Here is a 56570-nt window from a genome sequence, read left to right as displayed (position 1 = left end):
GCCGATGTCCTGGAGGAGCTCGACACACATCGCGTCGCCCTCACGGGCCAGCTCGGTGATGAGCGGACCGGTGATGTCGGGGATGTTGCCCTTGACGCGCTCGATGATGCCGTGGGCCACCGGGGAGTCCGCCGCGGCCAGTTCCCTGGCCTCGCGCACCAGGGCGTTGCCCGAGCTGTACTGCTCCCAGCAGCCACGGTTCCCGCAGGGGCAGCGGTGTCCGCCGGGCACCACCTGCATGTGGCCGAACTCGCCGGCGACGCCGTACTTGCCGCGTTTGACATGCCCGTCCTCCAGGATCGCGCCGCCGATGCCGGTGCCCAGCGTGATCATGACGAGGTGGTCCTCGCCGCGGCCGGCGCCGAAGCGCCATTCCGCCCAGGCGGCCGTGTTGGCGTCGTTGTCGACCATGACGGGAACGACAAGACGGGAGGCGATGGCGTCCCGGAGGGGCTCGTCGCGCCAGGCCAGGTGCGGTGCGAAGAGCACCTTGGAGCGGTCCGCGTCGACCCAGCCCGCCGCGCCGATGCCGACGGCGTGCACGTCGTGCCGGTCGGAGAGGTCCAGGACCAGTTCGACGATGGTGTCCTCGACGACCTTGGGGCTCTTGGACTTGTCCGGCGTCTCCGTGCGCAGGGTCTCCAGGATGTTGCCGTCGGCGTCGACGACTCCGGCCATCACCTTCGTACCGCCGATGTCGATCCCGACGGTGGGGACCCGGGGCGCGGTGAGGTGTGAGCGCCGCTCCCTGGTCCCGACGGTCCGCAGAACGGTGGCGCGGGCGGAGCCGCGGTGTGTGAAGTCGCGGTACGTGCTCATCGTCCCTGCGCAGGTCGGGGGGCCGGCGGGTCACTCCTCCGGCGGCGAACGGTGCCCGCCGCCCCCGATTCTGCCATTGCCGGGCCCCCGGATCCGGTGGATGGCCCGGGGGCGGGGAACATCGGCGGTGGTTACGGGGTGCCGTCGTCGGCCGGGCGGCCGCCGAGGTGGTCCGGCGCGGGGGCCCGCTCCAGCTCGTGGCTGAGCTCCTCCAGCTCGCTGCCACCTGCCATTTGGCGGGTCAGCTCGTCCAGCGTGACGCTGTCCTTGGTGTGGCTGCCGGACATCGTGCCGCGCTTGAGCAGGATGAACCGGTCGCCCACGAGGTAGGCGTGGTGGGGGTTGTGCGTGATGAGAACCACGCCGAGCCCGGCGTCGCGGGCTGCCGCGACGTACTTGAGTACGACGCCGGACTGCTTGACGCCGAGTGCCGCGGTGGGCTCGTCCAGGACGAGGACCTTCGCACCGAAGTACACGGCGCGGGCGATCGCCACGCACTGGCGCTCACCGCCGGACAGGGTACCGATCGGCTGGTCGACGTCCCGCAGGTCGATTCCCATGCGCAGCAGTTCCGTGCGCGTCGTCTCGCGCATCAGCCGCACGTCGAGGCGCTTGAACGGGCCGGTGCCCTTCGTCGGCTCGGAACCGAGGAAGAAGTTGCGCCAGACCGGCATCAGCGGGACGACGGCCAGGTCCTGGTAGACGGTGGCGATGCCGCGGTCCAGGGCGTCGCGCGGGTTGGCGAGCGTGGTCTCCGCGCCCTCGATGAGGAAGGTCCCTGAGTCGTGCCGGTGGAGCCCCGCGATGATCTTGATGAGCGTTGACTTGCCCGCGCCGTTGTCCCCGAGGACACAGGAGATCTCCCCCGCGTGGACCTCCAGGGAGACGTCCTCCAGGGCCTTGATGTTGCCGTAGTACTTGCTGACGTGGTCGAGCTCGACGAGCGCCGGGCGGGCCGTGTCGGTGTCCCGGGGGGCCGGAGCCTGGGGGGCCGTCATTTCGTCGCCTCCGCGCGCTTGCGTACCCATGCGTTGAGCAGGGTGGCCAGGAGCAGCATCGCTCCCAGGAAGAACTTGAACCAGTCGGGGTTCCACTCCGCGTACACGATGCCCTTGCTGGTCATGCCGAAGATGATCGCGCCGACCGCGGAGCCGATCGCGGAGCCGTAGCCGCCGGTGATCAGGCAGCCGCCGATGACGGCCGCGATGATGTACGTCAGCTCGTTGCCGACGCCCTCGCCGGACTGCACCACGTCGTACGAGAACAGCAGGTGCTGGCCGGAGACCCAGGCGGCGAAGGCGACCCCGAGGTAGAGGCCGGTCTTCGTACGGATCACCGGTACACCGACGGCCCGCGCGGCGTCGGCCTCGCCGCCGACGGCGAAGATCCAGTTGCCGAAGCGGGTGCGGAGCAGGATCCAGGTGCAGACCGCTACGAGCGCCACCCACCACAGGATGGTGACCTTCAGCTCGACGCCGCCGACGGTGAGGTAGGAGGCGAAGACCTTGCGGGCAGACTCGAAGCCCTCCATGTCACCGATGGCCTTGGTCGACACGGTCCCGCTGATCAGCTTGGTGAAGCCGAGGTTGAGACCGGTCAGCATGAGGAACGTGCCGAGCGTGATGATGAAGCTGGGCAGTTTGGTGCGGGTCAGCATGAAGCCGTTGAACGCGCCGAAGCCCAGGGTGACCAGCAGCGACACGAAGACGCCGACCCAGACGTTCGCCGTCATCTGGTAGCTGAACATCGAGGAGACCAGCGCGGCGCTGGTCACCATCACACCGGCCGAGAGGTCGAACTCTCCGCCGATCATCAGGAGCGCCACCGGCGCGGCCATGATCCCGATGGTGGAGGCCGCGTAGAGCACCGTGCCGAAGCTGGACGACTGCAGGAAGCTGTCGGCGACGATCGTGAAGAAGAGGAAGACGGCCACGGCCCCGACGATCGAGCCGAGCTCGGGGCGGCCGAGCAGTCTGCGCAGCGGAGAGGTGCGCAGCAGCCGTTCGTCGGTTCCCGGTGCCACGGGCTGCCCGGTAGCCGTCATCGGGTTCCCCGCCTGGTGTACTCGGCGAGCTCGTCCGCGTCGTCCGCCGTGATGATCTGCGGGCCGGTCAGGACGGGCAGGCCGCCGCCGAGGACGTTCCGGTTGTAGCGGTAGAGCCAGAGCAGGTCGACGGCCTCGTAGCCCTGGAGGTAGGGCTGCTGGTCGACGGCGAAGCCGAGTGTCTTGTTCGAGAGGCTGGTGGCGACGCTCGCGTTGAGGTCGAAGGTGTCGATCTCGGCCTTGCTGCCCGCGGTCTTCTTCGCCTTCACGGCCGCTGCGGCGAACGGTGCCCCGAGGGTGACGACGGCGTCGATGCTCGGGTCGGCGTCGAGCTTCGCCTCGATGGAGGCCTGGACGTCGGGCATGTTGGTGCCGTCGACGTACAGGCTCTGCATGGTGCCGTCGAAGGTCTTCTTCGCTCCGGCGCAGCGCTGCTCGTGGCCGACGTTGCCCTGTTCGTGCAGGACGCACAGCGCCTTCTTGCGGCCCCGGTTGTCGAGCTCGTCGCCGACGGCCTCGCCGGCGATGGACTCGTCCTGTCCGATGTGGGTGAGCGCGCCGAAGCCCTTGGACTCGGCCGAGCCGGAGTTCACCGTGATCACGGGGATGCCGGCCTTGACCGCCTTGGCGACGACGGCCTTCATCGAGTCGGGCTTGGCCAGCGTGACGATCAGGCCGTCGACCTTCTTGTCGATCGCGGTCTGGACGAGCTCGGCCTGCTGCTGGCCCTCGTCGTTGTGCGAGTAGAGGAAGTTGATGTTGTCCTTGACGGCCGCCTGCTCGGCGCCCTCCTGGACGATGTCCCAGAAGGTGTCGCCGTCCCCCGAGTGGGTGACCATGGCGAACGTCCAGCGGGGTGTGTTCACCGCGGACCGGCCCTCGGCGGCCTCCTTGGCCGCGCGCTCTTCCGCCCGCTTGCCGCCGGTGCTGCTGCATCCCATGAGGGAGACCCCCAGCACAGCCGCCAGCACGGCGCCCATCGCACGTACCCCTGTCCGAACCCTTGCCACGACGCCGTGCCCTTCTTGAGCTGCTCACTGTGCTGCCTGGTGGAGCCGGGGGAGCGGACTCGCGGCCCGGCCGACCAAGTATCCCCGAGCCCGTCCCGGGACGGCCCGGCAGGGGCGTGACGGCGACTCGGTGGCCGTGCCCCTTCCGTCGCCCCGCCGCGGGATTGCGGCTGTGGGAGTTCTAGCGGCCTTACATGACCCCGTCAACACATGGTCCGTACATTCTTACGCGGGGACCGTACGGGGTCGGGCCCTCGGGACCGTACCGGGCGGGTCCCTCAGGGGCGTACCAGCAGCTGGAACTCGAAGGCGTACCGCGAGGCCCGGTAGACGTGGGAGCCGAATTCGACCGCCCGGCCGCCGTCGTCGAAGGTGGTCCGCTCCATCGTCAGCAGCGGGGCGCCTGCGGGCTCGGCGAGCAGTTCCCCCTCCTCGGCGGTGGCGGCCCGCGCGCCCACGGACTGGCGGGCGCTGTGCAGGGTGATGCCGGAGGAGCGCATCATCCGGTACAGCCCGGTCGACTCCAGCCGCTCGGTGCCGAGATCGAGCAGTTGCGGGGGCAGGTGGTTGCGGAGGAGGGCCATGGGCTCGTCGTAGGCGTAGCGCAGCCGTTCGACGAGGTGGACGTCGCTGCCCTCCGCGACCCCGAGTGCGGCGGCGATGTCGGCCGTCGCGGGCTCGACCGTGTTGCGCAGGACGCGGGTCGTGGGGCGTCGGCCGGCCGCCTCCAAATCGTCGTAGAGACTGCTCAGTTCGAGCGGCCGCTTGATGCGGCTGTGCACGACCTGGGTGCCGACCCCCCGGCGGCGCACCATCAGGCCCTTGTCGACGAGTGACTGGATGGCCTGCCGGACGGTGGGCCGGGACAGCCCGAGCCGCGCGGCGAGCTCCAGCTCGTTGCCCAGGAGACTGCCGGGTGCGAGGAGGCCCTGCTCGATGGCCGTCTCCAGCTGCCGGGCCAGCTGGTAGTAGAGCGGGACGGGACTGTTGCGGTCCACACCCAGCCCCAGGGCGGCGGAGTCGGCGGTGGGTTTGGGCACGGCACGGAGCGTACCCCGTCACCTCACTCCGGCACCCGCCGAATTGTCAGGACATACAGTTGACAGCGCAGCCGGTGGGCGGCACGTTGAGTCCATGCGCATCGGACTCATCGGCACCGGCCGGATCGGTTCCTTCCACGCGGGCGTCCTGGCACGCCATCCCGAGGTCGGCGCCCTGGTGGTGACGGATCCCGACGCGGCACGTGCCGCGCGGGTCGCGGAGCGGACCGGTGCCACCACCGCCGCGTCGGCGGCCGAGGTCCTCGCCTCCGGGGTGGACGCGGTCGTCATCGCCTCGGCCACCTCGGCGCACGCGGAGCTCATCGGCCGGGCGGCGCGGGCGGGTCTGCCGGCGTTCTGCGAGAAGCCGATCGCCCTGGACCTGCCGGGGACGCTGGGCGCACTGCGCGAGGTCGAGCGCGCGGGCAGCGTGCTCCAGCTCGGATTCATGCGCCGGTTCGACGCCGGGTACGCCGCGGCGCACGCCGCCGTGCGTAGCGGCTCCCTGGGCCGGCTGCACACCGTACGGGCGGTGACGTCCGACCCCGCTCCCCCGCCCGCGGCCTATCTCCCGCTCTCCGGCGGCCTGTTCAGGGACTGCCTGGTGCACGACTTCGACATCCTGCGCTGGGTGACGGGCCGTGAGGTGACGGAGGTGTACGCCACCGGGTCGGACGCCGGCCCCCCGGTCTTCCGCGCCGCGGGCGACGTGGACACGGCCGCCGCCCTGCTGACCCTGGACGACGGCACGCTCGCCACCGCCACGGCCACCCGGTGCAACGGGGCGGGCTACGACGTACGCATGGAGCTGGCGGGCGAGCGGGACCAGATCGCGGTCGGGCTCGACGACCGTACGCCGCTGACCTCGGCGGAACCCCAGGGTCCGCCCGCGCCGGCCAAGCCGTGGCCCGGGTTCCTGGAGCGGTTCGCCCCCGCGTACGAGGCGGAGCTGGACGCCTTCGTCGGTGTCGTTCGCGGCGAGGCGGCCAACCCGTGCGACGGCCGGGAGGCGCTGCACGCGCTGCGGATCGCCGAGGCCTGCGAGCTCTCGCGCGCGGAGCGCCGGCCCGTGCGGATGTCGGAGATCCCTGGCGTCTGACCTGCGCTACCAGGCGACCGGCAGCTGCTGAGGCCCCCGTATCAACATGCCCGTACGCCAGGGAAGGCCGGCCGGATCGGCGTCGAGCCGCAGCCCCGGGCAGCGTTCCAGCAGCGACCCGATGGCGATCCGGGCCTCGATGCGGGCCAGTGGGGCGCCCAGGCAGTAGTGGATGCCGTGGCCGAAGGCGACGTGCCCACGGGCGTCCCGGGTGATGTCGAAGCGCTCGGCGTCCGGGAAGCGGGCGGGGTCGCGGTTGCAGTCGGCCATGGCGATCAGCACGAGCTCGCCGCCCCCGGGGATCAACGTGCCCGCGATGTCGAGCGGTTCGGTGGTGAAGCGGTACGTCGGGGTCTCGATCGGCCCCTCGTAGCGGAGTGTCTCCTCCACCGCGTTGTCGATCAGGCCCGGGTCGGCGCGCAGCGCGGCGAGCTGGGCGGGGTGGGTCAGCAGGTTCAGGACACCGTTGGTGACGAGATTGACGGTGGTCTCGTGCCCCGCGACGAGCAGCAGCCAGGCCATGCCGATGAGTTCGTCGGGGCCGAGCCGGTCGCCGTCGTCGTCGGCCGTGTGGATCAGCGCGCTCATGAGGTCGCTTCCGGGGGCGGTGCGCTTCTCCTCCAGGAGCTCCTTCAGATATCCGCCCATGGCAGCCGTGGCCCGGGTGCGCGCCTCGGGGTCGACGGAGGACACGGCGGTGTTGGACCAGGCGCGGAAGGCCTGCCGGTCCAGGGTGGGCACACCCAGCAGTTCGCAGATGACGGCCATCGGGAGCGGGAACGACAGGGCCTCGACCAGGTCGGCTTCCCGGCCGGGCCCGGCGAGCAGGGTGTCGAGCAGTTCGTCCGTCATCTCCTGGATGCGCGGGGCGAGCTGCTCCATCCGCCGCAGGGTGAACTCCCGGCTCACAAGCTTCCGCAGCCGGGTGTGGTCGGGGGCGTCCGAGCCGAGCATCGACTTGCCCGCCGACACCTTGCTCACCCCGAGCGAGGGCGACGCCCGCTGCCAGTCCTTGGCCAGGCGCTGGTCGGCGAGGAGCGCGCGCCCCGCGTCGTATCCGACGACGAGCCAGGCGTCGGTACCCTCCGGGATCCGGACCCGGTGCACCGGCCCGCGGGCCCGGAGTTCCGCGTAGACGGGGTACGGGTCGCGGGTGAAGTCGTCTCCGAGTGCGGCGAGGTCGACGGTCGCTTCGGTGGTCAACGCGGTTCCCTTCGGTTCGGCTGTGCGGACGTGTCGACGTGCTGAGGTGTCCGGTCCGGCGTCCGGCGGGCGTCCGGCCCGGCGTCCGGCAGGCGTCAGGCCCCGCGTCCGGCAGGCGTCAGGCCCCGCGTCCAGCAGGCATCAGACCCCGCGTCCGGCAGGTGCTCCGGCTCCCCTCCCCCGCGAACGGGGAGTACGCGCCCGAGGGTTCGGCGACCGGACAGCGGTGGCGGTCCCCCGCCTCACCAGCGCACAGGCAAGGTGCGGACCCCCCGGATCAGCATCCCGGGCAGCCAGTCCGGCTGCCCGCCGTCCGGGTCCCGCACGAGTCCGGGGCAGCGGTCCAGCAGCGCCCGCACCGCGATCCGTCCCTCCATACGGGCCAGCGGCGCGCCCAGGCAGTAGTGCATGCCGTGCCCGAACGCAAGATGCCCCTGCGCCTCGCGCCGGATGTCGAAGGTGTCCGGGTCCGGATAGCGGCCGGGGTCGCGGTCCGCCGAGGCCAGGGCGACGAGGACCGGTTCGCCGGCCGGAATGATGTGGGAGCCGACCCGCACCGCTTCCCGGGTGAAGCGGAAGGTGGCGTTCTCGATCGGGCCGTCGTACCGGAGCATCTCCTCGACCGCCCCGGCGATCAGCTCAGGTTCGACCCGGAGCAGTGCGAGCTGTTCCGGGTGGTCGAGGAGCGCGCGTACGCCGTTGGATATCAGGTTCACGGTCGTCTCGTGACCCGCCACCAGGAGCAGGAAGGCCATGCCGACCAGTTCCTCGGACGACAGCCGGTCGCCGGCCTCGTCGCGCGCCTGGATCAGGGCGCTCATCAGGTCCTCGCCCGGCGCACAGCGCTTGTCCTCGATGAGTTCGTCGAGGTAGGCGCCCATGGCGTGGACCGCCTCGCTCTCCGTCTCGCGCGAGACAGGAGCGACGATGGCGTTGGAGAGCTGCCGGAACCTGTCCCGGTCCAGGTCGGGTACGCCGATCAGCTCGCAGATCACGGTCATCGGCAGCGGGAAGGCGAGGGCGTCGACAAGATCGGCGCTCCCGGCGGGCACCATCGCGTCGAGGAGTTCACCGGTGATCTGCTCGACGCGCGGGCGCAGCGCCTCGATACGCCGGGGGGTGAACTCACGGGAGACGAGCTTGCGCAGCCGGGCGTGCTCCGGTCCGTCCATCTCCAGCATGTTGGCGTTGATCGGGTTGCTCGACACCGCCCAGCTGTCGGACAGCCGCCAGTTCTTGCCGAACCGCTGGTCCGCGAGCGCCGCGCGGGCCTCCTCGTAACCGACGATCAGCCAGATCCGGTGGTCGAGCCCGTCGGTACGGATGGTGTGTACGGGGCCTTCGGCGCGCAGTTTCGCGTAGTAGGGATACGGATTCGCGGTGAAGTCCGGCACCTCACGCAGATCGACCACGGACATGGGTCCGCCCCCTCTCGGTCGGGTCCATCCAGCGTAGAACAACAGGGTTGTCCTGCCCCGGAGTCCGGGTACGCGGGCGGGTCGGGACGGTCCGGGGCGGGCAGGTGCGGTCCGGTCACGCGGGCGCGTCCCGTACTCTTCTCGCCCGTCCCGGCCCAGGAAGGCGCCCCTCGATGCGTTCCGCAGGACAACGCCCCCTGGAGAGAACCCCGTTCACCCGTGGCACCGTGCTGTCGCTCGACGCGGCCGTCGGAGGGGTGGACCGAAGTCACGAGGTCCGAGACTTTCGGCGGAGCCCCGCAGACCGTCGGCCGACGCGGGCCCGGGGCGGTGCCCGACAGGCTCGGGAGATGAAGAAGTTCGTGGAGACGGTCGGATTCATCGTGTTCGCCCAGGGTGCCGCCGGACTGCTGTACGAGTGGACGGGGTCGTTCCGGCTGTGGGCCTCGGTGGTGGAACTCGGCTTCCTGGACGACTACGGACTCTTCGTCAACATCGTGCCGGCCGTGACCGGCGCCGCGGAGATGATCTCGGCGGACGCGATCAGGACCTGACCTCCACGCTGCGGCGCCCCCACGCGGTGCCCGCCAGGACGAGGACCGCGCCCAGCGCCCCGAGGACACCGAGGCGCTCTCCCCCGACGGCGATGCCGACGGCGGCGGCCCAGAGGGGTTCCGTACCGAGCAGCAGGCTCACCCGGGACGGCGAGGTGCGGCGCACGGACCACATCTGCACGAAGAAGGCGAACAGCGTGCAGAGGACGGAGAGGAAGATCAGCCCCGCCCACTCGGCAGCGCCGAAGCCCGCCGCGGCCGTCCAGGGCGCCGGGCCAGTTCCGGGGACCGTGGCGAGCACGGCGAAGACCGCCACCGCGCTGCCGAGCTGCACGGTGGTCAGGGACAGCGAGTCCGCCTCCCTGACCGATTTCATGCGTGCCATGGCCAGGACGTGGACGGTGCGGGCGAGGGCGGCGAGCAGCATCAGCAGGTCGCCCGCCGAAGGGCTGGTGAAGCCGCCGCCCTGGGTCAGCAGCACCACACCGGCGACGGAGAGCCCGGCGGCGGCGAGGAAGGCGCGGGGCGGCCGGATCCGGGTCACGGCGGCCTCGGCGAGCGGGGTGAAGATCATCGTGAGGCTGATGATGAGCCCGGCGTTGGTCGCCGAGGTGTGGACGACGCCGTACGTCTCCAGCAGGAAGATCCCGCTGAGCACGAGCCCCAGCAGTCCCGCGCCCCGCCACTGCGCCCCGCTCAGCGACCGCAGCCTGCGCCACCCGGCCACGGCCAGGACGGGCAGCACGATCGCGAAGCGCAGCACGAGGACGGCGATCACGGTGTGCGTGGTGGTGATGCCCTTGGCCGCGAGATAGCTGGCGCCCCAGACGGCGGCGACGAGCAGGACGGGCAGATCGGTGACCCACGCGCGGCGGGTCGGCGCGAGAGCGGGCAGCGCGACAGAGGACACGTGGTTCTCCTGGTTCTCCACAGGAAACGATGTGGAGACCTCGCCGGCTCACACGGGGAGCGGTCACCGTACCGAACGGAAACCCCCTGCGGGAACCTCTGTCCGAGGGGCGGTCCGGCCGTCCGCTCCCAGGGGTTGTCCCGTGCGGAAGCGGTCTCGCGGCAGTGACGGTTTCTCCTAGAATATCGGTCTTGGACGCTCGGACACACGGAGTTGGCACATGGGTGGAGCGCGGCCGGACGGACGGGTCGAGCGGGGGAACCAGACCAGGCAGCTGGTCCTGGGGCGCGCGGTCCAGGTCGCCTCGACGGAGGGGCTGGAGGGCCTGTCGCTCGGCCGGCTCGCCACGGAGCTGAAGCTGAGCAAGAGCGGCGTCTTCGCACTCTTCGGCTCCAAGGAGGAGCTGCAGCTCGCCACCGTACGCGCCGCCGTGAGCGTCTTCGTCGAGCATGTGCTGACCCCGACGAGGGCCGTGGAGCCGGGGCTCGGCCGTGTCTGGCGGATGTGTGAGAGCTGGCTCTCGTACTCGCGGCAGAGGGTGTTCCGCGGCGGCTGCTTCTTCTACGCGACCATCGCGGAGTTCGACTCACGGGCGGGCAAGGTGCATGACGCGCTGGCGTCCACGCAGACCGGCTGGGTGACGTTCGTGGAGGAGACGATCGAGGGGGCCCGGGTGCGCGGGGAGCTCGCTCAGGACACGGACGTCTCCCAACTGGCCTTCGAACTCATCGCGTTCATGGAGCTGGCCAACGCCGAGTCCGTCCTGCACAACAACAACCCGGGTTACACCAAGGCGTCGCGGGCGATCCTGGGCCGGCTGCGGGCCGCCACGACGGCTGAGGCGCTGCTGCCCGCGGCGCCCTGACGAACTGCTGCTCGCGGCTCGAACGTCCGTCAGGGCCGCCTGCCGCGCTCACGCGTACTCACCTGTGGCCCCGGCGCTCACGCGTCCCCCGCGAACGTCCCGAAACGTGCGTGTCCGGCGGGCCGGTAGGTCTGGATGGCGATACCGCTCGCCGTGGTCCGCGCGTCGGTCAGCTCGAAGGCCGTCGGCAGGCCACCGTCCGGGAAGAGCCGCCGGCCGCGGCCCAGGAAGACGGGGTAGACCAGCAGGTGGTACTCGTCGATGACGTCGTACGGCATCAGCGACCGGGCGAGCGCGCCGCTGCCGTGGATCTGCAGCTCGCCCTCCTCCGTCCGCTCCTTCAGCCGGGCGACCTCGGCCGCCACGTCACCGGACACCACCGTGGTGTTCTCCCACCCGGGGTCCTTCAGCGTCGTGGAGACGACGTGTTTGGGCAGTGTGTTGAGCCGGGCGGCGATCCGGTCCTCGGGGTCGGTCACCCTGGGCCAGTAGGCCGAGAAGATGTCGTACGTACGCCGTCCGAGGAGGAAGGCGCCCGCCCGGTCGAAGGTCTCGTTCGCGTACGCCATCATGCCCTCGTCCGCGAAGGGCACCACCCAGCCCCCGCACTCGAAGCCCCCCGAAGGGTCCTCCTCGGGGCCGCCGGGAGCCTGCATGACGCCGTCGAGGGTCACGAACGTGGTGAGGGTCAGCTTCGCCATGGTCCCGCTCCTTCGCATCCCTGCCGGCGGGTGCCGGCAGTCCGTGTACCCCCACCTGTACAGACCCCACTTTCGGACGGAATTCGTCGGCGCGCCCGGTGGCGGGCCGCCTTCGGTGTCCGTTTCCCGCCGGTGCCGGCGGGCCCGGAGGACTTTCCTTGTCCTTGCCGCCGCCACACCGGCCCGGCGGCCTCCGGACGGACAGGAACACGCCATGACCAGTGACAACAGCACCACCAGCGGCAACAGGACCGCGCTCGTGACCGGCGGGAGCCGCGGCATCGGTGCGGCCGCCGCCCTCCGGCTCGCCCGCGACGGCGCCGATGTCGCCTTCACCTACGTCCGGGACAAGGAGGCCGCCGAAGCGGTGGTCCGCCGGATCGAGGGCTACGGCCGCCGCGCCGTCGCCCTGCGGTCCGACGCGGCCGACCCGGAGGCCGCCGCGGCGGCCGTGCACGAGGCGGCGGACACGCTGGGACGGCTCGACATCCTCGTCAACAACGCGGGCATCGGCGTCCTGGGCCCCATCACGGACCTCGCTCCGGCCGATGTGGACCGGGTGCTCGCCGTGAACGTACGCGCGGTGTTCCTGGCCTGCCGGGCCGCGGCCGGCCGGCTGGCCGACGGGGGCCGCATCATCTCGGTGGGCACGGCGCTGAGCAGGTACGCGGGCGGCCCCGGCGGCACCCTGTACGCGATGAGCAAGTCCGCCCTGGCCGGTCTCACCAAGCCGCTCGCCCGGGAGCTCGGGCCGCGCGGCATCACGGTGAATCTGATCCAGCCCGGCCCCGTCGACACCGACCTCAACCCGGCGGACGGCCCGTTCGCGGCCGGCCAGCGCTCGGCCACCGCACTGGACCGGTTCGGCACGACGGACGAAGTGGCCTCCCTGGTGGCCTACTTGGCGAGCGCGGAGGCGGCCTTCATCACCGGTACGGAGGTGGTGGTGGACGGCGGCCACGCCGCGTAGGGCACGCCACGCTGCCCCGTTCCGGCGCCCGGCCTACGCTGGCAGGGACGATACGGACACGAGAGGCACACCATGAGCCAGACCCCGCCCCCGGTACACGCGCTCAACGACGGCGGCACCCTCCCCGCGGTGGGCCTCGGCACCTGGCCCCTCGACGACGAGGCGGCCGAACAGGCCGTCGCCGGGGCGCTGGGTCTGGGCTACCGGCTCGTGGACACCGCGCTGAACTACCGCAACGAGACCGGCACGGGGCGCGGCATCGCCCGCGGCGGCGTCCCGCGCGAGGACCTCTTCGTCACCACCAAGGTGCCCGGCCGGCATCAGGGGTACGAGGAGACGCTGGCCTCGTTCGAGGAGTCCCGGCGCAATCTGGGGCTGGAGTACGTCGACCTCTACCTCATCCACTGGCCGCTGCCGCGGGTGGGCAAGTACGTGGACACCTGGAAGGCGATGCTCAAGCTCCGCGCGGACGGACTCGTACGTTCCGTCGGCGTCTCCAACTTCACGCCGGCCCATCTGGACCGGCTGGAGCAGGAGACGGGTGTGGTGCCCGCCGTGAACCAGATCGAGATGCACCCGCTGCTCCCCCAGGCGGAGTTGCGTGCGGTGCACGCCGCCAGGGGCATCCGCACGGAGAGCTGGAGCCCGCTGGCCCGCGGGCGCCAGGTGCTGGAGGACCCGGCGGTGACGGCCGCCGCCGAGGCGCACGGGGTAACCCCGGGCCAGGTGGTGCTGCGGTGGCACACCCAGCTGGGCGCGGTGCCGATCCCGAAGTCCGCCGATCCCGGACGCCAGCGGGAGAACCTGGACCTGTTCGGGTTCGAGCTGACGCCGGAGGAGCTGGAGCGGATCGGATCCCGGCCGTCGCACCGCTTCGGCGGCGACCCCGGGACGCACGAGGAGTTCTGACCGGCGGCGGGGCGGCGCCCGGCCACCCCGTGCGGTCCCGGCTCTACCGGTTGCGCGGGGTGACCTCCGCCATCCGGGACCAGTCGTCGCCCGGTACGTCGACGTTGATGATCTCCGGGACCTCGGCGACGAGCTCGGACATGGTCTCGATCGCCGCCTTGAAGTGGTCGGAGTTCACGTGCGCCACGCCCGCGTCCTGCGAGGCGAAGCCTTCGAGCAGGACGAACTGGTCGGGGTTCTCGACGCTGTACGACCACTCGAAGAAGAGGTTGCCCGGTTCCTGACGGGTGGCCAGGGTGAACGCGTCCACGGCCGGGAGCCAGTTGTCGCGCTCGGCGGTGCGGACGGTGAACTTGACGGCGATGAAGATCATGGCAGCTCCTGGTCGGGGGTGGTGCACTCCGTATCGGGCAGCGACCAGGTTCCCATATGCCCACAGGGCGGACACGCCCGGCACACCCGTGTGCCGCCGGACGCGCCCGCCCCGGGGGTCGTTATCCGCCGAGCTCCTGGTGACGGGCCGCCAGTCGTGCCGCGCCGTCCTCGGTCGGAGAGCCGAAGAGCCGCAGCCGTGAGATCCCGCCGTCCGGGAAGATGTCCATCCGGACGCGCGTGCCCCGCACGGGCTCCGGCAGGACGAAGCGGTGGTTGGTGTCGGGCTGCAGCCGGGTGCGGGGCAGGATCTCGGTCCACTCCTCGCCCTCCCCGTCGCTCACCGACAGCGTCGCCCAACCGGCCGCGTTGCCCTTGAGGTAGGCGGTGTCGATCTCGACCGCCCGGATCTCCGACTGTGCGGCCAGCCGGTAGCGGATCCAGTCGTTGCCCTTGTCCCGTCGGCGGCGGGTCTCCCAGCCGTCGTCCATCTTGTGCGAGCGGCCGGGCGCGATGGTGTTCGTGGCCGGGGAGTAGAAGCGGTCGGACGCGTCCTCGACCTGCCCGCCGTTCTCCAGGGCCACGAGGTCGAACGTACCCAGCGCGGTGAGCCATGCCGGGTCGGGGGCCACCTCGCCGTACACCCGCAGCCGGGCTATGCCGCCGTCCGGGTGCTGGTTGACCCGGAGGTGGGTGAAGCGCTGCTCGGCGTCGACCACGAAGCCGTTGGCCGCGTGGCCGCCGACGGCCGTGCGGGGCACGAGGGTCGTCCACTTCACGGCGGGCGCGAGAAGGTCCTCGGGGGACGGCGATCCGGGCAGGGAGGTCGCCTCGACGGACACGGACTGCGGGTAGTTGCCGCGGAAGTGGGCGGTGTCGACGACCAGGCCGCGGATGACTCCGGGTGCGCCCAGGCGTACGAGGGCCCAGTCGTGGTCCTCGTCGGTGGGGTGGGGTTCGGAGGCTCCCGTACCGCGTCGGCGGCGGGTCTCCCAGCCGTCCATGATCTTGCCCTTGTGGCCGAAGCGCTCCGGGTCGAACGCGGCGGGCTCCGGCTTCAGCAGGTTCTCGCGTTCGGCGAAGAACTCGTCGTTGGCGGCGATGACACCCGCGCCGAGCCGCCGGTCGGCAAGGTCGACGAGCGAGGTGAACGGGAAGTCGGCGGTGCGGTGGTCGGCGTACGGGTCGCCGCCCCCGTACGGGCTCGCGTCGCCGGTGAAGTGCCGTGTCGGCGTCATGGGTCAGTGGTTCCTTTCGAGGAGGCGGCCGGTGGGTCCGGTGAGCACACCGTCGGCCGCGATCCGCTGTCCGCGCAGCCAGGTGGACCTGACGACGCCGTGCAGCGTCCGGCCCGCGTAGGCGGTCACCTGGTTGCGGTGGAAGAGCTCGGCCGGATCGACGGTGAAGGTCGCGTCGGGGTCGAGGACCGCGAAGTCGGCGTCGCGTCCGGCCTCGACGGCGCCCTTGCGGGTGAGTCCGGCGAGTGCGGCGGGGGCGGCGGACATCCAGCGGGCGATGTCGTCGAGGGTGTGGCCGCGTCGGCGTGCCTCGGTCCAGATGGCGGGCAGGCCGAGTTGCAGGGAGGAGATGCCGCCCCAGGCGGAGGCGAAGTCCGGGGTCTTCAGGTCGGTGGTGCAGGGCGAGTGGTCGGAGACGATGCAGTCGATCGTGCCGTCGGCCAGCCCGGCCCAGAGCGCGTCCTGGTTGGCCGCCTCCCGGATGGGCGGGCAGCACTTGAACTCCGTGGCGCCGTCGGGGACTTCCTCGGCGGTGAGGGTGAGGAAGTGCGGGCAGGACTCGACGGTGACCTGTACGCCCTCGCGTCTGGCCTCCGCGATCAGCGGCAGGGCGTCGGCGGAGGAGAGGTGCAGGACGTGGACGCGGGCGTTCAGCCGTCGCGCGTGGGCGATGAGCCCTTCGATCGCGGTGTTCTCGGCGTCGCGCGGCCGGGAGGCCAGGAAGTCGGCGTACGCGGGTCCGCCGCGCTGCGGGGCGGACTCCAGGTGGCGGGGGTCCTCGGCGTGCACGATGAGGAGTCCGCCGAAGCCGGCGATCTCGGCCATGGAGCGGGCCAGTTGCTCCTGGTCCAGCTCGGGGAACTCCTCGACGCCGGAGGGCGAGAGGAAGCACTTGAAGCCGAACACCCCGGCCTCGTACAGCGGACGGAGGTCCTTCGTGTTGGACGGGATCGCACCGCCCCAGAAACCGGTGTCGATGTGGGCCCCGGACGCGGCCACCCGCTGCTTGGTGCGCAGGTGTTCGACGGTGGTGGTCGGCGGGAGCGAGTTGAGCGGCATGTCGAGGAGCGTCGTGATGCCGCCCGCGGCGGCGGCCCGGGTGGCGGTCCAGAAACCCTCCCACTCGGTGCGGCCGGGGTCGTTCACATGGACGTGCGTGTCGACGAGGCCGGGCAGCAGCACGTCGTCGCCGAGGTCCTCCGGGCGGGCGTCCGCGGGCACCTCGGCGTCGTACGGGAGAACGGCCTCGATCACCCCGCCGGCCACGGCGACCGTCGCGGCTCGGGTCCCCTCCGGGGTCACGACGCGTGTGGAGCGCAGCACCAGCCTCACGTCCGCCTCCCTTTCCGCTTTCGCATCCGCACCGGGCACCCGTGCTCCTCCCTCAGAATTCAACGAACTGTTGAAGGAGTCTTCACTCGGGGACACGGCCCGTCAAGACCCCACCTTCCTCCCGGGACGCCCCGGGGACCACTCGCACCCCACGGCAGAGATTTCCGCGAAGCAAAAGTTCAATTTCGACATACGGAACGTAGACTGGGCCAGGAGCGGCACCACCGAGCCTGCGGCCCGGCCGCCGGCAACGGGACAGAACGGGTCCTGACCGGCAAGGACGCCGCACCGGGAGCAGTGGGCCGATCGGGAACAGCCCGGTAGGCTGCTGCCTTGCCCCTGCCTCGAAAGGACCGTTGACGTGCCGCCGTCCCACGCCAGCACTTCCGACTCCAAGCCCGCCGGTTCCAGCGGCGGGGTGCAGTCCCTCGAACGCGCCTTCGATCTGCTGGAGCGTATGGCGGATGCCGGGGGCGAGGTCGGGCTCAGCGAGCTCTCCGCGAGCAGCGGACTGCCGCTGCCGACCATCCACCGGCTGATGCGCACTCTGGTGGTGTGCGGATACGTGCGCCAGCAGCCCAACCGGCGTTACGCCCTGGGCCCGCGCCTGATCCGGCTCGGTGAGTCGGCGTCCCGGCTGCTGGGGACCTGGGCTCGGCCGTACCTCCAGCGTCTGGTCGAGGAGACCGGCGAGACGGCGAACATGGCGCTGCTGGACGGGGACGAGATCGTGTACGTCGCCCAGGTGCCGTCGAAGCACTCGATGCGGATGTTCACCGAGGTGGGCCGCCGGGTGCTGCCGCACTCCACGGGTGTGGGCAAGGCCCTCCTCGCCAACACTCCGGCGGACGAGGTCCGGGCGCTGCTGGCCCGTACGGGCATGCCCGCGGCCACCGAGAAGACGATCACCACCCCGGACGGCTTCCTGGACGCGCTGGAGCAGGTACGCAGGGCGGGCTACGCGGTGGACGACAACGAGCAGGAGATCGGGGTGCGCTGCCTCGCCGTGTCGGTGCCCAACTCCCCCACCTCTGCGGCCATTTCCATCTCCGGTCCGGCGGGGCGGGTGACGGAGGCGGCGACGGAGCGGATCGTCCCGATCCTGCAGCAGACCGCGAAGGAGCTCTCCGAGGCGCTGGCCAGCAGCGGTGGCTCACCGGGCTGACCCCTCTCGGACCACGGGCCGGCCCTCTCGGACCCTATGAGGGGCCGGCCCTTCGGGTCAGGCCGAGAGGGCCGGTGCGGTCAGCCGGCCGTCCTCCATCGTCACCGTCGCGTCCACCCGGTCCAGATGCGCCCGGTCGTGGGTGACCAGGACCGTGGCCGTCGACCGTTCGCGGGTCAGCCCCGCCAGCAGGTCCAGGACCGCGGCGCCCCGCTCGTGGTCGAGCGCGCTGGTCGGTTCGTCGACGAGCAGCACAGCGGGCTCGTTCATGAGGGCCCGCGCGATGTTGATCCGCTGACGCTGGCCGCCCGACAACTGGTGCGGCCTGCGGTCCGCCTTGTCGGCCAGGCCGACCGCGTCCAGGAGTTCCAGTGCCCGGACCCGCACGGCCCGTACCGGCCGGCCGGACAGATGTGCCATCACCTGCACCTGCTCCGCGGCGGTCAGTGAAGGCAGCAGGTTCGGCTGCTGGAAGACGATGCCGATGCGATCCCGGCGCAGGACCGCCTTCTCCGCGCGGCCGAGTCCCGCGGTGTCCGTGCCCGCCACGACGACCCGCCCGTGGTCCGGGGTGACGAGCGTGGCCGCGACCGCGAGCAGGCTGGACTTGCCGGAACCGGACGGGCCGACGACCGCGGTGAGCGTGCCCGCCGGGACGTCCAGACAGACGCGGTCGAGGGCGGTGAGCCGGGTGTCGCCGTCGGGGTAGGTGAGGGTGACGTCGGTGAGGGTGAGGGTCATCGGGCACTCCCGAGTGCGGTGAGCGGGTCGACGGCGGTGATCCGCCGGATGGACAGGGCGGCCCCGAGCGCACCGAGGGCGATCATGACGCCGGCCGGTACGAGGACGGTCGACGCGTCGAGGACGAACGGCACGGCGCCGGCCCCTCCCCCGACGAGCGCGCCGATGCCCGTGGCCAGCGCGGTCCCCAGGCCCGTACCGGCGGCGAGCATCACGACGGCCTGTCCGAGCGCGTCCCGCAGCAGGTACGGGGTGGAGGCGCCCAGTGCCTTGAGCACGGCGACGTCGCCGCTGCGCTGGATGGTCCAGACGGTGAAGAAGGCGCCGATGACGAGTGCGGAGATGGCGAAGAGGAAGCCCCGCATCAGATGGAGCGAGCCGTTCTCGGCCTGGTAGGAGCCGATCGCGGTGAGGGAGTCGTCCAGGGTCAGGGTGTGGGTGCCCGCCGCCTCGTCACCGGCCGCGAGATCGGCACCGTCCGTCGTCAGCGCGATCACGGTGGCCCGCTCCCCGGTGCCGTCGTCACGGCCGAGGCCCTGCCAGTCGTCGAGCGAGATCCACACCACCGGGGTGTGGCTGTACGAGGCGTCGCCCCGGACGGAGCCGACGGTCATCTCGGTCCCGCCCAGCCGGACGGTGTCTCCGGCCCCGGCACCGAGGTCGTCGGCTGCCTGCCGGGAGAGCACCACCCGGCCCGGTGCCACCGGCCCGGGCGCGAGCCCTCCGTCCGGCCGGACGCCGAACGCCGAGACCGCGGCCGTACGGGCCCCGTCTCCGGTCGCGGCGTCCACCGTCCGGATACCGAGGGGCTCGGCGGCCGTGACCCCGGGCCGGGCGGCCCAGCCGCGCCAGGCGGTCTCCTCCACGACGGAATCGGTGAACGACACCGACCGGCCGGCCGACGGGGCCGCGAACGCGAGGCGGTCGGCGTCCAGCCCCGTGACGGCCGAGGTGTTCTCCCTGGCCAGTCCGGCCGTCAGGCCGGACAACAGCCCCACGAGCAGCGTGATCAGCACCACGACCGTGCCCATGAGCGCGAACCGGCCCCTGGCGAACCTCAGGTCTCTCCATGCAACGAACATGACTCCAGGCTCGGTCCCGGGACCCGCGCGGACATCGCGCGCCGGACGGGGGAGACATCAACCTTTCGGTTGACCGGCCGCGCGCCTCGCGGCTCTACGCTGGAACGACCATGGATTCGCGTTCGCACACCCCCGTCACCACCGCGCTGCGGTTCTGTCTGCACGCGCTGCTGGTGGGGCTGCTCGCGCTCTCCGCGACCCGCGCGAGGGACGACACCGCGGTGGTCGTCCTGGCGGGGGTCATGGCCGCGCTGTACGGGGCGGGCGCGCTGGCCCCCGTCGTACAGCCGCACACCAGTGCCGCCGCCGTCTGGCTCGCCGCGCTGGGCGCGGTCTGGCTGGCCCTGCTCGCCCTGTCGCCCGACGCCCTCTGGGTGGCGTTCCCGCTCTACTTCCTCCAGCTGCACCTGCTTCCGACGCGCTGGGGGCTGCCCGCCGTGGTGGTCACCGCGGGCGCCGCCATCACCAGCTTCGTGCTGCACGGCCAGGAGATCAGTCCGGGTACGTTCATCGGTCCGCTGCTTGGTGCGGCGGTGGCCGTCGCGACCGTACTCGGGTACGACGCGCTGTTCCGGGAGAGCGAGCGGCGCCGCGAGCTCATCGACGAGCTGGTCTCCACCCGGGCCGAGCTCGCCGAGGCGGAACGAGCCGCCGGCACGCTGGCCGAGCGGGAGCGGCTGGCCCGCGAGATCCACGACACCCTCGCCCAGGGTCTGTCCAGCATCCAGCTCCTGCTGCGGGCCGCCGAGCACACGCTCCCGGAGGACGCGCCGGCCACCGCCCATGTGCGCAGGGCCCGTGAGGCCGCCCAGGACAATCTGGCCGAGGCCCGCCGCTTCGTCCGGGCGCTCAGTCCACCGGATCTGGAGCACGGGTCGCTGGCGGCGGCCCTGTCCCGGCTGTCGTCGCGCACCTCGACGCCTGATCTCACCGTGCAGTTCGCGGTCAGCGGTACGCCGGTGGAGCTGCCGACGCCGTACGAGGTGGCGTTGCTCCGTACCGCGCAGTCGGCGCTTGCCAACACGGTGCGGCACTCGGGGGCGCGGCGGGCGGAGATCACCCTCAGCTTCATGGAGACGTCGGTGTCCCTGGACGTCGTGGACGACGGGTGCGGCTTCGACCCGGAGGCCGCGCACGGGATGCGGCGGAGCTCGGGGAGCGGGGGGTTCGGCCTGCCCGCGATGCGCTCCCGGGCCCGCTCGCTGGGCGGCACGCTGAGCGTGGAGTCGGCGCCGCACCAGGGCACGGCGCTGGCGCTCACCCTGCCGCTTCCGGTCGCCCTGCCGCTTTCCGACGGAGAGGACACCGCCGCATGACCGGCCCGATCAGGCTGCTGCTCGCCGATGACCACCCGGTGGTCCGGGCGGGCCTGCGCGCCGTCCTCGACACCGAACAGGACTTCGAGGTCGTCGCCGAGGCGGCCACCGCCGAGCGGGCCGTCGCCCTCGCCGCGACCGGCGCCTTCGACGTCGTCCTGATGGACCTGCAGTTCGGCCCGGGGATGCACGGCACGGAGGCCACCGCCGCGATCACGGCGGCGGCGGACGCGCCTCGGGTGCTGATCCTCACCACGTACGAGTCGGACGCGGACATCCTGGCGGCCGTCGAGGCGGGGGCGGGTGGCTATCTGCTCAAGGACGCTCCCCCGGAGGAGCTGGCCGCGGCGGTGCGCACGGCGGCGGCCGGCCGCTCGGCTCTGGCACCGGCGGTCGCACACCGGTTGATGGACCGGATGCGCACCCCCGCCCAGGCCCTCACCAGACGCGAGCTGGAGGTCCTCCAGCTGGTCGGCGAGGGCCTGTCGAACCAGCAGATCAGCAAGCGGCTGTTCCTGAGCCAGGCGACGGTGAAGTCCCATCTGGTGCACATCTACGCCAAGCTGGGCGTCGACTCACGCACCTCGGCGGTCGCGGCGGCGACCGCACGCCGGCTGATCCGCCGCTGAACCTCACGGCCTCACGGGTGGCGCGGCGGCTCCCCGAAGAGGTCCACGGCGATCCGTACGTCCCGCAGGCCGGGCGCCAGTGCGCTGACCGAGCCGATCGCCCCCGCGACCAGCAGCAGCGAACGGCGGAGCCGGGGAATCTCGGGCGTGCCGCTGACCGCCATGGCGTCCAGCGCCGCCAGCTCTTCCTCGGCGATGCCCCGGTCCGGGAACTCGGAGGGGTGGCCGGCCAGCTCCCGGCGGAGCCGGGAGACCGCCGTACGCAGCTCCGTCACCCTCAAGTCCTCATCACTGCGCAACCGCTTCTGCCCCACACTTCGCAACAAAGCACTCCCCCTCGCACCACCGCGTGCCGGCCTGTTCATCGGTCCCGGGTGGCGGTCAAGTGCCCGGGGATGTCCGCAAGTTAACGCCATGAAAGGCGGCGCGCGCCACCGCGCGGACACAAAAGAGTACCCGTGGGAGTGACATCCTTTTCGCCCGTGCGAACGGGGCGGTGGTATCCAGGGCTCATGGCTCACACACAACCCGCCCCCGTGGTCGCCGGACTGCTGCTCGCCGCAGGTGGCGGCCGTCGGCTCGGTGGCCGGCCGAAGGCTCTGCTGGAACACCGAGACCGCCCGCTGGTCGAGCACGCGGTGCGGGCGCTGCGCAACGGCGGGTGCGGCCCCGTCCATGTGGTGCTGGGCGCCGCGGCCGAGGAGGTACGGGCACGGGCGGACATCTCGGGGTGCGTGGTGACCGTCAACCCCTGGTGGGAGGAGGGCATGGGCTCCTCGCTCCGGGCGGGGCTCGGAGTCCTGGTCGGCTCGGACGTGGACGCGGCACTCGTAGCCCTGGTCGACCAGCCGGGGATCGGCGCGGAGGCGGTGGCGCGGGTGCGGTCGGCCTACCGCACCCGCAGGACCCTCGCGGCGGCGGCGTACGACGGGCGGCGGGGCCATCCGGTGCTGTTCGGGGCCGACCGGTGGGCGGACATCGCCGCGGGCGCGATCGGCGACCGGGGCGCCCGGGAGTACCTGCGCACGCACCACGATGCGATCACGCTCGTCGAGTGTTCCGATGTGGCTCAGGCGTTCGACATCGACAGGCCGGAGGACCTCACACGACTGGAGTGAACGGACGGTACGCACCCTGGCACGGTGCGCCACCGTGACCGGACCTCTGTCGACCCGGAGAATCTCGACATCAACAAACCATTGAACTTCCACCATGAGGAAACTAATATCCACTGATCAGAAGCTCGCAGTACCGCTTCTGCCCCCGGACGGCACCCACGGCCGTAACTCGGAGCCCTGGCACCCCGTGCCGCACCGGGCGACCCGGCGACCGTGGCCACACCGTCCGCACCGCCCCGCTGAAGGAGTGACAGCTCATGTCCGCACCAGCGCCGTCCCCGCTGGCCGTCGTCGACGCCGAGTCCCTGCCGAGGCAGGACGAGGTCCTGACCGATGCGGCCCTCGCGTTCGTGGCCGAGCTGCACCGCCGGTTCACGCCGCGGCGCGACGAGCTGCTCGCCCGCCGGGGCGAGCGCCGCGCCGAGATCGCGCGCACCTCCACGCTGGACTTCCTGCCGGAAACGGCGGCGATCCGCGCGGACGACTCCTGGAAGGTCGCACCGGCCCCGGCCGCGCTGAACGACCGCCGGGTGGAGATCACCGGTCCGACCGACCGCAAGATGACCATCAACGCCCTGAACTCGGGCGCCAAGGTCTGGCTCGCCGACTTCGAGGACGCGTCCGCCCCCACGTGGGAGAACGTGATCACCGGCCAGCTCAACCTGATCGACGCGTACACCCGGAACATCGACTTCACCGACCCGAAGTCCGGCAAGTCGTACGCCCTCAAGCCCGCCGACGAGCTCGCGACCGTGGTCACCCGCCCGCGCGGCTGGCACCTGGACGAGCGGCACCTCCAGCTGGACGGCACCCCGGTGCCCGGCGCGCTGGTCGACTTCGGCCTCTACTTCTTCCACAACGCGCAGCGGCTGATCGATCTCGGCAAGGGCCCGTACTTCTATCTCCCGAAGACGGAGTCGCACCTGGAGGCCCGCCTCTGGAACGACATCTTCGTCTTCGCCCAGGACTACGTCGGCATCCCGCAGGGAACGGTCCGCGCGACCGTTCTGATCGAGACGATCACCGCTGCGTACGAGATGGAGGAGATCCTCTACGAGCTGCGCGACCACGCCTCCGGGCTGAACGCGGGCCGTTGGGACTACCTCTTCTCCATCGTCAAGAACTTCCGTGACGGCGGCCCGAAGTTCGTGCTGCCGGACCGCAACCTGGTCACGATGACCGCCCCGTTCATGCGGGCGTACACCGAACTCCTGGTCCGCACCTGCCACAAGCGCGGGGCGCACGCCATCGGCGGCATGGCCGCCTTCATCCCCTCGCGGCGCGACGCCGAGGTCAACAAGGTCGCCTTCGAGAAGGTCAAGGCCGACAAGGACCGCGAGGCGAACGACGGCTTCGACGGCTCCTGGGTGGCCCACCCGGACCTCGTCCCGATCGCCATGGCCTCGTTCGACGCGGTCCTCGGCGAGAAGCCGAACCAGAAGGAACGGCTGCGCGAGGACGTCTCGGTCGCGGCCGGCGACCTGATCGCCATCGACTCCCTGGACGCGAAGCCCACGTACGACGGCCTGCGCAACGCCGTCGCGGTCGGCATCCGCTACATCGAGGCATGGCTGCGGGGCATGGGCGCGGTCGCCATCTTCAACCTGATGGAGGACGCGGCCACCGCGGAGATCTCGCGCTCGCAGATCTGGCAGTGGATCAACGCGGACGTGGTCTTCGAGAACGGCGAACACGCCACCGCGGACCTGGCCCGCAGCATCGCGGCCGAGGAACTGACCGCGATCCGCACGGAGCTCGGCGACGAGACCTTCGAGGCGGGCAAGTGGCAGCAGGCCCACGACCTGCTGCTCCAGGTCTCGCTCGACCAGGACTACGCGGACTTCCTGACGCTGCCGGCGTACGAGCAGCTGCGCTGACCCCCGTACGCCCGGGTCACGTACACCGGAGCGCCGCAACCCCATCCGTCACCGGCCGGGGTTGCGGCGCTTCCGGCATGCGGGCAGGTCGGCGGCGATCATGCGGAGGAAGCGGAGCACGCCCCACAGGAGCAGCACGTTCACGGCCGCCCCGAGGCCGCTCGCGAGAGCTGTGCCCAGCGCGCCCGCCTCGCCCCCTCCTCCGCCGAGGTCACCGAACATCGCGGCCGGCGGCATGAGAACGAAGACGTACAGCACGTTCAGTCCGGGCTGCGACAGCCAGAAGACCAGCGGGTCCGCCGGTGAGGGGCCGTGGGCGCCCGTGACCAGCCCGGTGGTGATCATGACGGCGACGTACGTGAGGGCGACGATCCGCCAGGTGCGGGGGCGGCTCATCGGTGCGGACCTCTCGCCGGGGGCAGGGGAAGCGGTCGCACGGTACGACCGCCCCCCCTATTATTGAACACGTTCGAAAGCTATCTCGCCCCGCCCCGGGGGTCCGCACAACGGGTCATCGCGCAACAGTCGTACTGGCGTGCGACTTTCGGCCTTCTGGCGCTATGATCACGCACGGCAAGGCTGTAGCGCAGAGGTCGTCGCGCCCTAGCATCGAGCTGGAGGACGTCGGTTCGAATCCGACCGGTCTTGCCGCCTTTTCGTGGAGGAAAGTCGATGGTGTCGGCGTCCTGGACGGGCGGCGGACGCGGTCGTCGTCCGTTCCCGCCGGATTCCGGCGAGGGACTGGGGAGTTGTGATGTCGCAGCCAATGCCCGTGCGCTGCCCCGCGATCGAGCACCCGGACATTCCGCTCGCCGACGCGGCACTGCTGGATCCGCTGCTGGCACGGCTCGCGGAGGAACGGCCCGTCGGGGCGGACGAGGTGTTCCCGCTGGGAACCCTGCGTGCCGACGGACGGGTCGATCTGTGCAAGCAGGGGCTCGGGGCCGCCGGTGCGGCCCGGGTGATGCCCGCTCTCGTACGGTCCGCGCACACCACCCATGTGCTGCTCGGCACCAACTCCCTGGGGGACGAGGGTGTGCGTGCGGTCGCGGACGCGCTCCGCGGCGGCCGTCACGCGCTGCGGACCGTCTATCTCGGCTGCAACCGCATCGGGGCCGAGGGCGCAGCCGCGCTCGCCGACGCGCTGAGCGAGGACGACACCGTCAGGGCCCTGTGGCTGAAGCGCAATCCGCTGGGCGACACCGGTGTGCGGGTCCTCGCGCGGATGCTGGCCCGCAACACCGCGCTGCGCACACTCGACCTGGTCAACAGCGGGATCACCGCCGCCGGACTGGAGGTGCTGCTCGGGGTGCTGTCGGAGCGGGAGCGGCCCGTGGAGCGGCTGTTCCTCGGCGGCAACGGGCTGGGCGCCGAGACCGCGCCCGCTCTCGCCGCGCTGATCCGTGAGGCGGGCGTGCGCGAGCTGTACCTGCCGGCCAACCACCTGGGCGACGCGGGAGCCGCCGTGCTCGCCGCCGCGGCGGATCCGGCGCGCCCGGTGCGGCTCGGGCTCGGCGGCAACGGCATCGGGCCGGCGGGGGCGTGCGCGCTGGCCGGTGCGCTCGACGGGATCGAGGCCCTGGACCTCGGGCGCCCGATGTCGGAGCGCAGCCTCGGGGCGACGGGCAACGTGACGGGTGACGTCGGGGCCGGTGCGCTGGCCGAGGCGCTGCGCGGCAGCCCGCTGCGGCGCCTGGAGCTGGCCCACACCGGGCTGACCGGGCGGGGCGCGAAGGCTCTGCTCGGCGCGGTGGGGGCGGACTCCCGGCTGGAGTACGTGGGGCTCGGTCCGGGGCTCCCCCGGAAGGTGAAGCGGTCCTTCGCGACGCGGCTGCGCCCGGACGGCGGCGCCCACGCGGACCTGCGTGCGATACGGAGCGTCTACCGGTGACGCGCCGGCCCGGCCACGTGTACCTCTCGGCCGAGACCGCGTCGAGTCTGCGGAGGGTGCGTCAGTACGCGGTGCCCCGCCGGATGGTCGAGCGGGCGACGGAACGCCGGCTGGCGGGTGACTGGCGGGGAGCTCTCGCCGTGGCCGGATTCGATGTGGCCTTCGACCCGGCGCAGGTGGCGGACGAGCACGGTACGGCTGTGGCCGGGGCGCTCCTGTCGGACCTCCGGCAGCTGGTGCCCGACCTGGTGCGCTGGCATCTGCCGCGGGTACTCGGGGGGCGCTCGACGATCGCCACCGACCGCACGGTCGTCCTGGCGGGCTACGGCGACGGGTCCGGTCTGCCCCTCGCGCCGTATCTGCATCTGCGTACGCCCTCGATGGTCGACGGTCCGCAGCGGCTCAGGCTCAATTTCGGTGCCGTCCCGGCGGAGACCTCTCCCGGTGTGTTCGGCGCAGGCACCGAGGACTGGCGGGCGGCCCGGTACGTGTGGGACGCCCGGCGTACGGAGGACCTGCGCGCCGCGGCGGGCGCCGGAGGGCGGATCCCGTTCCTCCATGACGACGGAACACACCGCACGGTGCGGGAACTCGCCTCGCCCGGCCACGGCGACGCCGTGGCGCGGGCGGAGCGGGTGGCTCTGCTGCACCAGGACCGCAAGGTGGCCGAGGCGTTCGAGGCCGCGGGCATCGAATGGGATCCGACGCCGCCGCAGTCGGAGCGCTCGTGGTACCGCGTGAGCCCGGAGGAGGTCGTCGCCTGGCTCGCGGTCGACATCCCCCGGCTGGAGGCGGGAGTGCGGCGGTCGACGGCCGTGGCCGGCACGGAGCGCTTCCGGATCGGTGCTCACTGGCGTGGGCACCTCCTGCTGGAACTCACCGGCCACAGCGCGGGCGGGCGGCTCCGGGCGAGTGTCGTGGAACCCGGGACGGCCGAGACCGCGGCCTTCCTCCCCGAGGTGGTCTGGCGCCGGCTTCCCGACCTCGATCTGCTGCGCGCCGGCGGTATGCCGGCGCGGTGGCTGCATCCGCTCGTGGCGGGGGCGCTCTTCCCCGCGCTCGAAGGCCCGTTCGGTGCGCCGGAGCCGCCCGCTCCGCGTCCCGTGCGGGTGCGGTGCCGCGGTGAATGGCACGAAGTCGTGTTCCGGGACGGGGCACTTCGCTCCCCGCACACCGACGAGGAGCGGCACCGTGAGAGCGCCATGCGTGCGTTCGGCGGGGCCGTGGCCGGCTGCTTCGCGGTCGAGCACACCTGTACGTCGGGGACGGGGCGGCTGCCCAAGGGGCTGCGGGCGCAGCGCCAGGAGCTGTTCCTGCGCGTCCAGCACGGGGACACCCAGGGCGTCCTGGAGCTGCTGGACGCGGGTGTCGACCTGCGCGTACGGGACGGCAGGCGGCGCGGGCTGCTGCATGTGCTCCACCTGCTCGACCACGAGGCGCTGCTGCCCCGGCTGCTCGCGGCGGGGCTCGACCTCGAAGCCCTGGATCACCATGACCGGACCCCGCTGGGTGTCGTGGTGAGCGAAGGCGGTTCCGCCGCGCTGGTGCGGGCGCTGCTCGACGCGGGGGCCCGCATCGACGTGATCGACCAGACGGAGTTCTCGCTGGCCCAGGTGGTCCGCCGGTACAAGCGCAAGGACCTGGGCTTCCTCCGTGCGCGGGTGCTGGCCGAGCACCCGGGCATCGGGGCGGAGTGGTACGAGGAGTGGCAGCAGCAGAAGGAAGAGGACGAGGAAGAGTGAGCACCACCGACACCACCGTCCGGCCCGCGTCCGCGGCCCCCGGCCCGTTGGACGCGGCGGACGAGCTCAACCGCCGGCTGCGCACCACGCGCACCGAGCCGTCCAGCAGTCCTCAACTGGAGGCTCTCGCACTGGCGGTGACGGCCAATCAGCCGGTGCTGCTGTGGGGCGAGCCCGGGATCGGCAAGTCCGCCGGCATGGAGCAGCTCGCCGCCGGTCTGGGTCTCGGCCTGGAGACGGTCATCGCCAGCGTCCACGAGCCGTCGGACTTCGCCGGTCTGCCGGTCGTGGGTGACGATCCGGCGGAGACGGGTGTGCCCATGGCGCCGCCGGACTGGGCGGTGCGCCTCGCCCGTACCGGCCGGGGGCTGCTCTTCTTCGACGAGCTGTCGTCGGCGCCGCCCGCCGTGCAGGCGGCGTTGCTGCGGGTCGTGCTCGAACGCCGGGTGGGCAGCCTGGTGCTGCCGGAGGCGGTACGCATCGTGGCTGCGGCCAACCCTCCGTCGAGCGCGGCGGACGGCTGGCATCTCAGTCCGCCGCTCGCCAACCGGTTCGTCCATCTGCAGTGGACGCACGACCCGCGCACCGTCGCCCGCGGAATGGCGGGGACGTGGCCCGCGCTGGGCGTGCCGGTCGTGGAACCCGCCAAGGTTCCGGGGGCGGCGGCGCGGGCGCGGGGTGCGGTCTCCGGTTTCCTGACGGCGCGGCCCGGTCTCGTCCACCACATCCCGGCCGACGCGGAGAGCCGGGGCCGGGCCTGGCCGTCCCCGCGCACCTGGGACATGGCCCTGCGCCTGCTCGCCACCGGCTACGCGACGGATGCCGGACGTGAGGCGGTCGCCGCCGCGCTCACCGGCGCGGTCGGGGACGGTGCGGGCATCGAGCTGCTGTCCTACCTGGAACATCTGGACCTGCCCGACCCTGACCGGGTGCTGGCCGACCCGGACGCATTCGCGCTCCCCGAGCGCGGGGACCGGCAGCTCGCCTTCCTGATCGCGGTCGTCGCCGCGGTGCAGGGCGACCTGACCCGGAAGCGCTGGGAGGCGGGCTGGGCCGTGCTGGCCAAGGCCGTCGACGCGGGGGTGCCCGACGTGGCCGCCCGTGCCGCGGTCGACCTGGCGGCGATGCGCAGCCTCGACTGGCCGGTGCCGCCGGGGATCGACGGGTTCCTGGATCTGCTGAGGCAGTCCGGCGCCCTTCCCCAGGGTGGCTGAACTGGACACGACGAAGCTCCTCGCGGCGCGCTACCGGGCGGCCCAGGACCGCCCCTACCTGGCGTCGGCCCTGTACGCGCTGACGGTGGTGCCGAGCGACGAGGTGCCGACCATGGGCGTGGACCGGCACTGGCGCTGCTACGTGTCGTCCGGGTTCGTGGACCGGACGCCGGTGGCGGAGCTGGCGGCGGTGTGGGTGCACGAGGTGGCGCATCTGCTGCGTGACCACCACGGGCGGGCCGAGCTGCTGCCCGCGGCGGACCAGCGGGACCGGCACCGGGTGAACGTCGCGCAGGACTGCGAGATCAACGACGACCTGGTCTCCGACGGGCTGCCGCTGCCCGCAGGGCGGCTCGAACCGCGTCTCTTCGGCCTTCCGGAGGGTCAGATCTTCGAGGTGTATCTGGCGGCCCTGCCCCCGTCCGCCTTCACCCACGACTGCGGGTCGGGCGCCCACGGACAGCCGGTTCCCTGGGAGTTGAGCGGGCCGGACAAGGGCCCGAAGGGTGTCGGCACGGTCGAGGCCGAGGCGCTGAGGCGCCACACGGCGGAGGCGATGCGCGCCCATGTGCGCAGCAGGGGCACGCTGCCCGGTGGCTGGCGGCGCTGGGCGGACGAGATCCTGGAACCCACGGTCGACTGGCGGCAGGCACTCGCGGGCGCGGTACGGGAGGCCGCCGCCTGGGCGGCCGGAGCGATCGACTACACCTACCGCCGGCCGTCCCGCCGGAGCGCGGCGCTGCGCGGTGTCGTCCTGCCGAGCCTCCGCCGGCCGCTGCCCAGGGTGGCGGTCGTCATCGACACGTCGGGGTCGATGGGTGACGCCGAGATCGCCGCGGCCCTGGCCGAGGTCACCGGCGTACTGCGCGAGGTGGGGATCCGGGGCAACCGGGTGACCGTCCTGGCCTGCGACGCGGATGTGCAGGCGGTCTCGCGGGTGACGTCCACGGAGCAGATCACGCTGGGCGGTGGTGGCGGCACCGACATGCGGGTGGGGATCGCGGCGGCGCTGGAGGTGCGGGAGCGCCCGCACATCGTCATCGTCCTGACGGACGGCTACACCCCCTGGCCGGACGAGACCCCGTCGTGCCGGATCGTCGCCGCGCTCATCGGCCCGTCGGCCCCGGCCGCACCCTCGTGGGTCGAGACGGTACGCATCACCGACTGACCGGCGTCCGGGGGGCGTCGGCAGGAGTGGGGGGACGGTTTCCGCCCGGCACTCTCCGTACCGCAGCCGGTGGTGGAGCGGGCTCAGGAGCGCGGTGGCCGCGATGCCGCAGGACACCTCGAAGGACGGACTCAGCGGGCCGTCCGAGGCGCCCGGGGCGATCCGGGTCGTTGCTGTGCCGCTGTTGCCGTCAGCCGGTCAGCACGACCGTGCGCTGGGCGGAGAAGTCGCCCCACGTCCCGTCGGGCAGTTTCGCCCGGATCTTGAGCGAGTAGCGCGTGCCGGGCGGATCGGTGGCGGTGAGCCGGTAGGTCGCCCGCCCGGTGGGCGGGGTGCCGCCCCAGACGATCGTGGTGGTCAGCTTCCCGTTCAGGTACAGCTGGTAGGCGGGGATCGTGCCGCCGGTGTCCGGCTGGTCCCAGGACAGGTCGATCACGGATTCCCTGCCCTCGGTGGCCGCCTCCGTCCGCAGTCCGGTGGGTGCCGTACCGGCCGGCGCACCGGGGGCGGAGGCGGTGGTGAGGTCGAGCGGGTCGCTGTCCGGGGAGGACTTCTCGGCGGCGTCCCTGGCGCGGACGGTGAAGGTGTAGACGGTGCCGGGGCGCAGTCCGGTGAGGCGGGCCGTGGTCTGTGTTCCGGGCACGCTGTGGATCCGGGAGTCCTCCTGGTAGATGTCGTACGAGGTGACTTTGACGTCGTCCGTGGAACCGCCCCAGGACAGGGTGACCGTACTGCCGTTCACGGCCTTGCCGCGCAGCTTCACCGGCCCTGTCGGCGGCTCGGCGTCGGTGGGGGTGGGGGCGGGCGTGGTGACGGGGACGGCGGTGCTCGGGGCGGAGAGGTTCCCCGCGGCGTCGCGGGCCCGGACGGTGAACGTGTACGTGGTGGAGGCGGTCAGCCCGTCGATGTCGGTCATCCGCTTGGTGGCCGGTACCGATCCGGCCTTCCTGCCCTCGCGGTACACCTCGTAGCCGGTGATTCCCTTGTTGTCCGAGGCCTGTTCCCACATGACGTGCACGGATGTGGCGCTGCCGGCCTGCGCGGTCACTCCCTCGGGTGCCGTCGGTTTCTGGGTGTCCGCTTCCGCGGTTCCTCCGCAGGCGGTGAGCGCGGCGAGGAGCAGGGTGGCGGAGCAGGCCGACGCGGTGCGTGCGTGGGGGCGTTGCACGGTGATGCCTTCCGTCCGAAGCAATGGTCCAGACCTGTATGCCATGTCGGTGGGGGTGCCGACAAGGGGCTGGATCGGAACGTGCCGCAATGTCCGCGATGAGTTCCGGGCTCCGGAACGGTCTGAAGAAGTATGGATACGCACAGCGGGACCGCACCCGCTCTCGACCTGGAACCGGCGGCCCGGCAGATCGGCGAACTGATCCGCTCGCTCGACGACCGGCAGTTGTCCGGGCCCACACCCTGCCCGGACTACTCGGTCCGTGAGCTGGTCGCCCATGTGCTCGGACTGTCCGTCGCCTTCCGTGACGCGGCACGCAAGGACCTGGGGCCGACCACGGACACCTCACCGGACTCGGCGCTGCCGGTCCTCCCCGACGGCTGGCGGGAGTCGCTGCCTCCGCTGCTGGACGAGCTCGTCACGGCGTGGCGGGCGCCCGCCGCCCAGGAGGGCATGACACGGGCCGGCGGGGTGGACCTGCCCGGCGCGGTGGCCGCTATGGTCGTGTCGAACGAGCTCCTCGTGCACGGCTGGGACCTGGCCCGGTCGACCGGTCAGGAATTCCGGGCCGACGAGGCAGGGCTGCGCTCGTCGGAGGCGCTGCTGACCCCCGCGGACGACGACGGGCCGGGTCCTGGCGAGCTGTTCGGCCCGCCCGTGCCGGTACCGCCGGACGCGCCGCTGCTCGACCGTGTGATCGCGCTGAGCGGCCGCCGCCCGGACTGGCGGCCGGGCGGCTGACAGCGGGGAGCGTGGGGCGGCTCGCGCATCGAAGCGGAATCTGCGGACCGGGCCCGGGGGCGGACCGGCGGGCGACGACGAAGGGAAGGAACCCGCACGCCCGCGCAGAAGCGGAACGCTCCCGACGTCGCTCGGCCTGCCGCGCGGCAGGCCCACGCGTATCGCTCAGGGCGGGCAGGGCGGAGCCGCCGTGCACACCTCAGGACCACCCGCGCGGCCGACACGCCCTGTCCCCGCCTGACCGGGGCCGCACACCACACACCCGGGCCGCTCAGGCCCCCGCCGCGGCCGGGCCCGCGCTCAGAACCCGCAGCACCTCCCTGGCCTGTTCCCGCAGCCGGTCGTCCGTGGCGGCGATGGTGGTCTCCACCCCGGAGGCCGTCACTCTCAGATCCCGCTCGGCCAGGGCGGCCAGCCGCCGCCCGTGGTCCTCGGTCAGCGCGTCCGGGCCGAGGGCACGGAGCGCCTCCAGCGCCGTGGCCGCGTCGGCGTCCTCCTCCGCGGAGTCCAGCAACAGCCCGGCCGCCGTGCGCACATCGAGTGTCCCGGGCGCGATCGCGTGCAGGGCGAGCACTGCCGCCGGGGTGTGGAGCGGATCCGTGAGCAGCGCCTCAAGTGCGGGTACGAGTGGACGGCCCCTGTCCCCCAGCTGGGCGGCGACCCGCGCGGCTCTCACGAGGGTCCAGCGGATCCAGCTCAGCCCGGTCTCGCCCAGCACTCCGGCCAGGAGCCGCAGCGGCTCCTCGGCCCGGCCCGTGATCCGCCACAGCGCGTCGGCGATCGCGACATCGGCGTCCAGGTGCGGGACGATGCGGGACGCCCCGGGGGTGCTCGCCGCCGCTATGAGGGCGGGCACCAGCTCCGCCGCCCGGGGGCCCAGCTCGGCGGCGGCGGTCGCGGTCTCCCGTATCCGGTTCCCGTCACCGGTCAGCTGCGCGGCCAGGACGATCAGCGACGGACCGGTGTCATCGGTGAGCTGCCACACGGCCTGAGCCGCTGCGAGCCGGGCCTCGGGCGGTCCCGTCCGGGCCGCCCGGCGCAGGAGTCCGCCCGTCGCCCCACTGTCTTCCGGTGGGCAGACTGCGGCCAGAGCCCTCGCCATCGGCTGTGGGAACGCAGGCAGCGCGGCGCCCAGTTCGGGCAGGGCGGCGGCTGCCCCGCTCCCCCAGGACTCCAGCAGCGCCGCGTACCTGAAGGGTTCGTTGTCCCTCAGCTTCTCCGGCGTGGCCAGCCGGGCGCGGACCGCCGTGAGCATCCTGGCGTCGAACGGAACCGTGGGCGCGGTGGCGAGCAGCCCGCCGCAGGCGGCGGCGAGTGCCCGGGGCCGGTTCTCCAGGTCACGGGCGAGGAGGGGCACGGCGCGCTCCGGGTCCACGTACACCAGCGCTTCGAGGGCTCGGTCGGCCAGGTCACCGCCGGTCTCGGCGAGTTCGGCCAGGGCGGGAGCCACTGCGGCAGCACGGCGGCCCAGCAGTCGGAGCAGCGAGAGTGCCTGCCCGGCGCCGGAGGGGTCGCCGAGGACCGTGGCGACGAGCGGGCCGGCCAGCCGGTCCGGCGCGCTGCGGGAGATCTGGCAGGCGGACTCCGCCGCCCACAGGGCCTCCGTACGCACCTCGGGCCGCTCATTGCGCAGTGCGGCGTCCAGGAGTCCGTACACGGCGTCGCGGTCGGCGTCCGTGTCGCGGAGCAGGAGCTCCGAGACCACGTACTGAAGGGGTTCGTTCCGGTCGAGGTCGATGCGGCCGGCGACCAGATCGTCGGCCGGGAGCAGGTCGAGCATCGTTGTCCGATGCTCGTCGGTCCAGGGCACACCCGCGTCCACGCAAGCGAGCAGCGCGGCGATGCGCAGCTCCCCCGGCCCGTCCGGACCGATGGCCCCGGCCGCCAGGCCTGCGGTGCCCTCCGGGTCCAGGTGGGCCAGGCCGCCGAGCAGTTCGGCCCGGACCAGCGGCTCCTGCTCCGTCCGGAAGCGGCTCCGCAGCGCCGGATACACCTGGTCCGTGGCCCCGGTCATGGCCGCCGCCCAGACGGCGACCTGCCGCACGGAGGCGTTCCCGTCCTCCGACGAGGCCAGCAGCAGGGGGAGTTGGGCGGTCACGGCCCGCCGGCAGGCGGCCTCGTCGCTCTCCCCCTCGTCCGCCCCGCCCTCCGCTATCCCGCCGAGCAGGCCCAGCACTTCCGCGGGACGGACCCCCGCACCGGCGAGCCGTGCGAGATACGGGACGGCGTGCGCCGTCGCCTCGTACACCGAGCCCTGGTGCAGGATGCTCCCGTACAGCTCGCCGAGTGCTTCGCCGGCCCGCTCCTCGTCCTCGTCCGTCAGCGCCCGCAGGCAGTCGGGCACGTCGGCGGCGCTGCCGTAGGCGTGCTGGTAGGCGGCCCACGGCTGGGCGTCGAGATCGGCCAAGAGGGGTGCGAGATCCATGGGACGAATCCTGGCACCCGGCACTGACAACGCCCTTCCCCCGGACTCGGACAGGGCCCGGACCGGCCCCCTGCCCGGACCCACCGACGCCCGACGCCCGGCGACGGGCGACGGGCGACGGGCGACGGGCGACGGGCGACGGGCGACGGGCGACGGGCGACGGGCGACGGGCGACGGGTTCAGCTGGTGAAGAACTCGGTGATCTGCTGTGCCACCTGGTCCGCGTGCCGCTCGTGCACCTGGTGGCCGCCGCCCAGCGTGATCAGCCGGCAGTCGGGGATGAGGGAGGCCATGTCGGGCAGCCGGTCCTGCGGCATGGCGCTCTCCGGTCCGCCGGCGATCATCAGGGTCGGTGCGACGATCTGTCCCAGCTCCTCCTCCCACCGCGGATCGGGGGCGGCGATCTGGGCCCTGATCTCCGGGACGGCGTTCTCGTCGTAGTCCACCCGGCCGGTGGGGAGGCTGCCCGCCTCCTGCCCCGGGAAGGGCGGCGGGGTCTCCACGAGCGCCAGCCGCTCGACCCGGTCCGCGTGCTCCTCGGCGAGCAGGTAGGCGACGACTCCGCCCATCGAGTGCCCGACGATGCCGACCCGGTCGAGCTCGCACGCGTCGAGGAAGCCGAGGACGTCGTCCCTCATCTGCTCGAACGCGTACTCGTCCGGCCAGTCGCTCTCGCCGTGGCCGCGCAGGTCCAGGGCGTACACCCGCCATTCCTCGCCGAGCTGGTTGCCCACCGCCTCCCAGCTCGCGGACGAGCCGCCGAGGCCGTGCAGCAGGACGACGGGCGAGCCGAAGGAATCGCCCCAGGTCCGATACGCCAGCCGCACATCGCCGACGTCCACAACAGACTGATCTTCCATGCCCCGAACGCTACAGCCGGACGGCACCCGCCGGTCCCGGACCCCCGCCTGGCACGCTTGGCGGGTGAAGCCCCTACGTCTCGCCCTCGCCGCCACCGTGGTCCTCGTCCTGACCAGCTGCTCCGGTTCCGCCACCGGCGCCCCGGAGAAGGGACTCGACGATCCGGCGAAGAAGGACATCGCCATGCGGCTGGTGTCCAGCGCGGAGAACTCCTCGCTGGACTGGAAGGCACAGTACGGCTACATCGAGGACATCGGCGACGGCCGGGGCTACACGGCCGGCATCATCGGATTCTGCTCCGGCACCGGCGACATGCTGAAGGTCGTCGAGCGGTACGGGAAGGCCCGCCCGGGAAACGCGCTCGTACGTTTCCTGCCGGCGTTGCGGGCGGTGGACGGCAGCGATTCGCACGAGGGACTCGGGGACGCGTTCACCGCGGCCTGGACGAGGGCTGCCACCGATCCGGCGTTCCGGTCGGCGCAGAACACGGAGCGTGACGAGACGTACTTCGACCCGGCGGTCGCCCGGGCCGAGGCGGACGGGCTCGGCGCCCTGGGGCAGTTCATCTACTACGACGCGTACGTGATGCACGGTTACGCGGACGCGAAGGGCACGGTCGGCTTCCGCACGATCCGCGCCCAGGCCCTCGCGGCGGCAGGTACGCCGTCCGAGGGGGGCGACGAGGAGGCCTATCTGAACGCCTTCCTGGACGCCCGGGTGGCCGCGGTCCGCAAGGAACCCTCGCACAGCGACACCAGCCGGGTGGAGACGGCTCAGCGCGTCTTCGTGCGCGAAGGCAAACTCCAGCTGGAGACCCCGCTGGCGTGGCGGGTGTACGGCGAGAGCTTCCGCATCCCCCGCGGCTGAACACCTGCCGACCGGGCGCGCGAAGCATCCGCCCGCTGATCGCGCGCACCGGTTCACGCTCCCATGACCTGCGCTTCCATCCGGGCGACCTCTGTGCGGATCCGCCCGATACCCACCGGTGGCGAGCCCCGTCGGGACGGGTGCGGCTGCGCGCACCGGGCGCCGCGGAACGTCCGGGAGGGACTGATGACGAAGAACATGTTCCTGACCGCAATGATCCTGGCGGCCGGCCTCGGACTGGCCGCGAGCCCGACCGCCCAGGCCGAGCCGGGGGCCGTCGCCGCCGGCTCGACGGCGACGGCGGCTCGACGGCGACGGCGGCTCGGCGGCGGCACAGCGGCGGCACCGGCCGCCGTCTGCACGGTCGACGACGACGGCGTGAACTTCCGCGGCGGCCCGGGCACGGAGTACCCCGTGCCCGGCCAGGTGAACCGGGGCAGAACCTCGACTCCCGCGGCCGGCAGGGCAACTGGCTGACGGGTGACCTGTGGGGCGGTCGCACCGGCGTCTGGATCCATGTGGCCTACCTCGACTGCTGAGCGTCACCGCTCCGGGCCCCGCACCGCACCACCGCGCATGGTGCGGGACTCCCGTGCCTCCGCGAGGAAAGTTCTCGGTCCGCGCGTGCCCAGGGGTGTACCGGACACTCCGAAGCCTGATAGGAAAGCTTCCTAACAGAACATTGGAACGGCGAACTCCCTCTGGAGGACTGGTGCATCACCCCCACAACAGCACCGCACGTCGCACCACCAGCACCACTGAAATCACTCGCGCCATTCGCCTCACCCGACCCATCGGTCTTGCCGTGGTGGCCCTCGGGCTGACGCTCACGGCCATTCCGGTCACCGCCCAGGCCGGTGTCCCCACGCCACCGGCCGTACATCACCTGGAGGCCGCCGCGACCGGGCTCGACGATCCGGCGAAGAAGGACATCGCCATGCAGTTGGTGTCCAGCGCGGAGAACTCCTCGCTGGACTGGAAGGCACAGTACGACTACATCGAGGACATCGGCGACGGCCGGGGCTACACGGCCGGCATCATCGGATTCTGCTCCGGCACCGGCGACATGCTCGACCTGGTCGAGCTGTACACGGAGCGGAAGCCGGGCAACGTACTCGCGAAGTACCTGCCCGCCCTGCGCGCCGTGGACGGGTCCGACTCGCACGAGGGCCTCGACCCGGGGTTCACCGGGGACTGGGCCGAGGCCGCGACCGATCCGGCGTTCGAACAGGCGCAGAACGACGAGCGGGACCGGGTCTACTTCGACCCGGCGGTGAGCCGGGGCAAGGCCGACGGCCTCGGCACGCTGGGCCAGTTCGCGTACTACGACGCCATCGTCATGCACGGCGGCGGCAACGACAGCACGAGCTTCGGCTCCATCCGGCAGATGGCCCTGGCGCAGGCACGGCCGCCGTCGCAGGGCGGTGACGAGGTCGCCTACCTCGACGCGTTCCTGGACGCGCGGGTCTGGGCGATGCGGCAGGAGGAGGCCCACTCGGACACCAGCCGGGTGGACACGGCCCAGCGGGTCTTCCTGCGGAACGGCAATCTGGATCTGGATCCGCCGCTGGACTGGCACGTGTACGGAGACGCCTTCCACATCGGCTGACCTCCGGCACCGGGCGCGCGTACGACGGTTCCCGTACGGGGCCGTCGTACGCGCGCCGGGCTGTCGAAGCCCTCTCGTCAGTGGGCGACGGGCAGCGCCATCGGGTCCTTCGGCTGCCCGCTCCCCCTGGTCTCCCCCTCCGCTTCCGCCTCTGTGTCTGTGTCGGCGGACAGCTTGCGGCCGAGGTGGTTGAACGCCAGGTTCAGCAGGATCGCCACGACGCAGCCCGTGGAGATGCCCGAGTCGAGGACGACGAGCAGGTCCTCGGGGAAGGCGTGGTAGAAGTCCGGCGCGGCGATCGGGATCAGGCCGATGCCCACGGCGGTCGCGACGATCAGTGCGTTCTCGCCCTTCTCCAGGGCCGCGGCTGCCAGTGTCTGGATACCGCTCGCGGCGACCGATCCGAAGAGGACGATGCCGGCGCCGCCGAGTACGGGCAGCGGTACGAGGGCGATGACGGACGCGGCGACGGGGACCAGGCCGAGCACCACGAGGATGACTCCGCCCGCGGCGACGACGAACCGGCTGCGGACCTTGGTCATGGCGACCAGCCCGATGTTCTGGGCGAACGCGCTGCACATGAATCCGTTGAAGAGCGGGCTGATGGCGCTGCCCAGTGTGTCGGCGCGCAGACCGCCCTCGATGGTCCGCTCGTCCGCCGGACGGCCGACTATCTTGCCGAGGGCCAGCATGTCGGCGGTGGACTCGGTCATGCAGACCAGCATCACGATGCACATCGAGACGATTGCGGCGATCTCGAACTGCGGTGCCCCGAAGTGGAACGGCGTCGGGAAGCCGACCAGGTCGGCGTCCCCGAGGGCCCCGAAGTCGGTGATGCCGACGGGGATCGCGATGAGCGTGCCGATGACGAGGCCGAGCAGGATCGCGATCTGCTGGAGGAAGCCGCGCAGGAGTTTGCGCAGGGCGAGCACGATCACGAGCGTGACGGCGGCCATCGTGATGTTGGTCGTCGAACCGTAGTCGTCGGCGCCCGCGTTGCCGCCCTGGGACCAGTTGAAGGCGACGGGCAGCAGCGAGACACCTATCAGGGTGATGACGGTGCCGGTGACGACGGGCGGGAAGAACCGGACGAGTTTGCAGAAGTACGGGGCGAGTACGAAGCCGAGGAGGCTGGCGACGATGATCGCGCCGAAGATGACGGCGATGCCGTCGTGTCCCCGGTCCTTGCCGATCGCGATCATCGGGGTCACCCCGGCGAACGAGACGCCGTTGACGAACGGCAGCCGGGCGCCGACGCGCCAGAAGCCGAGGGTCTGGAGCAGGGTCGCTATGCCGGCGGTGAAGAGGCTCGCCCCCATGAGGAAGGCGGTCTCGGTGGCGGTGAGGCCCACGGCGGGCCCCACGATCATGGGCGGGGCCACCACGCCCGCGTACATCGCGGCCACGTGCTGCAGACCGCTGGTGAACATCTTCAGTGGGGGGAGCGTCTCGTCGACCGGGTGTTTCGGGTCGGCGTCTTCGGATGGGACTGTGCGAAACCTGGGCGTAGCTGCCACGGCGGCTTCCTCCGGTCGGGTACGCGTCGGGGACGCGGGTGTCAGGGAGGTGGTGCTGAGTGGTGCGTTGATGCAGGTCGTGCAGCTGATGCGGCAGCTTTCGTCACCGGTACGGGGCGTGTGCGCCGGGCAGGTGCGTCCGGGCACACGCTCCCGCAGCGGCTGCCGTGGATCCTTCCGGGTCCACGGCGGCCGGCCGAGGGCCGTCCCCCTCGGCCGGCCTGTCAGGGGAGGGTGGGGCGGGTGGGAGGTGTGCGGAGCGTCAGGCTCCGGCGGCGATCCGCGCCAGACGCCGGGCCTCGTCGCGGGTCGCGCGGGCGATGGCGTCCTCGTCCACCGTGATGAGGTGGTTGTCCTCGACGACGGTCCTGCCGTTGACGAGGGAGAGGGTGACGGGTGCCGCGGCGCCGAAGACGAGTGCGGTCACCGGGTCGGCGATGGAGGCGTGGGCGAGGGTGTCGAGCTTCCACAGGACGAGGTCGGCGAGCTTGCCGGCCTCCAGGGAGCCGATCTCCTGGGCACGGCCGAGGACCTGCGCACCGCCGTACGTCCCCAGGCGCAGGGCCTGACGGGCGTTGAGTGCCTTCTCGCGGTGGGCGCCGAGCCGGTTGATGAGGAGGGCGTTGCGCAGTTCGGTGTGGAGTTCGCCGGACTCGTTGGACGCGGTGCCGTCGACGCCGAGGCCGACGGGGACGCCCGCCGCGAGCATGTCGGGGACGCGGGCGATGCCTGCGGCGAGGCGGGCGTTGGAGGACGGGCAGTGTGCGACGCCGGTGCCGGTGCGGGCGAAGGCGGCGATGTCGGAGTCGTTCATGTGGACGCAGTGCGCCATCCACACGTCGTCGCCGAGCCAGCCCGTCGACTCGAAGTAGTCGGTCGGGCCCATGCCGAACAGTTCCTTGCAGAACTGTTCCTCCTCGACGGTCTCCGAGCCGTGTGTGTGCAGGCGCACTCCGCGGCGGCGGGCCAGTTCGGCGCCCTGCCTGAGGAGTTCGGTCGACACGGAGAAGGGGGAGCAGGGCGCGACGGCGATCCGGGTCATCGCGTCGAACGAGGCGTCGTGGTGTGCGTCGATGGTCGCCTCGGTGGCGGCGAGTGCCCCGTCGAGGGTCTCCACGGCGAAGTCCGGCGGCAGTCCGCCGTCCTTCTCGCTGCGGTCCATGGAGCCGCGGGCGAGGGTGAAGCGTACGCCCATGTCGCGGGCGGCCCCGATGATGGCGCCGGACAGGTCGCCGGAACCCCGCGGGTAGACGTAGTGGTGGTCCATCGCTGTGGTGACCCCGCCGCGGGCCATCATGGCGAGGGAGCCCTGGGCGGCGGCACGGGCCATCGGCTCGTCGATGCGCGCCCACGTCGGGTACAGGGCGACCAGCCAGTCGAACAGGTTGTGGTCGGTCGCGAGACCCCTGGTGATCCACTGGTAGAAGTGGTGGTGGGTGTTGACCAGGCCGGGCGTGACGAGGTGGCCGGTGCCGTCGACGCGCCGTACGACGCCTTCGAGGCCCTCGGGCGCGCTGCCCGCGCCGACGGATTCGATGCGGTTGCCCGCCACGACGACATGGCCCGAGGCGTATTCGGTGTCGTGGGCGTCGACGGTCGCGATCGAACAGTTCTCGATGACGATGCGTTCTGTGGGCCTGGGGTCCGCCGAAGCTGCCATGGTGCTTCCTTCTTCTGTCTCTGGCGATGTGGGCACGGCAGGACCCTAGGAGGATTTGAGTGCCACGGCGGCGAGGCGGACGCCGTGGGTGCCGAGGGGTGGAGAGGACGTCCGGCCCTCGCGCGGCTGCGGGGCGGCGGAGGGCCGGCGCGGTACTGCCTCAGAGGTTGGTCATGTCCACCGGGATCCTCGGCTCGACGCCGTCCCGGAGCACGGTCGCCTCGATGAGGCCGTAGGGCCGGTCGGCGGCGAGGTAGACCTCATTGTCGTTCTTGAGCCCGAACGGCTCCAGGTCCACGAGGAAGTGGTGGTTGTTGGGCAGCGAGAAGCGGATCTCGTCGATCTCGCTCCGGCTCTCGATGATGCGCGAGCCCATCTGGTAGAGCGTCTGCTGCAGCGACAGGGAGTAGGTCTCGGCGAAGGCCTGGAGCATGTGCTTGCGCGCCTGCTCGTAGGACTTCTCCCAGTTCGGCATGCGCTCCTCGTCGCTGGTCCAGTTGTACCGCCACTTCGCGGACACGTCGGTCGCGAGGATGCGGTCGTACGCCTCCTTGAGCGTCGTGTACCTGTCCTTGACGTAGCCCCAGAACTCGGAGTTGGTGGAGTTCATCACCGTGAGGTCCTTGAGACCGGAGATGACCTCCCACTTCTCCCCGTCGAAGGTGATCTGGGTAGTGCGCGTCTCCTGGCCCTTGCGGACGAAGGAGTGCTTGACGTCGTCGGCGCCGATGAACTTCGAGTTGGCGTCCGAGGTCGCGATGCGCTCCCAGGCGTACTCCTCGATCCGGATCCGGGCGACCCTGATCGGTTCCTGCGAGGTCACGAAGTGCCGGGCGAGGTGGATGCCGAACTGTTCGGCGGACTCGATGCCGTGCTCCTTGGCGAACGCGAACACCGTGTTCTTGGTGGTGTCGGTCGGCAGGACGTGCGCGTTGGAGCCGGAGTAGTGGACCTCGTCCATGTCGCCGGAGAGGGCGACGGAGACGTTGAGGTCCTTGATGTGGTGGGTGGCACCGTCCCGCGTGATCCTGACGACGCGGTTCTCTGCTTTGCCGTACTGGTTCTGGCCGAGAATCGTGGGCATTGTCTGCTAGCTCCCTCGGTAAACGGAGTAGCCGAACGGGTTGAGCAGCAGCGGTACGTGATAGTGCTCGCCCGGTGTGACGGCGAACGCGATCGCCACCTCCGGGAAGAACGCACCGCTGTCCCTTACGCGGGGGGCGTCCTGCTGCGCCTCGGCTTGCTTCTGAGTGGTGAGGTACGACTCGGTGTCGAAGACGAGCCGTACATGGGTGGTGCCTTCCGGCAGTGCCGGCAGGTCCTTGCAGCGCCCGTCCGCGTCGGTCGCGGATCCGCCGAGCGTCACGTACGGCGTGCCGCCGCCGCGGGCGGCGAGGGAGACGGTGACGGCCGCGGCGGGGCGGCCGATGCTGGTGTCCAGGATGTGGGTGGACACCGATGCGGTGGTGTCGGTGCTCAAGACCGTCACGCTCCTTGTTCTGGGGAGTCCCGCACGAGGCGGGTCAGCCGGATGCGGTTGATCTTTCCCAGTTCGGTGCGCACGTGTCCGCGCTCCCGCTCGGGCGAGTTCCCGATCCGGGACTTCAGCGCGTCGCGCATCTGCTCACCGGTGGCTCCGGTGGCGCAGATCAGGAAGACGTGACCGAACCGCTCCTGGTAGGCCAGGTTCAGTTCGAGCATCTCGGTCCTGAGCTCCTCGGACACTCCGGCCATCCCCCGCTGTTCACGGGCGGAGGCCGGGTCCCCGGCCTTCGGACGGCCGATCGGGGGGTGGCCTGCCATCGCCTCGGCCAGGTCGTCCGGGGAGAGCTCGGCCGTGGCGGCGTCGCTCGTGGCGAACAGGGCTTCCTCGGTGGCGTACGGCCGGTGGGCGAGGACGGTGCTCCCCCATGCCGTGCTGGCGCAGACCTCGTGCAGCGCGGCAGTGGCCTCGTCGGCCGCCAGGGTGTTGAACCGGGCGAGGCCCGGTGTGGAGCTCGAAGTCACGGGAGCCTCCGTGGCTGCTTCTTCGCTGTGCGTTGTTCGGGCTGCGGACAGCTAACGCCCTTCGCAACATCACGTCAACAGTTTGTTGAAATTCCACGAACGCGAAGAGCCGCCGTCCCGGCATCCGGACAGCGGCTCCCCGGGCCCACGGCCCGCTCCTGGGCTCAACTACGCACCCTTGGTGCCGTTTTCGCGGTTCAGGTAGTTGTAGACGGTGAAGCGGCTGACGCCCAGGGCGGTCGCCACGGTCTCCACGCCGTGTCGTACGGCGAAGGCACCGCGTGCCTCCAGGGTCCGCACGATCAGCTGTTTCGTCTTGCGGTCCAGGTCGGCGAGCGGCATTCCGTGCCTCCGCTCCATCCCGGCCAGGATGTGGTCGAGCGAGTCGGAGAGCTGCGGGAGACGCACGGCTATGACGTCCTGCCCCTCCCAGGCGAGGACCACGTCGTCCGCCTGCGCCTGCTCGGGCCCCAGCAGCTCGGCGCCCATGGCGTCGACGAGCGGCTTCACCGCGGCGACCAGGGGATGGTCCGCAGGTCCGGTCACGGAGTGTCCTCCCCGATCACGTTGACCTGGAGCGAGACCCGGGTGGCACCCGACTCCAGGGTCCTGCGCAACAGCGAGTCCACCGCCGTGAGGACCTGGTCCGCACCGCCCTCCGCCGTGTTGCCGAACGGGCCGACGTCCACCGCGTCCAGGTCGGCCGTCCGGATCACCTCCCGGGCCACGACCGCGTGGGCGGGCGCCTTGTCCAGGTCGAAGGGCTCGGTGGTGAATTCCACCCTCAAGCGCACGGGTGCCTCCCTCATGTCCGCGCCGCGGTCGTCGGCTCGCACGGCTGGCTCCCGACCCTAAGGCACCGCGGTCAGGAGCCCGACTGGATGTCCCCCCGGGTGGACGAGGTGATCGGGTCGCCGTGCGCGAAGTCGCCGGGCGGGATCCCGGGGTGGTGACCGTCCCTGACCAGCCCGGCCGCGGCAGCCGCCGGGCCGAGGGCGAGCCGGGAGACGATCCGGTACCGGTCGCCCCGGTAGAGCGAGTGGACGTACTCCACGGGCCGGCCGGTGGTGTCCGAGGTGAGCCGCTCGAAGAGGAGCGCGGGGGACAGCTCCGGGACCTCCAGGAGCCGCGCCTCGGCCCGGGTGACGACGGTGGGCTCGATGGCCTGCACCGCCTCATGGACGTGCACACCATGGGTGTCCCTCAGGTGCTCGTACAGGTCGCCGGTCTCCAGCTCCTGGGCGGACAGGCCGGGGACGAACGCCGCCCTGATGTGCAGGTGCTCGATGGCCATCGGCGCGCCGTCGACCAGGCGCAGCCGGGCGACGTACACGATCTCCTCGGCGGGTGACATCCGCAGCTTGCGGCCGACCCGGGCGCCGGCCTGGAGGGTGGTGAACTCCAGCAGCCTGCTCGACCACGCCCCGGCGGCCCGCGGGACGCTCAGGGCGAGGTCCGCGGAGACGAGCTCCTGGGTGATCTTCTCGGGTGCGACGAACATGCCGCGGCCGTGCTCGCGGACCAGGAGCCCTGCGGCGACCAGCTCGTCGATCGCGGCGCGCACGGTGGGCCTGGACACTCCGAGCAGGGTGCACAGGGCTCGCTCGGAGGGAATGGCGTCCCCCGGACTGCGCGACTCGATCAGCTCCAGGACGGCGTCGCGGGCCCGCTCCCTCTTGAGCACCGTCCCCGGTACGTCGGCTGCCATGCCCTCCCCCTCCTGACGTCACGTTTCCCTTACCAGTCGGCCAACTGGTGACCACTGGTCAGGGCAGTGTAGCCGCCCTTCGCGACGAGAGCGGAGGCACCGGGCACCCCGAGATCGTCAACGCCCCTTTGCACACAAGGGGTTGACGGTCTCATTGGTCTATGCCACCTTCATCCACCATCAAGAGGTGAGCTGTCCAGTGGGCTTCACTGGTCAGGTGGTCAGGTCTTGCTCCCGTTGAGGTGAACCGTGAAGTACCGCTTGCTTGCCGGTGGTTCCGCGCTCGTGATGGCCGTCGCACTCAGTGCCTGCAGTTCCTCCTCGGACGACGCCGGTGAGGGCGGCGGCCGGACGACGGTCGACGTCTGGCTGATGCGTGACAGCGTCTCGGCCGCGTTCCAGAAGGAGTTCGTCGAGGGCTTCGAGGCCCAGCACCCGGAGATCGACGTCAGGGTCCAGATCCAGGAGTGGGACGGCATCGGACAGAAGATCACTGCGGCGCTGGCCAGCAACGACGCCCCCGACGTGATCGAGGCGGGCAACACCCAGGTGGCGCAGTTCGCCGGGAGCGGCGGGCTGCTGGATCTCAGCGACAGGAAGGCCGAGCTGAACGGCGAGGACTGGCTGAGGGGCCTGGCCGGGCCGGGCTCGTACGAGGGGAAGCAGTACGGCATCCCCTACTACGCGGCCAACCGGGTGGTCGTCTACCGCACGGACCTGTTCGGCAAGGCCGGTATCGACGCCGCCTCCCTCACCACGCGCGAGCGGTGGATCGACGCCACCACAAAGCTGAACGAGGGCGGCACGCAGGGGATCTATCTGCCGGGCCAGCTCTGGTACGCGCTGGCCGGCTTCGTCTGGGACGAGGGCGGCGACCTCGCCACCGAGTCCGGCGGCACGTGGAAGGGCGCACTGGACACACCCGAGGCACTGCGCGGGATGGAGTTCTACGCAGAGCTCCAGGCGCTCGGGAAAGGGCCCAAGGACTCCGACGAGGACGATCCGCCGCAGGCCGAGGTGATGGCGCAGGGGCAGGTGGCCCAGGTCATCTCCACCCCGGGCGGGGCCAACGCGGTCATCGAGAACAACCCGGAGCTCAAGGGCAAGCTCGGCTTCTTCCCGATCCCGGGCAAGACCGCCGGCACTCCGGGCGCGGTGTTCACCGGCGGTTCCGATCTGGTCGTGCCCGCCGCGGCCGGTCACCCCGACGAGGCGCTGACGTTCATCAAGGAACTCACGGGCGACACCTGGCAGAAGAAGCTCGCCGTGGCCATGAGCTACGTACCCAACCGGACGACGCTGGCCTCGTCGGTGGCGGACGACCCCGGCGCCTCCGCGATGGCGGTCGGCGCGGCCAACGGCCACGCGACGCCCAACACACCCGGCTGGGCCGCGGTGGAGGCGGAGAACCCGATCAAGGACTACATGACCGCCGTCCTCACCGGCGGCGACGCCGCGAAGGAGGCGGCCGAGGCCTCGGCGGACATCACCAGGGCAATGAACTCCGGTTCCTGACCCGCCTGTTCATTCCCCGTACCGAAAGGAGGCCTGCCGTGCCGGTCGTCCGCGAACGGACCGCACCCCGCACCCGACTCCCCGCGGGAGCACCGCCGGGGCGGCGGCCCCGCCCCTCGCACAGCCTGTGGCCGTACGCCCTGATCGCCCCGGCGATCGGCGGCATGCTCTACCTGCTCGTGTACCCGCTCGCGCGGGCCGTGCTGATCTCGCTGCAGGACTTCCGGCTCCGCCAGCTGATCAGCGGTGACGCGGAGTTCGTCGGGCTGCGGAACTACCGGACGCTGCTGTCCGACCCACGGTTCTGGGAGGTGGCCGGCCGCACCTTCGTCTTCATGGCCGTCAACGTCGCACTGATCATGGTCATCGCCACCCTGGTCGCGCTGATGACGGAGCGGCTCGGCCGGGGCGGGCGCACGGCGGTGCTCTGTGCGCTGGTACTCGCCTGGGCCATGCCGGTGGTCGCCGCCACCACGGTCTTCCAGTGGCTGTTCCACTCCGAATTCGGCATCGTCAACTGGTCGTTGACCTCGCTGGGCTTCGGCTCGTTCGACCGCTACCCGTGGTTCGCGAACGGTACGGCGGCCTTCGTGATCCTGATCCTGCTGATCGTCTGGCAGTCCGTGCCGTTCGCGGCCGTCACCCTCTACTCGGCGCTCACCACCGTGCCCGCCGAACTCTACGAGTCGGCCCGGCTGGACGGCGCGTCCGCGGTCCGGATCTTCCGCTCGGTCACCTTCCCGATGCTCCGGCCGATCTTCATGCTGGTCTTCTCGCTGGAGGTGATCTGGACGTTCAAGGCGTTCGTCCAGATCTGGGTGATGACCCGCGGGGGTCCGGGCGACGCCACCACGATCCTGCCCGTGTACGCGGTCCAGACGGCGCTCTCCAGCCAGCGCTACGACCTGGGATCCGCCGCTTCGATGGTCACCGTGGTGCTCATGTCCGGGGTGCTCGTCCTCTACTTCCGCCAGATGTTCCGTCAGGAGGACGAACTCCGATGACCCTGTTGCGCCCCCGCATCCGGCGGATCCCGCTGAACGCCGCCGCCGTGGTGACCGTCGTCGTCTGCCTCTTCCCCGTGTACTGGATGATCTCGACGGCCTTCAAGCCGTCCCGGGACATCCAGTCGCCCGAACCGCGGCTCGTCCCGTACACCTGGACGCTGGACCACTTCCGGCGGGCCGTGCAGGCCGACGGCTTCGAGCTGTTCTGGCGCAACAGCGTCCTGGTCACGCTGGGCGCGGTGCTGCTGGCGCTGGCCGTGGCGCTCGGGTCGGCGTTCGCCGTGGCCAGGATGAGGTGGAAGGGCCGGCGGCAGTTCATGCTGCTCGTCTTCATCGCCCAGATGGCGCCCTGGGAGTCGCTGATCATCCCCGTCTACATCATCTCCCGCGACACCGACATGCTCGACCGGCTGCCGACGCTGACCCTCGTCTACTTCATGATCACGCTGCCGTTCACGATCGTGGTGCTGCGGGGCTTCATCGCGACCATTCCGCCCGAGCTGGAGGAGGCGGCGCAGGTCGACGGCTGCACCCGGACCGGCGCCTTCCGGCGGGTGGCACTGCCCCTGCTCGCGCCCGGCCTGATGGCCACCTCGCTCTTCGGATTCATCACCGCCTGGAACGAGTTCGCGTACGCCAACTTCCTGATCATCAAGCAGCAGGACAACCGCACCCTGCCGGTCTGGCTGTCGTCCTTCCAGAACACCTTCGGCACGGACTGGGGCGCCACCATGGCCGCCTCCACGCTCTTCGCCCTGCCCGCGCTGGTGATCTTCCTGCTCCTCCAGCGCCATGTCACCTCCGGCTTCGCGGCCGGCGCCGTCAAGGGCTGACCCCGCTCGCCGTACCCGCGAACCGCCCGAGATCCGAATCCGGAGGCCCTCCGTGCCCGCATCACGCCCCGAGCTCTCCCTCGTACCCCGGCCCCGCAAGGTCTCGCCCCGCCCCGGCCGCTTCGTCCTCGACCACGACACCCGCGTCCGGGCCCTGCCGGGCACCGGGGCCGCGGCCGAGCTGCTGCGCACGCTGCTCGGTCCGGCCACCGGACTGCCGCTCGCCCCGGCGGCCGACGGCCGGATCGTCCTGGCACTCGACCCGCAGCTCGGCGGGCTCGGCGACGAGGGGTACGGCCTCACCGTCGGCCCGCAGGCACTGCTGCTGCGCGCCGCCCGGCCGACCGGGCTGCTCCGCGGGGTGCAGACGATCCGTCAGTTGCTGCCTCCCGAGGCGCTGTCGGGCGGTGCACGGGCCGCGTCCTGGGAGCTGCCGTGTGTCGAGATCAGCGATGTTCCGCGCCACCCCTGGCGCGGCACGATGCTCGATGTGGCCCGGCACTTCCAGCCGGTCTCGTATCTGCACCGGTACGTCGACCTCCTGGCCTTCCACAAACTCAACACCCTCCATCTGCACCTCACGGACGACCAGGGCTGGCGCATGCCCGTGGAGGCCTTTCCGCGCCTGACCTCGGTGGGGGGCCGTCGGGCCGAGTCCCTGTCCGACGGTGTCCCGCACTCGGGGGCGTACACCAAGCAGGAGCTGCGGGAACTGGTCAGCCACGCCGCGGCCCGCGGGGTCACCGTCGTGCCCGAGATCGAGATGCCCGGTCATGTGCGCGCCGCCCTCGCGGCCTACCCGGAGCTGGGCAACCGGCCGGACCGGCGCCTCGACGTCTGGACCAGGTGGGGCGTCTGCGACACCGTGCTCGGCGTCCACGAGCAGGTCTTCGACTTCTGCCGGACCGTGCTGGAGGAGGTCATGGACGTCTTCCCGTCCCCGTACATCCACATCGGCGGCGAGGAATGCCCGACCACCGAATGGGAGAACAGTCCCGCGGCCCGTGACCGGGCGACGGCCGAAGGGCTGGCCGGCCCCTCGGCGCTGCACGGCTGGTTCATGGGCAGGATCGGGTCGTTCCTCGTGGAGCGGGGGCGCACGCCCACCGGCTGGGCCGAGACCGGCACCGAACTCCCCCTCGACTTCACGGTGATGACCTGGCGCGATCCGGCGCACGCCCGTACCGCCGCCCGCCGGGGCCACCGGGTGGTCAGCGCGCACCACCGTGCCACGTACCTCGACTACGCCCAGTCCACGGATCCGGCCGAGCCGTACGCCCAGCCCGGTGCCCCGGTCGGACTGCACACGGTGTACGCCGACGAGCCGGTCCCCGACGACTGGGAGGCCGAGGAGGCCGGACAGATCCTTGGCACCCAGGCGCAGTTGTGGACCGAGTACGTGACGACACCGGACCGGATCGAATACCTCACCTATCCCCGTCTGTGCGCCCTGGCCGACCGCGCGTGGTCCGGCGGACGCGACTGGACGGGATTCGTCGAGCGGCTGCGCCACCACACCGCGCGGCTGGACGCGCTCGGTGTCCCCTACCGCCCTCTGACCGCGCGGTCGCTCACGACCGCCTCCGCAGGAACAGCGCCAACCCCCCGGTAGATCCCCCACCACCGTTCCGGAGAGGAACACCCCCATGAGGAAGACCAGCAGGAGCCGTATCCGTACGGCGGCGGCTGCCGCCGTCAGCGTGGCACTGGGCTGTACCGCCCTCGCCGTACTGCCCTCGGCCGCCGGTGCCGCAGCTGCCGCCGACGGACTCGTCGTCCAGTACCGCACGAGTGCGTCGGGCGCGACGGCCGACCAGAGCGAACCCTGGCTGAAGGTGCGCAACACCGGCGGTACGAGTGTGCCGCTCGACAACGTCAGGGTCCGGTACTACTTCAAGGCCGATTCGGCCTCGGCGGCCTACCGGTTCGCCTGCTCCTGGGCGGTGAAGGGCTGCGGGAACATCACCGGGACGTTCGGGACGCTCGCGAACCCGACCGCCGACGCGGACCGCTATCTGGAGATCGCGTTCACCGCGGGCGCGGGCTCGCTGGCCCCCGGTGCGGACACCGGGGACATGCAGCTGCGCTTCCACCGGGCGGACTGGCAGTCGCTGCGGCAGAGCGACGACTACTCCTTCGGCTCCGGACGGACCACGTACGGCGACTGGCCGAGGATCACCGCGCAGCTGGGCGGGGTGACGGCCTGGGGCGAGGCGCCCGGGGGCAACGGCCCGACGGACCCGACGGATCCCCCCACCGATCCGCCGGCCGACGGGCCGAGGCTGTTCGACGACTTCGACTACAGCGGTCACGCGGACCCGGACATCGCGGCGCACGGCTGGAGCGTCCGCTCCAACTCCGGCGGTCCGGGTGTGCCGGGTGCCGTCTGGGCTCCCGAGAACATCACCTTCAGCAGTCAGAGCGGCAACTCGGTGATGAACCTGGAGACCTCCACGGCGGGCACCGGTGCCTCGACGGAGCAGACCGAGATCCTCACGCAGGCCACGAAGTTCCGCAACGGCACGTATGCGGCCCGGGTGAAGTTCAGCGACGCCCCCCGGTCCGGGCCGGACGGCGACCACCTCGTCCAGACGTTCTTCACCATCAACGACCTCAAGGCGCCGATGGCAGACGACTACGCGGAGTACGACTTCGAGTACCTGCCCAACGGCGGCTGGGGCGAGCCGGCCAACATCCTCTACACGACGTCGTGGGAGACCTACCGCCCCGACCCGTGGGAGGCCGTCAACCAGCACAGCGAGGCACGGCAGAGCTATGCCGGCTGGCACGACCTGGTGGTGACCATCGACGACAGCGCCATCACGTACTACATCGACGGGCAGCACTTCGGCACGCACGGTGCGGCGTATCTGCCCGAGCGGCCGATGTCGATCAACTTCAACCAGTGGCTGATCGATCTGGCGGGCCAGAGCAGCACCACACCCCGCTCGTACGACCAGCAGGTGGACTACGTCCTGCACGTGAAGGACCAGGTCCTGTCCCCGGCCCAGGTGTCCGCGCTGGTGGGGCAGTACCGCGCGGCGGGCACGGCCTTCCAGGACACGGTGCCGGCCGGCTGACCCGGCAGGTGTGACCGGCGGGGTGGAGGGGCGGGTGACCTCCACCCCGCTCCGGCATGTCCGGAGGTCGGGAGGCACCGTCCGGACCGGGCGGCCCGGTCCCCTTGACAGCCCATCCCCCTTCCGGGCAATCTTCCGTTGAGCAGAAACTTACTTCCGCGATACGGAAGGAGCGCAGATGGGCTACTCGGACCAGCGCTTCGATGTGAACCTCTCGATCCTCTTCACCGAACTCCCGCTCCTGGAGCGCCCCGCCGCCGCGGCGGCCGCGGGCTTCACCGAGGTCGAGCTCTGGTGGCCGTGGACCCGGACCCCCACCCCGGCGCGGGCCGAGCTCGACGCCCTCAAGGGGGCACTGGACGAAGCGGGCACCCAGCTGGTCGGGCTGAACTTCTACGCGGGGCAGCTGCCCGGACCCGACCGCGGCGCGCTCTCCGTACCAGGAGCGGAGTCGGACCGCTTCCGCGCCAACATCCCGGTGGCCACCGCGTTCGCCGACTCGGTCGGCTGCCGGGCGCTCAACGCGCTGTACGGCAACCGCGTCGACGGCGTGGACCCGGCCGTGCAGGACGCGGTCGCCCTGGAGAACCTGACCGCCGCCGCCCGCGCGGCCGACGGGATCGGGGCCACCCTCCTGATCGAGACCCTCAACGAGCCGGAGTCGCCCCGCTATCCGCTGGTGAGCGCACCGGCGGCGATCGAGGTCGTCGACCGGGTCAACGAGGCGACGGGCCTGGGGAACGCCGCTTTCCTGCTGGACCTCTACCACCTGGCGATGAACGGCGAGGACCTCGGCCAGGTGATCAAGGCGTACGCCTCGAAGACCGGCCACGTCCAGATCGCCGACAGCCCGGGGCGCGGCGCGCCGGGCACCGGCTCGCTCCCGCTGGAACGGCTCCTCGACGAGCTGACGCAGGCCGGTTACACGGGCCGGGTCGGCCTGGAGTACAAGCCGGGCGACCGGCCGAGCACGGAGTCCTTCGACTGGCTCCCGGACACCCTCTAGGGTCCACGGCCCTCGTACACACGCTTATCGGAAGGCACCCTCATGAGCAGCAACCTCCCCAAGGTCGCGTGGATCGGACTCGGCATCATGGGCTCGCCCATGTCGGAGAACCTGATCGAGGCCGGGTACGACGTCACCGGCTACACCCTGGAGCAGGACAAGGTGGACCGGCTGGTCGCGGCGGGCGGCACGGGTGCCGTCTCGATCGCGGACGCGGTACGCGACGCCGATGTCGTCGTCACCATGGTCCCCGCGTCCCCGCAGGTCGAGGCAGTCGCGTACGGTCCCGATGGCATCCTGGAGAACGTCCGGCCGGGCGCACTGCTGATCGACATGTCCTCGATCACCCCGCAGACCTCGGTGGACCTGGCCCGGAACGCGAAGGGCAAGGGCGTCCGCGTGCTGGACGCCCCGGTCTCCGGCGGTGAGGCCGGCGCGATCGAGGCCGTCCTGTCCATCATGGTCGGCGGCGAGCAGAGCGACTTCGACGCCGCGCGACCCCTGCTCGACGCGCTGGGCAGGACGATCGTGCTGTGCGGCCCGCACGGCTCGGGCCAGACGGTGAAGGCCGCCAACCAGCTGATCGTCGCGGTCAACATCCAGGCCTGCGCCGAGGCCGTGGTCTTCCTGGAGAAGTCCGGCGTCGACCTGGCCGCGGCCCTCGACGTCCTGAACGGCGGGCTGGCCGGCTCCACGGTGCTGACCCGCAAGAAGGACAACTTCCTCAAGCGGGACTTCGCCCCGGGCTTCCGGATCGACCTGCACCACAAGGACATGGGCATCGTCACGGACGCCGCCCGCAACGTCGGCGCCGCACTGCCCGTCGGCGCGGTCGTGGCCCAGCTGGTCGCCTCGCTGCGCGCCCAGGGTGACGGCGGCCTGGACCACTCGGCACTGCTGCGCTCCGTCGAACGCCTCTCCGGCGCGCAGGTCTGACGTCCCGGCCCGGGTCGAACCCTCCGGTCGGCCCCCCTGAACTCCGGGTCGCGGTGGCGCTGACACCTGTCCTGTCGCGCCCAGGCGCTGCCGCGACCCGGAACCCACTCTTCCAATTTCAACAAACTGTTGACGTCTTGTTCGCGGCGAATCTACGCTCCGGAGGCCGTCAGCAGCCCCGTACGGAAGGTCTTCATGTCGAAGCGTGTGCTCACGACCGAGTCAGGCGCCCCGGTCGCCGACAACCAGAACTCCGCCACGGCCGGCGCCGGCGGGCCGATCCTCCTCCAGGACCAGCACCTGCTGGAGAAGCTCGCCCGCTTCAACCGCGAGCGCATACCGGAGCGCGTCGTCCACGCCCGCGGCTCCGGCGCGTACGGCTACTTCGAGGTGACGGACGACGTCACCGGCTTCACCCGTGCCGACTTCCTCTCCGAAGTGGGCCGCCGCACCGAGACGTTCATCCGGTTCTCCACTGTCGCTGACTCCCTGGGCGGCGCCGACGCCGTACGCGACCCCCGGGGCTTCGCCCTCAAGTTCTATACGAACGAGGGCAACTACGACCTGGTAGGCAACAACACCCCGGTGTTCTTCATCAAGGACCCGATCAAATTCCCCGACTTCATCCACTCGCAGAAGCGCGACCCGTTCACGGGCCGTCAGGAGCCGGACAGCGTCTGGGACTTCTGGGCGCACTCGCCCGAGGCGACGCACCAGGTCACCTGGCTGATGGGCGACCGGGGCATCCCCGCCTCGTACCGCCACATGAACGGCTATGGGTCGCACACGTACCGGTGGACGAACGCGGAGGGTGAGGCCTTCTTCGTCAAGTACCACTTCAAGACCAACCAGGGCGTGCGCTCCCTCGCGGCCGACCGGGCCGCCGAACTCGCCGGCAAGGACGCCACCTCGCACCAGACGGACCTGCTCCAGGCCATCGAACGCGGGGTCAACCCGTCGTGGACGCTGCATGTGCAGGTCATGCCGGCCGCGGAGGCCGCCGACTACCGCTTCAACCCGTTCGACGTCACCAAGGTGTGGCCGCACAGCGACTATCCGCTGCGGCGGGTGGGCCGCCTGGTGCTCGACCGCAACCCGGACAACGTGTTCGCCGAGGTCGAGCAGGCGGCGTTCTCGCCGAACAACTTCGTGCCGGGCATCGGCCCGTCCCCCGACAGGATGCTGCAGGGCCGGCTGTTCGCGTACGCCGACGCGCACCGCTACCGGCTGGGCGTCAACCACACCCAGCTCCAGGTCAACGCGCCGAAGGCGGCCGTCGTCGACAACTACGGCCGCGACGGGCTGCACGCGACCCGGAACGGCTCGCGCCGGGACAGGAACTACGAGCCCAACTCGTACGCCGGCCCGGCCGAGACCGGCGAGGCCCTGTCCGCCCCGCTCGCCGTACACGGCTGGACGGGTACGCACGAGGCGCCCACGCACACGAAGGACGACGACTTCTTCCAGGCGGGCGAGCTCTACCGGCTGATGTCGGACGACGAGAAGGACCGTCTGGTCGCCAACATCGCGGGGGGCCTCTCGCAGGTCACCCGTGACGACGTGATCGAGAAGAACCTCGCCCACTTCCACGCGGCGGACGCCGACTACGGCACCCGCGTGGAGAAGGCGGTCCGCGCCCTGCGCGAGGACTGATCCTTCCCCCGAGGCCCTGCCCGTGCCGCCTACCCGGATGAGGGGTTGAGCGCGGTGCGAGCAGGACGGGGCCGCGGCGGTGGACGACGCCAGTGCGGTGGTGAGGCCCGGCCGGCCGTGCTCCTGACCTGAAGGAGCCCGCCCCGGCCGGCCCGCTCGCCGCCGCCGCGGTCGCTGTGACCCGTACGAGCAGGGGGCGTGCCCCACGGAACCCACCGTGGGGCACGCCCCCTGTTCCGCTGCCTGCTTGTCCTCAATCGCCGGACAGGCTCGGATACGCCACCCGGCCCGATTCGAGCCCGTCCGGCGATTGAGGACACACCCCGGCGGGGACGCCGGAAGGCTCCCGCCCAGGGGAATCCCGAGGCGGGAGCCAAGAAGGGGGGTCAGGACGCGGTCAGTGCGCGGATCGCCGTCGGCGCGTGCCCCGGCTCCGTCGCCACGTCCTCGAACTCGTTGACCGACGCGATATCCGTCCCGCTCATCGAGATGTTCGTGACCCGCTCCAGGATCGCCTCCACCACCACCGGCACCCGGAACTCCGCCGCCAGCTTCTTCGCCTCCTCGAAGGCCGGCAGCAGCCGGTCCGGCTCGGTGACCCGGATCGCCCTGCAGCCCAGACCCTCGACGACCTTGACGTGGTCCACGCCGTAGGCGCCCAGTTCCGGTGAGTTGATGTTCTCGAACTCCAGGTTGACCTGGAAGTCGATGTCGAAGTTGCGCTGCGCCTGCCGGATGAGCCCCAGGTAGGAGTTGTTCACCAGCACGTGCACGTACGGGATGCGGTGCTGCGCGCCGACCGCCAGTTCCTCCAGCATGAACTGGAAGTCGTAGTCACCGGAGAGCGCGACGACGGAGCCGTCCGGGTCGGCCGTGGCGACGCCCAGCGCGGCGGGGATCGTCCAGCCGAGCGGTCCGGCCTGGCCGCAGTTGATCCAGTGGCGCGGCCGGTAGACGTGCAGCATCTGCGCGCCCGCGATCTGGGAGAGGCCGATCGTCGTGACGTACCGGGTCTCGGGGCCGAACGCCCGGTTCATCTCCTCGTACACCCGCTGCGGCTTCAGCGGCACGTTGTCGAAGTGCGTGCGGCGCTGCAGCACCGCACGGCGCTCCTGCGTGGACGCCGCCCAGGCCGACCGGTCCTTGAGCCTGCCCGCGTCCCTGAGCTCGCGCGCCACCTCGACGAGGAGTTCCAGCGCGGCCTTCGCGTCGGAGGCGATACCGAGGTCCGGCGCGAAGATCCTGCCGAGCTGGGTGGGCTCGATATCGACGTGGACGAACGTACGCCCCCGGGTGTAGACGTCGAGCTTGCCGGTGTGGCGGTTGGCCCAGCGGTTGCCGATGCCGAGGACGAAGTCGGACTCCAGGAAGTTCGCGTTGCCGTAGCGGTGCGAGGTCTGCAGGCCGACCATGCCCGCGTTCAGCTCGTGGTCGTCGGCGAGGATGCCCCAGCCCATCAGGGTCGGGACGACCGGGACGCCGGTGAGCTCGGCGAACTCCACCAGGAGTTCGCAGGCGTCGGCGTTGATGATGCCGCCGCCCGCGACGAG

54 protein-coding genes and 1 tRNA gene (2 of these 55 cut by a window edge) are annotated in these 56570 nt (G+C 71.6%); 27 read left to right on the top strand and 28 right to left on the bottom strand.

From position 1 onward, the window contains the following. From OG524_RS30490 to OG524_RS30470, 5 genes are all read right to left on the bottom strand, one after another. Positions 1-819: the 5' portion of an ROK family glucokinase gene (locus OG524_RS30490; RefSeq protein WP_405387490.1), read on the bottom strand. Its footprint begins 348 nt before the window's first position; only the first 819 of its 1167 coding nucleotides appear in the window; its start codon is at positions 817-819; the stop codon falls past the left edge of the window. 131 nt (positions 820-950) lie between these two features. After that, positions 951-1817, bottom strand: a complete 867-nt coding sequence (locus tag OG524_RS30485) for an ATP-binding cassette domain-containing protein (protein WP_405387491.1) — start codon at positions 1815-1817, stop codon at positions 951-953. After that, positions 1814-2863 (bottom strand): ABC transporter permease, encoded by a 1050-nt coding sequence (locus OG524_RS30480; RefSeq protein WP_405387492.1) that lies wholly within the window; start codon positions 2861-2863, stop codon positions 1814-1816. The genes OG524_RS30485 and OG524_RS30480 overlap by 4 nt, the downstream gene beginning before the upstream one ends. Further along, positions 2860-3843 (bottom strand): substrate-binding domain-containing protein, encoded by a 984-nt coding sequence (locus OG524_RS30475; RefSeq protein WP_405387493.1) that lies wholly within the window; start codon positions 3841-3843, stop codon positions 2860-2862. The genes OG524_RS30480 and OG524_RS30475 overlap by 4 nt, the downstream gene beginning before the upstream one ends. Positions 3844-4151: 308 nt before the next feature. Next, the gene (locus OG524_RS30470; RefSeq protein ID WP_405812519.1) at positions 4152-4871 is read right to left on the bottom strand and encodes a GntR family transcriptional regulator; all 720 of its coding nucleotides are present in this window, start codon (positions 4869-4871) and stop codon (positions 4152-4154) included. Between the two features lie 136 nt (positions 4872-5007). Here OG524_RS30470 and OG524_RS30465 point away from each other — a divergent pair, with 136 nt between their 5' ends. Further along, complete coding sequence (locus tag OG524_RS30465; protein WP_405387495.1) at positions 5008-6012, top strand: Gfo/Idh/MocA family oxidoreductase; 1005 nt, start codon at positions 5008-5010, stop codon at positions 6010-6012. 6 nt (positions 6013-6018) lie between these two features. On the opposite strand, the gene OG524_RS30460 is transcribed toward OG524_RS30465, so the two are convergent. Continuing rightward, a complete protein-coding gene (locus OG524_RS30460; protein WP_405387496.1) occupies positions 6019-7215 on the bottom strand; it encodes a cytochrome P450 in 1197 nt (398 codons plus the stop codon). 242 nt (positions 7216-7457) lie between these two features. Continuing rightward, the gene (locus tag OG524_RS30455) at positions 7458-8633 is read right to left on the bottom strand and encodes a cytochrome P450 (RefSeq protein WP_405812047.1); all 1176 of its coding nucleotides are present in this window, start codon (positions 8631-8633) and stop codon (positions 7458-7460) included. 350 nt (positions 8634-8983) lie between these two features. Between OG524_RS30455 and OG524_RS30450 the strand changes: the two genes are divergently transcribed. Further along, positions 8984-9187 (top strand): hypothetical protein, encoded by a 204-nt coding sequence (locus tag OG524_RS30450; protein WP_405387498.1) that lies wholly within the window; start codon positions 8984-8986, stop codon positions 9185-9187. Here the strand turns inward: OG524_RS30450 and OG524_RS30445 are convergent. Beyond that, complete coding sequence (locus tag OG524_RS30445) at positions 9177-10097, bottom strand: DMT family transporter (RefSeq protein WP_405812046.1); 921 nt, start codon at positions 10095-10097, stop codon at positions 9177-9179. The genes OG524_RS30450 and OG524_RS30445 overlap by 11 nt on opposite strands. 220 nt (positions 10098-10317) lie before the next feature. Between OG524_RS30445 and OG524_RS30440 the strand changes: the two genes are divergently transcribed. Next, complete coding sequence (locus OG524_RS30440; RefSeq protein WP_405387500.1) at positions 10318-10962, top strand: TetR/AcrR family transcriptional regulator; 645 nt, start codon at positions 10318-10320, stop codon at positions 10960-10962. A gap of 77 nt (positions 10963-11039) precedes the next feature. Here OG524_RS30440 and OG524_RS30435 read toward each other — a convergent pair whose 3' ends face one another. Then, the gene (locus OG524_RS30435) at positions 11040-11663 is read right to left on the bottom strand and encodes a dihydrofolate reductase family protein (protein WP_405387501.1); all 624 of its coding nucleotides are present in this window, start codon (positions 11661-11663) and stop codon (positions 11040-11042) included. 214 nt (positions 11664-11877) lie between these two features. On the opposite strand from OG524_RS30435, the gene OG524_RS30430 reads away from it, so the two are divergent. Together OG524_RS30430 and OG524_RS30425 are read left to right on the top strand one after the other, a co-directional pair. Then, positions 11878-12633, top strand: coding sequence for an SDR family NAD(P)-dependent oxidoreductase (locus tag OG524_RS30430; protein ID WP_405812045.1), 756 nt, complete (start codon positions 11878-11880; stop codon positions 12631-12633). A gap of 72 nt (positions 12634-12705) precedes the next feature. Continuing rightward, on the top strand, positions 12706-13542 hold the full coding sequence (locus tag OG524_RS30425) for an aldo/keto reductase (protein ID WP_405812044.1): 837 nt from the start codon (positions 12706-12708) through the stop codon (positions 13540-13542). 43 nt (positions 13543-13585) lie between these two features. Here OG524_RS30425 and OG524_RS30420 read toward each other — a convergent pair whose 3' ends face one another. The 3 genes from OG524_RS30420 to allB all read right to left on the bottom strand — a co-directional run bounded on the left by OG524_RS30420 (position 13586) and on the right by allB (position 16523). After that, positions 13586-13915, bottom strand: coding sequence for a putative quinol monooxygenase (locus OG524_RS30420; RefSeq protein ID WP_405387504.1), 330 nt, complete (start codon positions 13913-13915; stop codon positions 13586-13588). A gap of 121 nt (positions 13916-14036) precedes the next feature. Continuing rightward, positions 14037-15152, bottom strand: coding sequence for an allantoicase (gene alc, locus OG524_RS30415; protein WP_405387505.1), 1116 nt, complete (start codon positions 15150-15152; stop codon positions 14037-14039). 3 nt (positions 15153-15155) lie between these two features. Further along, entirely contained in the window at positions 15156-16523 is a 1368-nt protein-coding gene (gene allB / locus OG524_RS30410; protein ID WP_405812043.1) for an allantoinase AllB, read from the bottom strand. Between the two features lie 322 nt (positions 16524-16845). Between allB and OG524_RS30405 the strand changes: the two genes are divergently transcribed. Then, on the top strand, positions 16846-17649 hold the full coding sequence (locus OG524_RS30405; protein ID WP_405387507.1) for an IclR family transcriptional regulator: 804 nt from the start codon (positions 16846-16848) through the stop codon (positions 17647-17649). Positions 17650-17706: 57 nt separating this feature from the next. Here OG524_RS30405 and OG524_RS30400 read toward each other — a convergent pair whose 3' ends face one another. Both OG524_RS30400 and OG524_RS30395 read right to left on the bottom strand, forming a co-directional pair. Continuing rightward, a complete protein-coding gene (locus OG524_RS30400; RefSeq protein WP_405387508.1) occupies positions 17707-18390 on the bottom strand; it encodes an ABC transporter ATP-binding protein in 684 nt (227 codons plus the stop codon). After that, positions 18387-19472 carry an ABC transporter permease gene (locus tag OG524_RS30395; RefSeq protein WP_405812042.1) on the bottom strand — a complete coding sequence of 362 codons (1086 nt, stop codon included), beginning with the start codon at positions 19470-19472 and terminating at the stop codon, positions 18387-18389. The genes OG524_RS30400 and OG524_RS30395 overlap by 4 nt, the downstream gene beginning before the upstream one ends. Before the next feature lie 110 nt (positions 19473-19582). Here OG524_RS30395 and OG524_RS30390 point away from each other — a divergent pair, with 110 nt between their 5' ends. Together OG524_RS30390 and OG524_RS30385 are read left to right on the top strand one after the other, a co-directional pair. Further along, on the top strand, positions 19583-20788 hold the full coding sequence (locus OG524_RS30390) for a sensor histidine kinase (protein ID WP_405812041.1): 1206 nt from the start codon (positions 19583-19585) through the stop codon (positions 20786-20788). Next, positions 20785-21417, top strand: coding sequence for a response regulator (locus tag OG524_RS30385; protein WP_405812040.1), 633 nt, complete (start codon positions 20785-20787; stop codon positions 21415-21417). The genes OG524_RS30390 and OG524_RS30385 overlap by 4 nt, the downstream gene beginning before the upstream one ends. Positions 21418-21428: 11 nt before the next feature. Here OG524_RS30385 and OG524_RS30380 read toward each other — a convergent pair whose 3' ends face one another. After that, a complete protein-coding gene (locus OG524_RS30380) occupies positions 21429-21743 on the bottom strand; it encodes a DUF5955 family protein (protein WP_405387512.1) in 315 nt (104 codons plus the stop codon). Between the two features lie 186 nt (positions 21744-21929). On the opposite strand from OG524_RS30380, the gene OG524_RS30375 reads away from it, so the two are divergent. Together OG524_RS30375 and aceB are read left to right on the top strand one after the other, a co-directional pair. Beyond that, positions 21930-22535, top strand: a complete 606-nt coding sequence (locus OG524_RS30375) for an NTP transferase domain-containing protein (protein WP_405387513.1) — start codon at positions 21930-21932, stop codon at positions 22533-22535. 257 nt (positions 22536-22792) lie between these two features. Next, positions 22793-24412 (top strand): malate synthase A, encoded by a 1620-nt coding sequence (gene aceB, locus OG524_RS30370; protein WP_405387514.1) that lies wholly within the window; start codon positions 22793-22795, stop codon positions 24410-24412. Positions 24413-24460: 48 nt separating this feature from the next. Here the strand turns inward: aceB and OG524_RS30365 are convergent, their stop codons facing one another. Beyond that, complete coding sequence (locus OG524_RS30365; RefSeq protein ID WP_405387515.1) at positions 24461-24808, bottom strand: hypothetical protein; 348 nt, start codon at positions 24806-24808, stop codon at positions 24461-24463. A 179-nt stretch (positions 24809-24987) separates the two neighbouring features. On the opposite strand from OG524_RS30365, the gene OG524_RS30360 reads away from it, so the two are divergent. From OG524_RS30360 to OG524_RS30340, 5 genes are all read left to right on the top strand, one after another. Next, positions 24988-25060 (top strand) — tRNA-Arg (locus tag OG524_RS30360). A gap of 106 nt (positions 25061-25166) precedes the next feature. Then, positions 25167-26303: a gala protein gene (locus tag OG524_RS30355; RefSeq protein WP_405812039.1), complete on the top strand. Its 1137-nt coding sequence runs from the start codon at positions 25167-25169 to the stop codon at positions 26301-26303. Beyond that, positions 26300-28045 (top strand): ankyrin repeat domain-containing protein, encoded by a 1746-nt coding sequence (locus OG524_RS30350; protein ID WP_405387517.1) that lies wholly within the window; start codon positions 26300-26302, stop codon positions 28043-28045. Before OG524_RS30355 ends, OG524_RS30350 begins: the two co-directional genes overlap by 4 nt. Next, on the top strand, positions 28042-29259 hold the full coding sequence (locus OG524_RS30345) for an AAA family ATPase (protein WP_405387518.1): 1218 nt from the start codon (positions 28042-28044) through the stop codon (positions 29257-29259). The genes OG524_RS30350 and OG524_RS30345 overlap by 4 nt, the downstream gene beginning before the upstream one ends. After that, positions 29252-30427, top strand: coding sequence for a DUF2201 family putative metallopeptidase (locus OG524_RS30340; RefSeq protein ID WP_405812038.1), 1176 nt, complete (start codon positions 29252-29254; stop codon positions 30425-30427). The genes OG524_RS30345 and OG524_RS30340 overlap by 8 nt, the downstream gene beginning before the upstream one ends. A gap of 190 nt (positions 30428-30617) precedes the next feature. Here the strand turns inward: OG524_RS30340 and OG524_RS30335 are convergent, their stop codons facing one another. Further along, the gene (locus OG524_RS30335; protein WP_405812037.1) at positions 30618-31595 is read right to left on the bottom strand and encodes a fibronectin type III domain-containing protein; all 978 of its coding nucleotides are present in this window, start codon (positions 31593-31595) and stop codon (positions 30618-30620) included. A gap of 132 nt (positions 31596-31727) precedes the next feature. Between OG524_RS30335 and OG524_RS30330 the strand changes: the two genes are divergently transcribed. After that, positions 31728-32336 carry a TIGR03086 family metal-binding protein gene (locus tag OG524_RS30330; RefSeq protein WP_405387521.1) on the top strand — a complete coding sequence of 203 codons (609 nt, stop codon included), beginning with the start codon at positions 31728-31730 and terminating at the stop codon, positions 32334-32336. Between the two features lie 271 nt (positions 32337-32607). On the opposite strand, the gene OG524_RS30325 is transcribed toward OG524_RS30330, so the two are convergent. Together OG524_RS30325 and OG524_RS30320 are read right to left on the bottom strand one after the other, a co-directional pair. Then, positions 32608-34761 carry a hypothetical protein gene (locus tag OG524_RS30325; protein WP_405812036.1) on the bottom strand — a complete coding sequence of 718 codons (2154 nt, stop codon included), beginning with the start codon at positions 34759-34761 and terminating at the stop codon, positions 32608-32610. 179 nt (positions 34762-34940) lie between these two features. Then, positions 34941-35621 carry an alpha/beta fold hydrolase gene (locus tag OG524_RS30320; protein ID WP_405387523.1) on the bottom strand — a complete coding sequence of 227 codons (681 nt, stop codon included), beginning with the start codon at positions 35619-35621 and terminating at the stop codon, positions 34941-34943. Between the two features lie 64 nt (positions 35622-35685). Here OG524_RS30320 and OG524_RS30315 point away from each other — a divergent pair, with 64 nt between their 5' ends. The 3 genes from OG524_RS30315 to OG524_RS30305 all read left to right on the top strand — a co-directional run bounded on the left by OG524_RS30315 (position 35686) and on the right by OG524_RS30305 (position 38098). After that, positions 35686-36489: a chitosanase gene (locus OG524_RS30315; protein WP_405387524.1), complete on the top strand. Its 804-nt coding sequence runs from the start codon at positions 35686-35688 to the stop codon at positions 36487-36489. Between the two features lie 186 nt (positions 36490-36675). Beyond that, on the top strand, positions 36676-36966 hold the full coding sequence (locus OG524_RS30310) for a hypothetical protein (protein ID WP_405812035.1): 291 nt from the start codon (positions 36676-36678) through the stop codon (positions 36964-36966). A gap of 235 nt (positions 36967-37201) precedes the next feature. Next, positions 37202-38098 carry a chitosanase gene (locus tag OG524_RS30305; RefSeq protein WP_405387526.1) on the top strand — a complete coding sequence of 299 codons (897 nt, stop codon included), beginning with the start codon at positions 37202-37204 and terminating at the stop codon, positions 38096-38098. 77 nt (positions 38099-38175) lie between these two features. Here the strand turns inward: OG524_RS30305 and OG524_RS30300 are convergent, their stop codons facing one another. The 8 genes from OG524_RS30300 to OG524_RS30265 form a co-directional block, all read right to left on the bottom strand. Beyond that, complete coding sequence (locus OG524_RS30300; protein WP_405812034.1) at positions 38176-39615, bottom strand: nucleobase:cation symporter-2 family protein; 1440 nt, start codon at positions 39613-39615, stop codon at positions 38176-38178. Positions 39616-39877: 262 nt separating this feature from the next. Then, complete coding sequence (locus OG524_RS30295; protein ID WP_405812033.1) at positions 39878-41275, bottom strand: 8-oxoguanine deaminase; 1398 nt, start codon at positions 41273-41275, stop codon at positions 39878-39880. A 160-nt stretch (positions 41276-41435) separates the two neighbouring features. Continuing rightward, positions 41436-42359 carry a factor-independent urate hydroxylase gene (gene pucL / locus OG524_RS30290; RefSeq protein WP_405387529.1) on the bottom strand — a complete coding sequence of 308 codons (924 nt, stop codon included), beginning with the start codon at positions 42357-42359 and terminating at the stop codon, positions 41436-41438. Between the two features lie 6 nt (positions 42360-42365). Continuing rightward, complete coding sequence (gene uraH, locus OG524_RS30285) at positions 42366-42755, bottom strand: hydroxyisourate hydrolase (RefSeq protein ID WP_405387530.1); 390 nt, start codon at positions 42753-42755, stop codon at positions 42366-42368. Between the two features lie 5 nt (positions 42756-42760). Beyond that, a complete protein-coding gene (gene uraD, locus OG524_RS30280; protein ID WP_405387531.1) occupies positions 42761-43282 on the bottom strand; it encodes a 2-oxo-4-hydroxy-4-carboxy-5-ureidoimidazoline decarboxylase in 522 nt (173 codons plus the stop codon). Between the two features lie 168 nt (positions 43283-43450). Then, on the bottom strand, positions 43451-43828 hold the full coding sequence (locus tag OG524_RS30275; protein WP_405387532.1) for a helix-turn-helix domain-containing protein: 378 nt from the start codon (positions 43826-43828) through the stop codon (positions 43451-43453). Next, positions 43825-44076, bottom strand: a complete 252-nt coding sequence (locus OG524_RS30270) for a hypothetical protein (RefSeq protein WP_405387533.1) — start codon at positions 44074-44076, stop codon at positions 43825-43827. The genes OG524_RS30275 and OG524_RS30270 overlap by 4 nt, the downstream gene beginning before the upstream one ends. A 71-nt stretch (positions 44077-44147) precedes the next feature. Continuing rightward, positions 44148-44990 (bottom strand): GntR family transcriptional regulator, encoded by an 843-nt coding sequence (locus OG524_RS30265; protein ID WP_405387534.1) that lies wholly within the window; start codon positions 44988-44990, stop codon positions 44148-44150. A gap of 249 nt (positions 44991-45239) precedes the next feature. Between OG524_RS30265 and OG524_RS30260 the strand changes: the two genes are divergently transcribed. From OG524_RS30260 to OG524_RS30225, 8 genes are all read left to right on the top strand, one after another. Next, positions 45240-46505, top strand: coding sequence for an extracellular solute-binding protein (locus OG524_RS30260; protein ID WP_405812032.1), 1266 nt, complete (start codon positions 45240-45242; stop codon positions 46503-46505). Between the two features lie 38 nt (positions 46506-46543). Continuing rightward, positions 46544-47509 (top strand): carbohydrate ABC transporter permease, encoded by a 966-nt coding sequence (locus OG524_RS30255; protein WP_405812031.1) that lies wholly within the window; start codon positions 46544-46546, stop codon positions 47507-47509. Further along, positions 47506-48345 carry a carbohydrate ABC transporter permease gene (locus OG524_RS30250; protein WP_405387537.1) on the top strand — a complete coding sequence of 280 codons (840 nt, stop codon included), beginning with the start codon at positions 47506-47508 and terminating at the stop codon, positions 48343-48345. Before OG524_RS30255 ends, OG524_RS30250 begins: the two co-directional genes overlap by 4 nt. A 52-nt stretch (positions 48346-48397) precedes the next feature. Continuing rightward, positions 48398-49957, top strand: coding sequence for a beta-N-acetylhexosaminidase (locus tag OG524_RS30245; protein ID WP_405812030.1), 1560 nt, complete (start codon positions 48398-48400; stop codon positions 49955-49957). A 34-nt stretch (positions 49958-49991) separates the two neighbouring features. Continuing rightward, on the top strand, positions 49992-51425 hold the full coding sequence (locus tag OG524_RS30240; RefSeq protein ID WP_405812029.1) for a cellulose binding domain-containing protein: 1434 nt from the start codon (positions 49992-49994) through the stop codon (positions 51423-51425). A gap of 178 nt (positions 51426-51603) precedes the next feature. Further along, positions 51604-52431 (top strand): TIM barrel protein, encoded by an 828-nt coding sequence (locus tag OG524_RS30235; RefSeq protein ID WP_405387540.1) that lies wholly within the window; start codon positions 51604-51606, stop codon positions 52429-52431. 42 nt (positions 52432-52473) lie between these two features. Beyond that, positions 52474-53367 (top strand): 2-hydroxy-3-oxopropionate reductase, encoded by an 894-nt coding sequence (locus tag OG524_RS30230; protein ID WP_405812028.1) that lies wholly within the window; start codon positions 52474-52476, stop codon positions 53365-53367. Between the two features lie 195 nt (positions 53368-53562). Further along, the gene (locus tag OG524_RS30225; RefSeq protein WP_405812027.1) at positions 53563-55020 is read left to right on the top strand and encodes a catalase; all 1458 of its coding nucleotides are present in this window, start codon (positions 53563-53565) and stop codon (positions 55018-55020) included. A gap of 386 nt (positions 55021-55406) precedes the next feature. Here the strand turns inward: OG524_RS30225 and gcl are convergent, their stop codons facing one another. Further along, positions 55407-56570, bottom strand: partial view of a glyoxylate carboligase gene (gcl, locus tag OG524_RS30220; protein WP_405387543.1) — the 3' portion only. It continues 621 nt past the right edge of the window; only the last 1164 of its 1785 coding nucleotides appear in the window; its start codon lies beyond the right edge, outside the window; it ends in the stop codon at positions 55407-55409.

The organism is Streptomyces sp. NBC_01520, from assembly GCF_045040375.1.
GTDB lineage: Bacteria > Actinomycetota > Actinomycetes > Streptomycetales > Streptomycetaceae > Streptomyces.
The sequence above is the reverse complement of the archived record's forward strand: the minus strand, read 5'-3'. Positions and strand labels throughout refer to the sequence as shown.

Bases quoted from the DNA above. Each gene is read 5' to 3' on its own strand.
- OG524_RS30485 (WP_405387491.1), bottom strand. From the start codon at position 1,817: ATGACGGCCCCCCAGGCTCCGGCCCCCCGGGACACCGACACGGCCCGC.
- OG524_RS30480 (WP_405387492.1), bottom strand. From the start codon at position 2,863: ATGACGGCTACCGGGCAGCCCGTGGCACCGGGAACCGACGAACGGCTG.
- OG524_RS30475 (WP_405387493.1), bottom strand. From the start codon at position 3,843: ATGGGCGCCGTGCTGGCGGCTGTGCTGGGGGTCTCCCTCATGGGATGC.
- OG524_RS30465 (WP_405387495.1), top strand. From the start codon at position 5,008: ATGCGCATCGGACTCATCGGCACCGGCCGGATCGGTTCCTTCCACGCG.
- OG524_RS30455 (WP_405812047.1), bottom strand. From the start codon at position 8,633: ATGTCCGTGGTCGATCTGCGTGAGGTGCCGGACTTCACCGCGAATCCG.
- OG524_RS30450 (WP_405387498.1), top strand. From the start codon at position 8,984: ATGAAGAAGTTCGTGGAGACGGTCGGATTCATCGTGTTCGCCCAGGGT.
- OG524_RS30440 (WP_405387500.1), top strand. From the start codon at position 10,318: ATGGGTGGAGCGCGGCCGGACGGACGGGTCGAGCGGGGGAACCAGACC.
- OG524_RS30435 (WP_405387501.1), bottom strand. From the start codon at position 11,663: ATGGCGAAGCTGACCCTCACCACGTTCGTGACCCTCGACGGCGTCATG.
- OG524_RS30430 (WP_405812045.1), top strand. From the start codon at position 11,878: ATGACCAGTGACAACAGCACCACCAGCGGCAACAGGACCGCGCTCGTG.
- OG524_RS30425 (WP_405812044.1), top strand. From the start codon at position 12,706: ATGAGCCAGACCCCGCCCCCGGTACACGCGCTCAACGACGGCGGCACC.
- OG524_RS30420 (WP_405387504.1), bottom strand. From the start codon at position 13,915: ATGATCTTCATCGCCGTCAAGTTCACCGTCCGCACCGCCGAGCGCGAC.
- alc (WP_405387505.1), bottom strand. From the start codon at position 15,152: ATGACGCCGACACGGCACTTCACCGGCGACGCGAGCCCGTACGGGGGC.
- OG524_RS30400 (WP_405387508.1), bottom strand. From the start codon at position 18,390: ATGACCCTCACCCTCACCGACGTCACCCTCACCTACCCCGACGGCGAC.
- OG524_RS30395 (WP_405812042.1), bottom strand. From the start codon at position 19,472: ATGTTCGTTGCATGGAGAGACCTGAGGTTCGCCAGGGGCCGGTTCGCG.
- OG524_RS30390 (WP_405812041.1), top strand. From the start codon at position 19,583: ATGGATTCGCGTTCGCACACCCCCGTCACCACCGCGCTGCGGTTCTGT.
- OG524_RS30385 (WP_405812040.1), top strand. From the start codon at position 20,785: ATGACCGGCCCGATCAGGCTGCTGCTCGCCGATGACCACCCGGTGGTC.
- OG524_RS30375 (WP_405387513.1), top strand. From the start codon at position 21,930: ATGGCTCACACACAACCCGCCCCCGTGGTCGCCGGACTGCTGCTCGCC.
- aceB (WP_405387514.1), top strand. From the start codon at position 22,793: ATGTCCGCACCAGCGCCGTCCCCGCTGGCCGTCGTCGACGCCGAGTCC.
- OG524_RS30365 (WP_405387515.1), bottom strand. From the start codon at position 24,808: ATGAGCCGCCCCCGCACCTGGCGGATCGTCGCCCTCACGTACGTCGCC.
- OG524_RS30355 (WP_405812039.1), top strand. From the start codon at position 25,167: ATGTCGCAGCCAATGCCCGTGCGCTGCCCCGCGATCGAGCACCCGGAC.
- OG524_RS30330 (WP_405387521.1), top strand. From the start codon at position 31,728: ATGGATACGCACAGCGGGACCGCACCCGCTCTCGACCTGGAACCGGCG.
- OG524_RS30325 (WP_405812036.1), bottom strand. From the start codon at position 34,761: ATGGATCTCGCACCCCTCTTGGCCGATCTCGACGCCCAGCCGTGGGCC.
- OG524_RS30320 (WP_405387523.1), bottom strand. From the start codon at position 35,621: ATGGAAGATCAGTCTGTTGTGGACGTCGGCGATGTGCGGCTGGCGTAT.
- OG524_RS30310 (WP_405812035.1), top strand. From the start codon at position 36,676: ATGACGAAGAACATGTTCCTGACCGCAATGATCCTGGCGGCCGGCCTC.
- OG524_RS30295 (WP_405812033.1), bottom strand. From the start codon at position 41,275: ATGGCAGCTTCGGCGGACCCCAGGCCCACAGAACGCATCGTCATCGAG.
- pucL (WP_405387529.1), bottom strand. From the start codon at position 42,359: ATGCCCACGATTCTCGGCCAGAACCAGTACGGCAAAGCAGAGAACCGC.
- OG524_RS30265 (WP_405387534.1), bottom strand. From the start codon at position 44,990: ATGGCAGCCGACGTACCGGGGACGGTGCTCAAGAGGGAGCGGGCCCGC.
- OG524_RS30250 (WP_405387537.1), top strand. From the start codon at position 47,506: ATGACCCTGTTGCGCCCCCGCATCCGGCGGATCCCGCTGAACGCCGCC.
- OG524_RS30240 (WP_405812029.1), top strand. From the start codon at position 49,992: ATGAGGAAGACCAGCAGGAGCCGTATCCGTACGGCGGCGGCTGCCGCC.
- OG524_RS30235 (WP_405387540.1), top strand. From the start codon at position 51,604: ATGGGCTACTCGGACCAGCGCTTCGATGTGAACCTCTCGATCCTCTTC.
- OG524_RS30230 (WP_405812028.1), top strand. From the start codon at position 52,474: ATGAGCAGCAACCTCCCCAAGGTCGCGTGGATCGGACTCGGCATCATG.
- OG524_RS30225 (WP_405812027.1), top strand. From the start codon at position 53,563: ATGTCGAAGCGTGTGCTCACGACCGAGTCAGGCGCCCCGGTCGCCGAC.